Source organism: Pseudomonas sp. 58(2021) (assembly GCF_017491585.1).
GTDB classification, from domain to species: domain Bacteria; phylum Pseudomonadota; class Gammaproteobacteria; order Pseudomonadales; family Pseudomonadaceae; genus Aquipseudomonas; species Aquipseudomonas fluorescens_BT.
Genome location: NZ_JAFGYZ010000032.1, coordinates 1 through 57671, shown reverse-complemented (window position 1 = coordinate 57671; position 57671 = coordinate 1). Strand labels below are relative to the sequence as shown.

General features: G+C 60.8%; 44 protein-coding genes. 8 read left to right on the top strand and 36 right to left on the bottom strand.

All coding sequences use genetic code 11. The features are described 5' to 3' along the window. Positions 1–359: 359 nt before the first annotated feature. From J5M72_RS26920 to J5M72_RS26895, 6 genes are all read right to left on the bottom strand, one after another. Complete coding sequence (locus tag J5M72_RS26920) at positions 360–1733, bottom strand: DUF1329 domain-containing protein (RefSeq protein WP_207867895.1); 1374 nt, start codon at positions 1731–1733, stop codon at positions 360–362. 62 nt (positions 1734–1795) lie between these two features. Beyond that, entirely contained in the window at positions 1796–3754 is a 1959-nt protein-coding gene (locus J5M72_RS26915; protein WP_169428775.1) for a DUF1302 domain-containing protein, read from the bottom strand. A 45-nt stretch (positions 3755–3799) separates the two neighbouring features. After that, positions 3800–5086, bottom strand: coding sequence for a phospholipase (locus J5M72_RS26910; RefSeq protein WP_207867894.1), 1287 nt, complete (start codon positions 5084–5086; stop codon positions 3800–3802). A gap of 241 nt (positions 5087–5327) precedes the next feature. Next, a complete protein-coding gene (locus tag J5M72_RS26905) occupies positions 5328–6896 on the bottom strand; it encodes an FGGY-family carbohydrate kinase (RefSeq protein WP_207867892.1) in 1569 nt (522 codons plus the stop codon). Positions 6897–6916: 20 nt separating this feature from the next. Then, positions 6917–8512 carry a glycerol-3-phosphate dehydrogenase/oxidase gene (locus J5M72_RS26900; RefSeq protein WP_207867890.1) on the bottom strand — a complete coding sequence of 532 codons (1596 nt, stop codon included), beginning with the start codon at positions 8510–8512 and terminating at the stop codon, positions 6917–6919. A 5-nt stretch (positions 8513–8517) separates the two neighbouring features. Next, the gene (locus tag J5M72_RS26895) at positions 8518–10113 is read right to left on the bottom strand and encodes an FAD-binding oxidoreductase (protein ID WP_207867888.1); all 1596 of its coding nucleotides are present in this window, start codon (positions 10111–10113) and stop codon (positions 8518–8520) included. 211 nt (positions 10114–10324) lie between these two features. On the opposite strand from J5M72_RS26895, the gene J5M72_RS26890 reads away from it, so the two are divergent. Continuing rightward, a complete protein-coding gene (locus tag J5M72_RS26890; RefSeq protein WP_207867887.1) occupies positions 10325–11356 on the top strand; it encodes an AraC family transcriptional regulator in 1032 nt (343 codons plus the stop codon). A 203-nt stretch (positions 11357–11559) separates the two neighbouring features. Here the strand turns inward: J5M72_RS26890 and J5M72_RS26885 are convergent, their stop codons facing one another. The 9 genes from J5M72_RS26885 to J5M72_RS26845 form a co-directional block, all read right to left on the bottom strand. After that, the gene (locus J5M72_RS26885) at positions 11560–11928 is read right to left on the bottom strand and encodes a glyoxalase superfamily protein (RefSeq protein ID WP_207867885.1); all 369 of its coding nucleotides are present in this window, start codon (positions 11926–11928) and stop codon (positions 11560–11562) included. Positions 11929–12045: 117 nt separating this feature from the next. Beyond that, on the bottom strand, positions 12046–13503 hold the full coding sequence (locus J5M72_RS26880; RefSeq protein ID WP_169428768.1) for a D-aminoacylase: 1458 nt from the start codon (positions 13501–13503) through the stop codon (positions 12046–12048). Between the two features lie 25 nt (positions 13504–13528). Beyond that, the gene (locus J5M72_RS26875) at positions 13529–14167 is read right to left on the bottom strand and encodes a YdcF family protein (RefSeq protein ID WP_207867882.1); all 639 of its coding nucleotides are present in this window, start codon (positions 14165–14167) and stop codon (positions 13529–13531) included. Beyond that, positions 14164–14871: an HAD family phosphatase gene (locus J5M72_RS26870; RefSeq protein WP_169428766.1), complete on the bottom strand. Its 708-nt coding sequence runs from the start codon at positions 14869–14871 to the stop codon at positions 14164–14166. The genes J5M72_RS26875 and J5M72_RS26870 overlap by 4 nt, the downstream gene beginning before the upstream one ends. Continuing rightward, entirely contained in the window at positions 14837–16012 is a 1176-nt protein-coding gene (locus J5M72_RS26865; RefSeq protein ID WP_207867880.1) for an MFS transporter, read from the bottom strand. Before J5M72_RS26865 ends, J5M72_RS26870 begins: the two co-directional genes overlap by 35 nt. Before the next feature lie 64 nt (positions 16013–16076). Further along, positions 16077–17798, bottom strand: a complete 1722-nt coding sequence (locus J5M72_RS26860; protein ID WP_169428764.1) for a carbamoyltransferase C-terminal domain-containing protein — start codon at positions 17796–17798, stop codon at positions 16077–16079. A 416-nt stretch (positions 17799–18214) separates the two neighbouring features. Continuing rightward, a complete protein-coding gene (locus tag J5M72_RS26855; RefSeq protein ID WP_207867878.1) occupies positions 18215–19108 on the bottom strand; it encodes an NAD-dependent epimerase/dehydratase family protein in 894 nt (297 codons plus the stop codon). 103 nt (positions 19109–19211) lie between these two features. Next, positions 19212–20123 carry a LysR family transcriptional regulator gene (locus J5M72_RS26850; protein ID WP_169428762.1) on the bottom strand — a complete coding sequence of 304 codons (912 nt, stop codon included), beginning with the start codon at positions 20121–20123 and terminating at the stop codon, positions 19212–19214. 58 nt (positions 20124–20181) lie between these two features. Further along, positions 20182–20772: an NAD(P)H-dependent oxidoreductase gene (locus J5M72_RS26845; protein ID WP_207867877.1), complete on the bottom strand. Its 591-nt coding sequence runs from the start codon at positions 20770–20772 to the stop codon at positions 20182–20184. A 203-nt stretch (positions 20773–20975) separates the two neighbouring features. Here J5M72_RS26845 and J5M72_RS26840 point away from each other — a divergent pair, with 203 nt between their 5' ends. Next, positions 20976–21290 carry a putative quinol monooxygenase gene (locus tag J5M72_RS26840; protein ID WP_207867875.1) on the top strand — a complete coding sequence of 105 codons (315 nt, stop codon included), beginning with the start codon at positions 20976–20978 and terminating at the stop codon, positions 21288–21290. Here the strand turns inward: J5M72_RS26840 and J5M72_RS26835 are convergent. After that, positions 21280–22044 carry a sulfite exporter TauE/SafE family protein gene (locus J5M72_RS26835; protein ID WP_207867873.1) on the bottom strand — a complete coding sequence of 255 codons (765 nt, stop codon included), beginning with the start codon at positions 22042–22044 and terminating at the stop codon, positions 21280–21282. The two genes, J5M72_RS26840 and J5M72_RS26835, sit on opposite strands and share 11 nt — an antisense overlap. Positions 22045–22185: 141 nt before the next feature. Between J5M72_RS26835 and J5M72_RS26830 the strand changes: the two genes are divergently transcribed. The 3 genes from J5M72_RS26830 (at position 22186) to J5M72_RS26820 (ending at position 24084) form a co-directional block, all read left to right on the top strand. Continuing rightward, a complete protein-coding gene (locus tag J5M72_RS26830; protein WP_207867871.1) occupies positions 22186–23073 on the top strand; it encodes a LysR substrate-binding domain-containing protein in 888 nt (295 codons plus the stop codon). 166 nt (positions 23074–23239) lie between these two features. After that, positions 23240–23749 (top strand): flavin reductase, encoded by a 510-nt coding sequence (locus J5M72_RS26825; protein ID WP_007953834.1) that lies wholly within the window; start codon positions 23240–23242, stop codon positions 23747–23749. A gap of 59 nt (positions 23750–23808) precedes the next feature. Further along, positions 23809–24084, top strand: coding sequence for a LysR family transcriptional regulator (locus J5M72_RS26820; protein ID WP_169428758.1), 276 nt, complete (start codon positions 23809–23811; stop codon positions 24082–24084). 51 nt (positions 24085–24135) lie between these two features. Here J5M72_RS26820 and J5M72_RS26815 read toward each other — a convergent pair whose 3' ends face one another. From J5M72_RS26815 to J5M72_RS26785, 7 genes are all read right to left on the bottom strand, one after another. After that, positions 24136–24693, bottom strand: coding sequence for a chorismate lyase (locus tag J5M72_RS26815; protein WP_169428757.1), 558 nt, complete (start codon positions 24691–24693; stop codon positions 24136–24138). Between the two features lie 78 nt (positions 24694–24771). Then, the gene (locus J5M72_RS26810) at positions 24772–25137 is read right to left on the bottom strand and encodes a helix-turn-helix domain-containing protein (protein WP_169428756.1); all 366 of its coding nucleotides are present in this window, start codon (positions 25135–25137) and stop codon (positions 24772–24774) included. Positions 25138–25266: 129 nt separating this feature from the next. Continuing rightward, on the bottom strand, positions 25267–26718 hold the full coding sequence (locus J5M72_RS26805) for an efflux transporter outer membrane subunit (protein ID WP_207867869.1): 1452 nt from the start codon (positions 26716–26718) through the stop codon (positions 25267–25269). A 9-nt stretch (positions 26719–26727) separates the two neighbouring features. Then, positions 26728–29805 carry a MexW/MexI family multidrug efflux RND transporter permease subunit gene (locus tag J5M72_RS26800; RefSeq protein WP_207867867.1) on the bottom strand — a complete coding sequence of 1026 codons (3078 nt, stop codon included), beginning with the start codon at positions 29803–29805 and terminating at the stop codon, positions 26728–26730. Then, positions 29802–30902, bottom strand: coding sequence for an efflux RND transporter periplasmic adaptor subunit (locus tag J5M72_RS26795; RefSeq protein WP_169428753.1), 1101 nt, complete (start codon positions 30900–30902; stop codon positions 29802–29804). Before J5M72_RS26795 ends, J5M72_RS26800 begins: the two co-directional genes overlap by 4 nt. Positions 30903–31036: 134 nt before the next feature. Next, a complete protein-coding gene (locus J5M72_RS26790) occupies positions 31037–32194 on the bottom strand; it encodes an oxidoreductase (protein WP_169428752.1) in 1158 nt (385 codons plus the stop codon). 230 nt (positions 32195–32424) lie between these two features. Continuing rightward, positions 32425–33330, bottom strand: a complete 906-nt coding sequence (locus J5M72_RS26785; protein ID WP_279382186.1) for an NAD(P)-dependent oxidoreductase — start codon at positions 33328–33330, stop codon at positions 32425–32427. Positions 33331–33455: 125 nt separating this feature from the next. On the opposite strand from J5M72_RS26785, the gene J5M72_RS26780 reads away from it, so the two are divergent. Beyond that, positions 33456–34592, top strand: coding sequence for an LLM class flavin-dependent oxidoreductase (locus J5M72_RS26780; RefSeq protein ID WP_207867863.1), 1137 nt, complete (start codon positions 33456–33458; stop codon positions 34590–34592). A gap of 98 nt (positions 34593–34690) precedes the next feature. On the opposite strand, the gene rfbA is transcribed toward J5M72_RS26780, so the two are convergent. Genes rfbA through J5M72_RS26755 form a run of 5 tightly spaced genes read right to left on the bottom strand, consistent with a single transcriptional unit; the run spans position 34691 to position 41158 of the window. Then, positions 34691–35614 carry a glucose-1-phosphate thymidylyltransferase RfbA gene (gene rfbA, locus J5M72_RS26775; protein ID WP_169428749.1) on the bottom strand — a complete coding sequence of 308 codons (924 nt, stop codon included), beginning with the start codon at positions 35612–35614 and terminating at the stop codon, positions 34691–34693. A gap of 42 nt (positions 35615–35656) precedes the next feature. Beyond that, positions 35657–36739 carry a dTDP-glucose 4,6-dehydratase gene (gene rfbB, locus J5M72_RS26770; protein WP_207867861.1) on the bottom strand — a complete coding sequence of 361 codons (1083 nt, stop codon included), beginning with the start codon at positions 36737–36739 and terminating at the stop codon, positions 35657–35659. Between the two features lie 54 nt (positions 36740–36793). Beyond that, positions 36794–38971 carry a prenyltransferase/squalene oxidase repeat-containing protein gene (locus J5M72_RS26765; RefSeq protein ID WP_207867859.1) on the bottom strand — a complete coding sequence of 726 codons (2178 nt, stop codon included), beginning with the start codon at positions 38969–38971 and terminating at the stop codon, positions 36794–36796. A 22-nt stretch (positions 38972–38993) separates the two neighbouring features. Further along, positions 38994–40244: a hypothetical protein gene (locus tag J5M72_RS26760; protein WP_207867857.1), complete on the bottom strand. Its 1251-nt coding sequence runs from the start codon at positions 40242–40244 to the stop codon at positions 38994–38996. Beyond that, complete coding sequence (locus J5M72_RS26755) at positions 40241–41158, bottom strand: DapH/DapD/GlmU-related protein (RefSeq protein ID WP_243433510.1); 918 nt, start codon at positions 41156–41158, stop codon at positions 40241–40243. Before J5M72_RS26755 ends, J5M72_RS26760 begins: the two co-directional genes overlap by 4 nt. Positions 41159–41782: 624 nt before the next feature. Here J5M72_RS26755 and J5M72_RS26750 point away from each other — a divergent pair. Beyond that, the gene (locus J5M72_RS26750; RefSeq protein WP_007953863.1) at positions 41783–42127 is read left to right on the top strand and encodes a cupin domain-containing protein; all 345 of its coding nucleotides are present in this window, start codon (positions 41783–41785) and stop codon (positions 42125–42127) included. Positions 42128–42221: 94 nt separating this feature from the next. Here J5M72_RS26750 and mmsB read toward each other — a convergent pair whose 3' ends face one another. Both mmsB and J5M72_RS26740 read right to left on the bottom strand, forming a co-directional pair. Then, positions 42222–43109: a 3-hydroxyisobutyrate dehydrogenase gene (gene mmsB / locus J5M72_RS26745; protein WP_169428744.1), complete on the bottom strand. Its 888-nt coding sequence runs from the start codon at positions 43107–43109 to the stop codon at positions 42222–42224. Between the two features lie 9 nt (positions 43110–43118). Next, complete coding sequence (locus J5M72_RS26740) at positions 43119–44645, bottom strand: CoA-acylating methylmalonate-semialdehyde dehydrogenase (protein WP_207867853.1); 1527 nt, start codon at positions 44643–44645, stop codon at positions 43119–43121. Positions 44646–44793: 148 nt separating this feature from the next. Between J5M72_RS26740 and J5M72_RS26735 the strand changes: the two genes are divergently transcribed. Then, positions 44794–45741: a LysR family transcriptional regulator gene (locus J5M72_RS26735; protein WP_207867850.1), complete on the top strand. Its 948-nt coding sequence runs from the start codon at positions 44794–44796 to the stop codon at positions 45739–45741. Here J5M72_RS26735 and J5M72_RS26730 read toward each other — a convergent pair. From J5M72_RS26730 to recC, 6 genes are all read right to left on the bottom strand, one after another. After that, positions 45738–46232 carry an OmpA family protein gene (locus J5M72_RS26730; RefSeq protein WP_207867907.1) on the bottom strand — a complete coding sequence of 165 codons (495 nt, stop codon included), beginning with the start codon at positions 46230–46232 and terminating at the stop codon, positions 45738–45740. The genes J5M72_RS26735 and J5M72_RS26730 overlap by 4 nt on opposite strands. Positions 46233–46237: 5 nt before the next feature. Continuing rightward, positions 46238–47506 (bottom strand): diguanylate cyclase, encoded by a 1269-nt coding sequence (locus J5M72_RS26725; RefSeq protein ID WP_207867848.1) that lies wholly within the window; start codon positions 47504–47506, stop codon positions 46238–46240. Beyond that, entirely contained in the window at positions 47503–48078 is a 576-nt protein-coding gene (locus tag J5M72_RS26720; protein WP_207867845.1) for a YfiR family protein, read from the bottom strand. Before J5M72_RS26720 ends, J5M72_RS26725 begins: the two co-directional genes overlap by 4 nt. A 118-nt stretch (positions 48079–48196) precedes the next feature. Then, on the bottom strand, positions 48197–50305 hold the full coding sequence (gene recD / locus J5M72_RS26715) for an exodeoxyribonuclease V subunit alpha (protein ID WP_207867843.1): 2109 nt from the start codon (positions 50303–50305) through the stop codon (positions 48197–48199). Next, the gene (gene recB, locus J5M72_RS26710) at positions 50302–53991 is read right to left on the bottom strand and encodes an exodeoxyribonuclease V subunit beta (RefSeq protein ID WP_207867841.1); all 3690 of its coding nucleotides are present in this window, start codon (positions 53989–53991) and stop codon (positions 50302–50304) included. Before recB ends, recD begins: the two co-directional genes overlap by 4 nt. Then, positions 53988–57440 carry an exodeoxyribonuclease V subunit gamma gene (recC, locus tag J5M72_RS26705; RefSeq protein ID WP_207867839.1) on the bottom strand — a complete coding sequence of 1151 codons (3453 nt, stop codon included), beginning with the start codon at positions 57438–57440 and terminating at the stop codon, positions 53988–53990. The genes recB and recC overlap by 4 nt, the downstream gene beginning before the upstream one ends. Positions 57441–57671 lie beyond the last annotated feature (231 nt).

Sequence of the window (57671 nt, the reverse complement as noted above, 5' to 3'; positions counted from 1 at the left end):
AGAATTGACAGTTTTTTATTTTAATTGGCTATACACATGCCAACCATTTGATATCAAAAATTGCTCTAGAAATCTCCAGCTCTATTGCCGAGCACTCCAGCAGACCGACCAGTACGATGCAGGCACCAGCGTTCATGTCTCAAAAAACATACTTTCCGACTAGAAGAAAAAGCAAGCCAACGTAGCTCCCGTTTTCTTTTCCATACAAACCGCGCAACTGCATGATCATCATTGTCCACATAGAGTAAATCTCATTGATAAACGCTATTCATAACCGGTGACTGAGTATTCAGCGAAGTGGCGAGTGCACTGCACTCGCCACCAAGCCCGCCAAAGGGATGGTGCCTATTTCGTCTGATTCACCGCGTCCCCCGCTGCCGCAACGCCGACGGCATGAAATAAGAATCCTCCGGCACCGGTTGCGAGAAGTCGACGGTGGAGGCCTCTTCGTTATCCAGGTTCTGCACGTAGTACCGTCGCGCCTGCAAATCGTGGAAGACGTCGAGAGCGCTCCAGGTGGTGGGCAGGTCGTAGAAGTTTTTCAGGTAGGCCATCGAAACGCGCCACAGCTCTCCTCGCCCGTCGTATTGATCCACGAGTGCGGCGCCCCAGCTGTCTTCGTCGAGGAACAGCACGCGTTTGGAGTAGATGTGCCGCGCCCCCGGCTTGAGTGTGCCTTCGACCACCCAGACACGGTGAAACTCGTAGCGGGTGTATTGTGGGTTGAGGTGGCCGGGGGTGAGCAGTTGGGCGTATTTCACGTCGGGGCTGCCGACTTTGTAGTTGTTGTAGGGGATGTAGATTTCCTGCTTGCCCTTGAGCTTCCAGTCGAAGCGATCCGGCGAGCCGTTGAACAGGTCGGTGTCGTCGGCGGTGCGCAGGCCATCGGAGGAGGCGATCGGCGTGTCATACGCAAGGTTTGGTGCGCGGCGGACGCGGCGTTGGCCGGCGTCGTAGATCCAGGCCTGGCGGGCGTCCTTGAGCTGGTCCAGTGTCTCGTGCACCAGCGCGGCACCACCGGCGAGGCGCGCCGGGCTTTTCACGAAGGCGAGGTAGTAGAACAGGATGTTTTTCAGATCGGCGAACTGGCCGCCCGGGCGGTAGTAGTTGAAAAAACCTTCCTGTTGCGAGGTCACCAGCGCGAAGCTGCCGTTGCGTTGCACCGGCGCTTCGGAAGCGCGACGGACCACGTATATGCCGCGATAGCGAGTGATGTGATTCCACAGCACTTCGACCCCGTCCTTGGGCACCGGAAACGGCACGCCGCCATAGGCATCGGCGAATCCGCTGCCGCCCTCCAGTAACTTGGCCGAGGTCGCATTCTTCAGGGTGTTGTCATACAGCCACTGCGGCGCGGAGCCGGATCGGCGCGAGGGGTAGACCGGCATCTGGAAAGTGTCGGGGTAGCTGTTGAACAGCGCGATCTGGCCGGGGCTCAGATGCGCCTTGTATTGGTCGAGGTTGGCTTTGGTGATGGTGAACAGCGGTTTGTCCGCCGCGTACGGGTCGGGGTGATGCTGGCCGGGTTTGTAGCCGGCCGGCGCCTGGGTGATGCCGCCGGTCCAGGCCGGGATGGTGCCGGCAGCGTTGCCGGCGCGCTCGGCGCCCATGGGGGTGAGCGAGGTTTTCAGTTGTTCGGCTTGCTGGGGCGAGATGGCGGCCAGTGCACTGCCGGAAGCCAGGCCGAGGACGAGCGCCAGCGTAGTTCTGGTCAATCGTGAAGTGTGAAACATGTTCGTTCTCCGAAATAGCAAGACGCCGCGTATCGCCAATGGGAGCGGGCTGCGCGCTGTGATTAAAGGAAATACTTGAGGTTGAAACCGACGTTGTCGCGGTCGCGAATGCCGTTGTTCTGTCCGCCGCCCCAGAACTCGGTGTATTGCAGTTCGGCTTCGAGCTTGTTCTGGTAGTTGGCCTTGACCCCCAGGGTGTAGGCCTTGCGCCCGTCGATGGCGTTGCCGGCCTGGTAGCTGTTGCCTTTGAAGTCGTCCTTGTAGACGACGTAAGGCGAGACGTTGATCCCGGCGTACACGTCGTTCCAGGTGCCGTTGAACATCACCGTGTAGCTGTAGGAATTGCGGTTGACTTGATCGTCACGATCGCCGCCGGACACGTACGAAGTGTTGCCGGTGCCGGCGTAGTAACGGGTGCTGCCGTCGTAGGCGGTGTATTGCAGGCTGCTGCCGCGCAGGTGCTCGGAGGCCAGTTCGAAGATGCCGAACATCGAGTCGAACGACAGCGTCGGGCCGAAGTTGTAGATGCTGCCCAACGAGGTGTTGAACGCTTCCACCCGCTCGGCGTTGTTGATCTGGCTGTCGAGGGTGACCATCTGCCCGCCGACGTTGATGGCCTTGCCGGACACCGCTGCCGCAGCGCCATTGGCCAGGTCGCCGATCAGATCGTTGGTGGCCGCGATGCCGATGGGCAGGTTCGGCCGATAGGCCAGTTCACCGAACACCGAAGCATTGCCCAGCGTGGTGTTGAAACTGAAACCGTACATGCGGATGTCTTCGGCATAACGCCGATGGGCCTGGATGTTGCCCATCACATCGGCAGTCGCCAGACCGTTGGCGAGGGCCCCGGCCTGACTGCCGGCCACGCTGGAGAGCATGTTGGTCAGGGCATTCATGTCGATGCCCTTGTAGCCACCAAGGTCGGCGGCGATGGTCGGTTCCTTGGCGTGGTAGTTGACCATGTACAGGCCGAATTCGGTGCTGTTGAGTTCTTCGGCGATGTAGCGAAACGCAAAGCCGAACTGGCCGTCGTTGCGCGCGTTGTAGTCCTTGCCGATAGACGCCACCTTGAGGGTGTTGCCGTAGGCCGGGGTCACGCCGTTGGCATAGAGGCCGGTGGATTTCAGCGCCGGGCCGAGCAACGGGTTGTTGCCCAGTGCGCCGTACAGGCCGATGACATTGCCGAACCCCGGCACCGGCGTATCAAGCGCGGTGCCGCTGAAGTTGTTATAAGCGGTGTTGCCGCCGTCGGCGAACAGGTCGGTCTGCGAGTAGAAGGTACCGACCGGGTCGATGCGGGTTTCTTTCCAGTTGGTCTGGTAGAAGCTCTCCATCGTCAGGTTGTCGCTCAGGCCGATGTTGAAGCTGACCGCCTCCACCGGCATCAGCACTTCCTTGACCTCGGCACCCGGCAAGCGATATTTCGCGGCATCCACCGGGTTGGTGGTGTTGACCCCGCCGCGATAGAAAATCCCCTCGCCCCAGTTGAACACCTGACGCCCCACCCGCGCCGTGACCGGCATTTGCGCGACGTCCCAGCTGCCATGGACGTAGGCGTCGAGCATCTCGATTCGGCTGCCGGCAATGTCGCGGGTCTGGCCGGTGAAACGGTCGTCCTGGGGATAACTCTGGCTCGGCTGCGATGGGCTGTTGTTGCGGTAGTAGTCGTTGCGCTTGTCCATCAACTGGGTGTCGTAGAACGCGGTACCGCGCAGGAACATTCCGTAGTTCTGGTAGTTGGCTTCGAGCTCCGAAGTGATCTTGTACACCTCGGAAACCAGCCCGGTGTCGAAGTTGCGATTGCCGTCGTTGGTGTTGACGTCATCGTTGTTCTTGTCCCGGCCCTGAACCCGCCACAGGCGGCCATAGGACAAGGTCGTGTCGAGCGAGCCGGTGACCTGATTGTCCAGCACGCTGAACTCGGCGGCCTGCACCGCATCGACTGCGCAGAGTTGCAGCAGCCCTGCCAAACCGACACCGGGGAGCGCTACGCCGGACAGGCGCAATCGAGTGTTGATCATCTGTTCCTCCTTCCCTGTTCTTATTGTTGTGTGTTGCCGCGATGCTTAGGGCGCCAGCCCCGCGCTGACATAAATCCGGCTGTGGGCGCCGAAATGGCCGAGCAGTTTGAGCAGTTGTTGATTGAGTTCCGGATGCTCGAAAGTCTCGCGCTGCAACAGATTGCCCGCGCTGAAGTCGCTGGTGACCGGCGCCGTTTCCAGCCATTGGCCGACGGCTTCATCGAAGGCGGCGGAGTCGTCGACCGACTCGGCACTCACCACTTCGCGCAGGTAGTCCACCGAGTACGGCGGGTAATGCGCGTCCCCGGCGGCATCGGCGTAGGCGTCGAGCATCGGATGCGGCTGACCGGCGCGCAGCACGCGGCGCAGCCAGGTCGACTGGTATTTCTCGACTTCCATGTGGCGGGTCGCGACCCGTTCGATGGACGCCTGTTTGTCCTCCGCAAAACCAGCCAGGGCCTTGCCTTCCAGCAGCAGAAGGCTCGGCAATTCGACGCCCGGCAACGGCTTGGCGTGATACGGCTGGGTCAGGTCCTGCACGTGGTGCAGGCCCCAACCGAGAAAGCGATAACCCCAGTAGGAATGGCCGCTGGCAAACGCCAATCGCGCCAGTCCCATGTACTGCCAGGCGCGCCAGTCCGGCCAGCTGCGCTCGAGAAATCCGGCGGCCGCGTACACCACCGGGCTCTCATGAAAGAAGCCCATGTGGAACGGCGCCTGGGAGCTGTATTGGAAGCGCTCATCGCCAAACGGCTGCGGGCCGAAGCCGTACAACGCGGCGACTTCGCCGGGGTTGTCGCTAAACAGATTGATGTCGTGGCCGTAGTCCGGCTCATCGGCGGCGCTCGCCAGCACGGCCAGGGGCGCGACTGTTTCGTGATCGGCCACGCGAATGAATCGCTGGCGATTCCACGGTGAAAGCGTCTGCTCGACCATGACCTGATCGGCCTGCAGATGCTCGCGCTCGGGCAGGTCTTTGCCCGGCAACGGCTGGATGACCATCGCCAGATGAATCTGTGGATTGATCCGCAACGCGGTGAGGAAATCGTGGCGCAGATTGTCGCTCGGCACCGCCGGCAATTTCAGGTTGTCGGGGCGCGGCGGGTACTGCTTGAAGTGCTCGCGGGCGAAGCGTTCCTGCTCATCGAGCAACGCGACGATGGCCGGATATTGCTCGTCAAGAAACTGCTCCAGCGGTTCGACTACGACGGGCGGCGCATCGCGCAACGCTGGCAGATCCTGCAACGCCAGGTAGCTGCCCACCGTATGGTTCGACCAGCCCCACGCCGTGGGGGCCATTGCGCAAAGCAGCAGGAGGGAGATCAGCTTCATTGCTTCTGGTTCTTGTTATATGTGCCGTGGGGATCGAGCCTAACAACCGACCCCGCCCCTGACACTGTCCGATCTCACCAGAAAAGTTCTCCGATAGCGCCACGTGCATGGCGCAAAAAAGCGCCTCCGTCTCCTGTGGGAGCGGGCTTGCTCGCGAAGGCGGTGGGTCATTGAAACAATCGGTGACTGATACTCCGCTTTCGCGAGCAAGCCCGCTCCCACAAGGGAATGTGTAGTTTTTCTAGGCCGGGTAACCGGTGATCTTGCGGATACTCTGGTACAACGGTTTGAGCTGCCGATACATGCGCAGATAAACGTCCTTGTACAGGCGCTCATAGACCTGCTGCGCCTCGGGCTGCGGCTGAAACACCGCGCCGACCCGGGTCATCGCCGCAATTGCCGTGGGGAAGTCCGCGTGCAACCCCAGCCCCACCGCGCAGCAAATTGCTGCACCCAGACCGGACGCCTCATAGATATGCGGACGCTCTGCCGGCAGGCCGAAGATGTTCGCCGTCAGTTGCATCGCCGCATCACTTTGCGAGCCACCGCCAGCAACCCGCAAACGGGTGACGGAGATCTTCGAGCGCTTCTCGATTTTCTCCATGCCCTGGCGCAACGCATAAGCCAGGCCTTCGAGGATCGCCCGGTAAATGTGCGCGCGGGTGTGCACGTCACCGAACCCGATCATTGCGCCTTTGGCTTCCACGCCCGGTTCGCGAATACCGGGCGACCAATAGGGCTGCAACATCAACCCCATGGAACCCGGCGGCACCGCATCGACCAGCGCATCGAACAGTTGCTCGGGCTCGATGCCCTGCTCTTTGGCCTGCTGCATTTCCCGAAGGCCGAACTCGTTCTTGAACCAGCTGACCATCCAGTAGCCGCGATAGATCATCACCTCGCAGTTGTACTGATCCGGCGCCGCCGACGGGTACGGCGGAATCAACGGGACGATTTCCAGATAGCGCGAGCGGGTGCTGGTGATCGTCGCCGTGGTGCCGTAGGACAGGCACACCGTGCCCGAGTCGACGACGCCGGAGCCGAGCACTTCACAGGCTTTGTCGGCCCCCGCCGCAATCAGTGGAATCCCCTCGGGGATGCCGGTGTGGCGACTGGCTTCGGCGCTGATATGGCCGAGGGTTTCACCGGGTTTGTACAAGGTTGGCAGTTGCTCGGGACGCACCGCCAGCGCCTGCCATTTCCAGTCACGCGGCGCAGCCCAGCGCAGACGTTTGAAATCGAACGGCAGGTAGCCGACGCAACAGCCCACCGAGTCGACGAAACGCCCGCACAGGCGATGCGTGAGAAACCCCGAGAGCAGCAGAAACTTGTTGGTTGCCGCCCACACATCAGGTTGATGGCGGGCGATCCAGTTGGCCTCGGCCTGGGCGCGAAAGTAATCCACCGTGGCCTGTGCGCCGACCAGTTTGAACAGCCAGCCCCACGGGCCCTTGATCGCGCCTTCGACTTCGCTCTGGCGTTGGTCGAGCCAGAGAATCGCCGGGCGCAGCGGCTTGCCCTGAGCGTCGACGTTGATCACCGTGCCGCGCTGGGTAGTCAGGGAAACGCCGGCAATCTGCGAGCGATCGATACCGGTCTGCTGCCACAGCTGCTGACAGGCCTCGCCCAGTTTCGCCCAGTAATATTCCGGATCCTGTTCGGCCCAGCCCGGTTGCGTCGAGTAATAGGCCTGCAATTCAACCTTGCCCTTGCCGAGCAGATTGCCCTGCAAATCGAAGAGCAGCGCGCGCACGCTCTGGGTGCCATTGTCGATGGCCAGCAGGTAACGCTTGTTCGGGTGGTTGTCCATGGAGCTCTCTTCGAGGGGCATCACTGCGCGATATCCGGCAGGCCGTGATGACGTTGCCATAACGCCTGGTAGCGTTGCTGTTCCTGTTGCCAGCGTTCGTCGTCCCAGCCAAGCCGTGGCTGGCAGAGTTGGCGAATGGCCGGGAAATACTCCGCACCGCCATGGGGCAACAACAGGCCGAGACGGGTTCGGCGCAGCAGCAGGTCGTCCAGGTGCAAGACCATTTCCGCTTCGCAGGCGAGGGCCAATTCTGCCCACAAGGTGTCGGTGGCACCGACCGTTTCATGGCCCAGTTCGGTGAGCAGTTGCGCCAGCCTCGGCAGGTCCCGGCCATGTCGCCCGGCCAGCCGTCGCCATTGACCGGGACTGAGTCCGGGGATCGTCAGTGGCGGTACCGCAGCAAACACCGGCGCGGCATCATCGTCAAAAGAACGGCCGAGCATGTCGGCGCAGGCCTTGAGCACTTCGATGGCTTGCGGGCGGAACGTCGTGAGCTTGCCACCGGCCAACGTGACGCAACCCGGCTCCTGCCACAGCACATGTTCCCGGGTTTCATTCGACGGTTTGTCCTGATGCTCGCCCGCCGCACTGCCCACCACCGGACGCACGCCGGACCAGGTTGAAAGCACGTCGGCCGCTGTCACTTCAGCGCCGGGAAACTGCTGTCGGCAAGCGGCGAGCAGATAGTCGAGTTCTTCGGCGCTGATGCTCGCGCTCTGGTCCAGATTCTCGCGGTGATCGAGGTCGGTGGTGCCGACCACCGTGGCGCCTTCCCACGGGAAAACGAACACCGGACGCCGATCACGCTCATGCAAAAACGTGAACGCCTGCGCCACCGGCAAGCGCCAGCCCGGCAGCAGCAAATGACTGCCGCGCAGCGGGCGCAACTGACGCGGCGCCTCTGGTGGACGCAAGCGTTCGGCCCAGGCCCCGGTGGCCACCGCCAGCACACCGCAACGCAATTGCAGTGTGGCGCCGGCCTCGCAGTCCTCGACCTGAACCCCGCACACCCGACCGTTTTCCCGCAGCAGATGCTCGACACGCATGCCGTTGAGCACCACCGCGCCGTCGGCCCGTGCTTCGCTCAACACGCGCATGACCAACCGAGCGTCATCGGTCAGCGCATCGACAAAACAGGTGCCACCCAGCAGGTCATGTTCTTTCACGCCCGGCGCCAGATAACGCAATTGCTGCGCATCATGGAAACGATGATCACGGCGCCCGGCCAATGCGTCGTAGATCGACAACAGACCACCCAGCACCCGCGGCCCGGGAAAGCCGCCGCGATAGTGCGGCATCATGAAACTCATCGGTTCCACCAGCCCCGGCGCTTCGTCAAGCAGACGCTGGCGCTCACGCACCGAATCGCGGGTCAGCCGCCACTGACCTTTGGCGATGTAGCGCAAACCGCCATGGACCATTTTCGAGGATCGGCTGGAGGTGCCCCAGGCGAAATCACGCTGCTCCAGCAGCAGGCAACGCCAGCCACGACGCGCGGCTTCACGCAGGATGCCGGCGCCGCTGATGCCGCCGCCGATCACGATCAGGTCCCAGGTTTCAGCCGCCAGCGTCGGCAGGATTTGCCGGCGCCATTCGGCGCTCCAGTCCGCGCTCATCGCCGTCACTCCTGCAACAGCGTGCCGGGGTTCAGGCGCCCGGCCGGGTCGAAGTGCCGGCTCAGCGCCTGCAGGGTGTCCATCGCCAGCGCGCCTTTTTCGCCCGGCAAGTACGGTGCATGATCCTTGCCCACGCCGTGCTGGTGGCTGATGGTGCCGTGGTTGTCGACGATGGTCTGGCTGGCGGCGTGCTTGAGGGTCTTCCAGCGAGCGAGCGTCGCAGGATAGTCCGCCGCCGGACGAAACACGTAGGTGGTGTAGATGCTCGATCCTTCGCCGTAGACGTGGGACAGATGGGTGAACACATGCACCCGTTCACCCTCCGCCGCCAAGGCATCGCGCAGGCTGTTTTCGATCAGGTTGAGCAGGTTGTCGACGTTGCTCCAGTCGGTGGCGGTTTCGAGGGTGTCGACCACATAACCGGCGTTCCACAGATTCTCCCGCAGGTACGGAAAACGAAAGCGGTTCTGCGCCCACTTCTTGCCCAACAGCGTACCGGTGAACACACCGCCGAACGCCTTCAGATGCTGACGAGCCTGGCTCAGGGACAACGCATTCTGCTTGCGATTGCCGGTCACGCCGAAGGTCAGCAGGCATTTGCCCTGCCCGGCGCCGCGCAGGTTCAGGTACTTCTCCAGCCAAGCAATCTGCTGCGGATGGCCGGCCAGCGCCAATTGGGTTTCGGTCTCCACCGCGTTGGACAGACGCAGCATCGACAGCGGCACCCGCGCCTGGGCCAGTTGCTGAATGGCTTGCAGCGCCTTGCTCCAGCTGGGCAGAAACACACCGTAAAAACGCTCATCGGCCGGCAGCGCGCTGACCCGCACCTTGACCTCGGAAATGATCCCGAAACGCCCCTCGCAACCCAGCACCACTTCGCGCAGATCCGGGCCGGCCGCCGAGGCCGGGAAGGTTGGAATCTGTAGCGGCCCGGCAAAGGTTTCCAGGGTTCCGCCGGCGAAGAGTTGCTCGATCCTCCCATAGCGCAACGACTGCTGGCCGCTGGAACGACTGGCCACCCAACCGCCCAGCGTCGACAGTTCCCACGACTGCGGAAAATGCCCCAGCGTGTAGCCACGGGCGCGCAACTGGCTCTCCACCTGCGGGCCACTGGCGCCGGGACCGAAAGTCGCCAGCAGGCTTTGTTCATCGAGGTCAAGCAGACGATTCATCCGCGCCAGCGACACCGTCACCACAGGCCGCGCAGAGTCCGGCGGGTTGATGTGTCCGGCCACCGACGTGCCGCCGCCGTAGGGAATCAGGCACAGATCCTGGGCCTGGGCGAGCGCCAGCAACTGGCGGATGTGCTCGGCGGTTTCCGGGAACGCCACGGCGTCGGGATAGTGACCCAGCGCCCCCTCGCGCAACGCCAGCCAGTCCGGCAGGCTCTGGCCCCGGGCATGCAGCAAGCGATCATGGGCATCGATGCTGTACAAGGCGTGCTCCGCCAGCCGCGAGACCGGCACGCGGGCCAGCGCCGCTTCGAGTGTCGCATCGGGCAGCGCGCGTCCCTCCCCCAGTCGCTCATGGAGAAAACCTGCGCCCTGGGTCGGCAGTTCGACCACCGTGGTTGCATCTCCCCAGCCGTTCCAGCGTCGCATGCGTGTGTCCTTCTGTGCAGTCTGATCAGTGAGATTTCAGGCCCTCATACTAGTCAGCCGGCCGCAAGTGTCACGGTCGCATCCGGCCAGTTCGAGTAGCCAATTGAGTCAAACGTCGCGCAAGCGTCAGCCATTTACTTTAGTCGTGGATTCAAATTACCTTTCAGGGCGTTCATCCGCCCGTGGTGGCCTCGATCAAGGGAATTCGATCATGCAATCGCTCGGCTTCACCTCCGTTCCGCCGCTGCTCAAGTACCTGCGCCATGCCGAACACCTGGGCCTGGCCATCGAGCCTGCGTTGGCGGCGGCCGGCTTGCAGTCGCAGCAGTTGAGCGACAACAGCCTGCGCTTGCCGGGTGAAACCCATGAGCGGTTGCTCGATTATTTCTGCGAGCACTCGGGCGATCCGTTGTTCGGTCTCAACGCGGCGAATTTCGTATTGCCCAACTCCTGGAGCGTGCTGGGCTACATCACCATGAACTGCGCGACACTGGGCGATGCCATGAGCCGCATCATGCCGTTCGAAAAACTGGTGGGCGACATGGGCGTCAGTCGCGCCGAGGTGCAGGACAGCCACGTGCACCTGATCTGGAGCTGCCGCTTCGAACGCCCGCGGATTCGCCGGCATCTGGTGGAAAACGTGCTCGGCTCCTGGCTGCAATACGCACGCTGGATCGCCGACACCCAACTGTCGCCGGCCGCGGTGTGGCTGGAGCACTCACGCCCGGCAGACACGACGCTGACGCAGTACGAGCAGTTTTTCGAATGCCCGGTGCTGTTCGATCAACCGTATTCCGCGCTGATCGTGCCGTTGCCATATCTGCAGTTGCCGCTGCGCCAGGCCGATGCGCATTTGCTGCGCACGCTGGAGGAACACGCCCAGAGCCTGATGGCGACGCTGGAGGATGCGTCGCTGGAGCAGCGGGTCAAAAGCATCCTGCGCCAGTTGCTCAAGGAAGGTCTGCCGCGCAAGGAACAGGTGGCCGAACATCTCGCCGTCTCGGTGCGCACGCTGCAACGCCAGTTGCATCAGGCCGGCACCTCGTATCAGCAGATCCTCGATGACTTGCGCCAGGAGCTGGCCGAGCATTACCTGCTCAACAGCACCTTGCCGATTCAGGATATTGCGCAGTATCTGGGCTTCACCGAACCGCGCTCGTTTCACCGCACCTTCAAGAGCCGGCGCGGCATGCCGCCTGGCGAGTTTCGGCAGATTCACCGGGTCAGTGGTGGTGCCGAATGAGTGTGCGACTCACAGCCCCCCTCACCCCAGCCCTCTCCCAGCGGGAGAGGGAGCCGACCGCAATATGCTCACGATCTATGCCGACCTGAAAACGCTTCTGTGAATCCATAATCGTCACGATCTTTCAGGTCGATGTATGGCGATAAACACCTCGGTCAGTCCCCTCTCCCCTGGGAGAGGGTTAGGGTGAGGGGGCTTTTGGCTCAGAGGCTGATCGCGTTGGTGAACACCAGTCGATTGCCGAACGGATCGGCGATGGTCATGTCCTGGCTGCCCCACGGCATGGCCTGAATCCCCGGGTGCGAGAACTTGTAGTTCTTGGCGATCAACTGCTGCTGGAAGGCCTCCAGCTCATCTGTCTCGATCCGCAGGGCCGAACCCGGTGTCGCATCGCCGTGGTGTTCGGACAAATGCAGCACACACTCACCGCGCGAGACTTGCAGGTATAACGGGAAACCGGGCTCGAAGCGGTGCTGCCAGTCGATCTTGAAGCCGAGGAAGTCGACGTAGAATTCCACGGCCTTGGCTTCATCGAAGATCCGCAGGATCGGGGTGGTTTTGCCGAAGCTCATGGGGTGCTCCCTGACTGATGGGCCCCGCCATGCAGCCGGGGTAGATGTCAGCAATTCGGCTTGGTGACGGCTTTCTTTAGTCGCAATGTGCCATCACTGTGACGCAATCCGCCAAACTCAGTGAAAGTTGTCACGCAGATCACCCTCACGCGCCAGAAACCGCCCTGCCCTCTGCCCGTTGACCTGCCCCTCTCGATAACTCAAAACGCCGTTGATCCACACGCCATCGATGCCTTGCGCGGCACGTTGCGGGTCGGTGAAGTCCGCCACGTCATGCACGGTTGCCGGGTCGAACAACACCAGGTCCGCCCAGTGTCCTTCGCGGATCTCGCCCCGCTCCTTCAAGCCGAAGCGCGCCGCCGACAGACCGGTCATCTTGTGCACGGCGGTGTGCAGCGGAAATAGCCCGACATCGCGACTGAAATGGCCGAGCACCCGTGGGAAAGCCCCCCACAGGCGCGGATGGGGGAACGGGTCTTCCGGCAGGCCATCGGAACCAACCATCGACAGCGGATGGGCGAGGATCCGGCGCACGTCACTCTCGTCCATGCCGTAATACACCGCGCCGGCCGGTTGCAGGCGTCTGGCCGCGTCGAGCAGTGGCATCGTCCATTCGGCAGCGATGGCGGTCAGGTCGCGACCGCTGACTTCCGGATGAGGCGTCGACCAGGTGATGGTGATGCGGTGGGCGTCGGTGACCTGCTTCAGATCCAGCGTCGAAGAACTGGCCGCGTAGGGGTAGCAATCACAGCCGACCGGGTGGGTTTTCGCCGCCTCTTCCAGCGACGCGAGCAACTGCGCACTGCGTCCCCAGTTGCCCACGCCGGCACATTTGAGGTGGGAAACGATCACCGGCGAACGGGCGTGGCGGCCAATGCGAAACGCTTCGTCCATGGCCTCCAGCACCGGTTCGAATTCACTGCGCAGGTGAGTGGTGTACACCGCGCCAAACGCATTCAATTCTTCGGTCAGTTGCATGACTTCATCGGTGGACGCCGAAAACGCACTCGCATACGCCAGCCCTGTGGATAAACCAAGGGCGCCCGCTTCCAGGCTTTCACGCAACTGCTCGCGCATCGCGGCGATTTCAGCGTCGGTGGCGGTGCGAAAAAGATCATCGAGGTGATTGCTGCGCAGCGCCGTATGCCCGACCAGCGCCGCGACGTTCAAAGTGGTGTTGGCCGCTTCGACCGCCGCGCGGTAATCGCTGAAACGTGGATAGACGAATGCGGCGGCAGTGCCGAGCAGGTTCATCGGATCCGGTGGATCGCCCTTGAGACTGACCGGCGCCGCACTGATCCCGCAGTTGCCGACAATTACCGTGGTCACTCCCTGGCTGAGCTTGGGCAGCATCTGCGGCTGGCGGATCACCACGGTGTCGTCGTGGGTGTGCACGTCGATGAAGCCCGGCGCCAGCACACGGCCCGCGGCGTCGATCTCTTCGGTGGCGCGGGCATCGCCCGGATCGCCGATGCGCGCGATGCGGCCATCGAGGATTGCCACGTCAGCGGCGTAACCGGGGGTGTTGCTGCCGTCGATGACCAGGGCGTTGCGAATCAGTGTGTCGTACAGCATGTCAGTCTCCGGCGGCAGCGCGGCGTCAGTGTCTGCCTTTGATCAGATGGTGATCGAATCCTTGTTCGATCAGGTAGCGCCAGGCCACCTCGACTTCCTCGGGAATCACTTGCTCGACCTGAAAGCCCAGCGAAGGGTAAACCATGATCCGGTGGATATCGCCGACCATTTCGTCGATCAGTCCCAGGACCCCGATCAGGTTGCTGACCTCCCCCGGAAAACCGAACGACGGCGCATCCACCCAGGCCTCAAGCCCTGGCCATTGAACCGGCAAGGTCAACGCCACGCGCCGGATCGAATTCGGCTTGGTCAGGAACGTCGCCCGACGCACCTGCGGGAACAACGCTCGGGCAAACGCGATGTTCTCGGCGAAGTTGGTGGCGCGGGATTCGAGGGTGAACTGATCCGGCGAAACACCCTGCACCATGGCCCGTTGGGCAAAAATATCGGCTTCGGTGCGTTCCCACAAATGCGTCGTCCAGTTGCCGGTGTTGCCGGTAAACAACAGATGCGGGGCGACGCCTTTTTTCAGCAACTGACAGGCGTAATCACAGACCCGCAGGTCGTAGGAGCCGCACACCACAATCAGCTCGCACTCGCTGTGTTGGCGTCCTGCTCCCAGGAAATTCCACAGGACGGTCGCGTGTCGCAAGGTCGGCGTCATGAGCGTGCGAACCTCTGGGCAACCTGCCCGCTGATAAACAGCCCGCCGTCGGCATAGAGGTGCGTATCCACCCCGCCCGGCGAGACCGGGAGCGCCGTGAAATCCGCGTACGTACGCAGTGCCCCGTGAGCGCTCAGCGTCGGATCGTCGCCGATACCGATGCACAGCGCGCCGCTGCTGACCGCTGATTGCACACCGCTGACGGAGTCTTCGAAGACCAGGCATTCATCGCTCTGACGCTCCAGTCGGGCGGCGGCCAGGCGATAAGGATCGGGAGCCGGTTTGCCGCTGCGCACATCGTCGCGGCAGACGATGCAGTCGAAAACCGACGTCAGGCCGTGCTGCTGCAGGACGTGGTCGACTCGCGCTCGCCAACTGCTGGTCACCAGCGCCAGCGGCACTCGCCCATTCAATTGGGCGATGAACGCAGCGACACCCGGCACCAGCGCGCAGATCGAAACTTCTTCGAGGGCGTCGACTTCTTTCTTGATGGCCACGCGCGTCTGTTCGTCGAACTGACCGAACAGGGCCTGCAGGGTGTAACCGCCCGGGCGGCCGTGAATGTGGTCGTCGATGAACGCCTGATCGACGGCAACACCGTAGTTGCGCGCCACCGTGGTCCAGGCGAATTCGATGACCTCGCGAGACTGGATCAGCACACCGTCCATATCAAAGCAGACGGCTGTAAACGTTCGTTGTGTCATCGGTTGCACTTCGCATTTTCTGGTGAGCAATGAAGGCCAGCACGGTTCCCATCAGGGCAAACAACGCCATGACATACCAGGACCATTGTGGCTGCGTCTCGTACAGATACCCGGCAAATGGCGTGGCCAGGCCCATGGGCAAGGCAACCGCCAGCGAGTAATAGACACCCTGGGTAAAGACCTGGATATCGGGCGGAGCGTGATCGCGAATGCAGCGCATGATCGCCGAGTGATACGCCGCGAAACTCAGGGCGTGCAGACATTGCCCCAACAGGATCACCGGGACTGCATCGCTGTCGGAAAACAGCGCCCAGCGCGCCGCCGCACAGACACTGGAAAACATTACGATAGACAACGGTGAACAGAACGACAGGATTTTGTTGGAGAACGCGAAATAGGTGATTTCCGCGATCACCGCCACTGACCAGAACACCCCGATGGCGGTTGAAGAATAGCCTTTCACGCCCCAGCCAATCGACGCCGTGGAAAAGTACAGGGTGTGACTCAGTTGAATGAAACTGGCGGCGGCAATCGCAATCAACAGGCCCTTTTGAGCGAACAGCGCCTTCCAGTCGGGCCGCTTCGTCCCACGCTCGGGTGGTTGCAGATGCGCCAGCGTGACCTGACGCTTCAGCCACAGACACGCCAGCGCGGTGAGCAACATGCACACGGCAATCACCACCGGCACCCACGACTGGCTGTACTGCGCAAACAACAGACCGCCGAGGGTCGATGTCAGGATAAAGGCCGAAGAGCCCACCGCGCGGACCCAGCCATAGTTCTGCAGGGCTTGCTTGTCACGCTTGAGCAGATAGGACTCGGACAGCGGCAACACCACCATCCACAGCCCGCCAAACAGAATGCTCAGGCACACGAATCCCCACAGGTGCACCGGCAGGAAATAGAACAGCAACGTACACAACGCCGCCGAAAATCCGAGAATGGCCGCCAGCCGCAGTTGATCCACGCGCCAGTCGGCTACGTAGGTGATCAACACGCCGGTCACGACCTGGGGCCAATAGACCGCTGCGATCAGCAGGCCGATCTGGCTGGCGCTGAAGCCCAGCGAATTCAGCCAGGTCGGCCAGAACGGATAGATGATGCCTTCCGCGGCAAAGAACCCGAAAAAGATCAGATACATGGGTCAACCATACGCTCGATGCTCCTGAGCAGGGCTCCAGCGGAGCCCTGTAACCATCCTTCCATTATTCGAAGCGTTGCTGGGTGAAGCTGTTTTTGCCTTTGCGCCAGACAATCAGTGATTCACTCATCACCACCAGATCGACCATCCCGTCTTTCAGTGCATCCAGTGCATCCTGCGGCGAACAGACAATCGGCTCTTCATGGCGGTTGAACGAGGTGTTGATCAACGCCGCCTGACCGGTCCGCTCATGCCAGGCATTCAACAGACGATGCATGAATGCATCGCGCTGCGGGCGAATGATCTGCGGCCGCGCCGTGCCATCGATGTGCACGACTGCCGGACTGGCCTCGCTGAACTGCGGATGACAATCGTAGGTCATGGTCATGGTATCTGCCGCCACCTGGTCCTCGTCCCACCCGACATAGCAGGCCGCCGCGTGTTCGATGGCGGTGACCGGACCGAACGGCATGAACTCGGTACGGTGCATGCGCTTGTTCAGCCAGTCGTTCACTTCGCCATCCTGCGCGTGATAGACGATGCTGCGGTTACACAGTGAACGTGGCCCGAACTCCATCTTGCCCTTGAACATGCCCAGCACCTGATTCTCCATCAGTGCGTCGGTCAACACGTCGATGATGTTCGACGGGGTGTGGTAACCGAGCTCGGGATAGTTGCGATGGATCAGGTTGATGTTCTGCGAAACGCTGCGCGAGTCCGGCCCCAGGGTCATTGCCGGGTTCCTGAAGCGGGTGCCGTTCTCCAGGTACGCCGCCCCGACGGCAGCCGCCAGCGCCAGCCCGCCATCGCCCATGCATGGCAGCACATAGACGTTTTTCACGCCGGGAATCTCGCGCAGGCGCTGGTTGAGTTTGACATTGCCAAACACGCCGCCGGCCAGGCACAGGTTGGTGCTGCCGCGTTGTTCCAGATGATGTTTGACGATCGCCACCAGCAAGTCTTCGCTATGGCGCTGTACCGCAGCGGCGATGTCCTCCGGGGTTTCTTGGGAGAACAGGGTCTCCAGAGATTCGCTGTAATTGTTGTAGGACGGCACGAACAGGTCGCCGCAACTCGCCTTGATGCGCCCGTCTTCGAAACGGATCATCTGCTGCATCACCCCCAGCAACTTCTGCGGATCGCCGAACGCGGCCAGACCCGTGACTTTGCCTTCATGACGGTTCGGCTTGTAGCCCAGCAAGTGGGTGATCCGGCCGTAGAAGTAACCCAGGCTGTCGATGCTGGTTTCGCGTTGCAAAACCGTGGTTTCGGTCGGGCTGTACCAGGTCACGGTCAGGGACTGGAAGTCGCCGCGCCCGTCACAGGTCAGGGTCAAGGCCTCATCGAACGGCGAGCAGACATAAGCACCGAGGGCATGGCATTCATGGTGATCGATGTAATACGCCTTGCCGGCCAGGCCATTGGCGGCAATGTACCGGTCGAATTCGGCGCGCTTCTCTTTATCGTTTCGGACTTCATCGGTGACACGCTGGCGGAACTGCGCCAGGCCCTCGGGGTTGTTCCGGACCTCTTCGACGATCCGGTCGAAATACAACTCAAGATGTTTATCGGCGTTGAAACCGGCATTCCATCCGTAAGCCACGTAGTCGAGATCTTCCAGTGACACGCCAGCCTGGCTCAACACAAACTCGATGGACCTGGCGGGCCAGATCTTGTGGTCCTTGATACGGGTGAAACGCTCTTCGCTGACCGCCGAGAGAATCTGACCATCGCGTACCAGGCAAGCGCCCGACAAATCGTTATTGGTAATGCCCAAAATGACCATAACTACTCCTTGTTCTTGCCAATTTCGCGGATGAGTGTGCCCACGACCCAAGAGCGCAATGCTCCGGCCAGGGCGCTTGGCGCCGTGTCATGAACCGTGAGGAGGCGAAATCGTCTGATTCGCCCGGGATATGCCTTTACGAGCAGGCAGCAGAGGTGCGTATTGCCATCGCAAATTCCTTTTGCAAAAAAATTCCACGGGCGTTACCCACCGACCTGGCCTCATGGCCAGACAACCAGTGGGTGCCCGCTATCCTACAAACCGGCCAGCTGCGTTGGCCATGCCTGTGCGGGAATCAGACTAGTAGGAAATGTCTGAACGCTTCGATGAGCCTCGGCGCCCTGTCCTTCTTTTCCGGGGCATAAAAAAACCTGTGGGAGCCGGTGAGCTCCAACAGGTTCAAGTGTGGTGCGGGCTCACACCATTTCGTGGCGAATCCACTCGACCACCGACGTGCGCTTCGGCGCCCAACCCAGCAATTCGCGGGCGTGCTTGCCGCGAACCCTGCTGTTGGAGCCCAGGCCGTAGTTGGCCATTTCGTAGCCCCACTCGGCTTCGGCGTCTTTCAGCGGCCAGTCCTGTGGCTCGCCCAGGTTCAGGGCTTCGGCCATGGCGGTGGTCATGTCGATGAATGACGCTTCGCCGCTTTCGACAAAGTAGAACGTGCCCGGGACGTTTTTGGTCAGGGCCAGCAGGTACAGCGCCACCACGTCTTCGATGTGCACGTTGGACCAGATGTTCCGGCCGGTGCCGACGTGACGCACCACGCCGCTTTTGCGTGCCTGTTTCAGCAGGCGCGGCAGTTGCACGCTGTCGCGATGGACGCCCAGGCTGTGGCCGTAGATCAGGGTGTTACAGATGACGGCCGAGTTAACGCCGTCCTTCGCTGCCGCGAGGATCAGGTTGTCGATGGCCACCCGTGCGGCCTTGTCGACGGTCGGCTCAGGCAGGTTGTCTTCGAAATAGATGACGTCGCTGGATTTGCCGCCCGAAGCATCGCCGACGATGCTCGAACCGCTGGTGTGCAGGAACACTTTGTTCGAGCCGCGCAAGGCATCGAGCAAGGCTTCGACCGCGCCGCGATGATCGCTGCTGGCGGCGTTGATCACCGCGTCGGCGGCACGGGCCTGTTCGGCCAGCAGCGCCTTGTCGTCGAGGGTGCCGATCACCGGGGTGATGCCCAGTGCTTTCAACTCATCGGCCTGTTCGGCGCTGCGCACCAGACCGGTGACGGTGTGGCCGGCCTGGACCAGACCGGTGGCGATGGAGCCGCCGATAAAACCGGCAGCGCCGGTGACGAATACGTTCATGGAGAAACTCCCTGCGTGAATAAGTGATGCAACGAGTATCGACCGCCAAGCCCGGTGGAAAAACCCGCCCTCAACCAATTCACTCTTGCGCAGGGATCACGAATCAGCCCTTGAAATCGGCACTGGCGTAAGCCGCCAGTTTGCTCTGGATGAAATCCAGGAAGCACTGGATACGCAGCGCCAGTTGCGAGTTACGGTAGTACACCGCGTTGATCGGCTGGCGATAACCGCTGTTGAACTCCGCCAGCAACACCTTGAGACGCCCGGCGCGGATGTCGTCGATGGTCATGAAGTGCGAAAGACAGGCAATGCCCTGGCCTTCGAGCGCCAAATGGCGAACCGTCTCGCCACTGGAGGCGCTGATCGCCGGGGTGATCGGCCAGCGGTCGCCGTGCACGTAACGCAGCGGCCACTGATTAAGGCCTTCGTTCTGGGTGAAGCCGAGCAAGGTGTGCGCGCTCAGGTCAGCCACTTCCAGCGGCGCGCCGTGTTTTTCCAGATACGCGGGACTGGCGACGATCAGCAGCGGACTGCAACCGAGCGAGCGGGCATGCAACGTCGAATCGGCGAGGGTGCCGATGCGGATGGCGACGTCGGTGCTTTGTTCCAGCAGGTCAATGATCAGGTCGTTGCTGTTGAGTTCGAGCTGGATGTCCGGGTACAGCTGCCGGAATTCGTCGATGTACGGCACGATGGCGTGGAGCATGAACGGCGACGCGGCGTTGATGCGCAGCCGTCCTGATGGCGTCTGCTGGCGCGAGGACAGGCGCTCTTCGAGCTGGTCCATCTGGTCGAGGATCAGCTTGGCCTGTTCGAAGAAATACTTGCCCTCCTCGGTCAGGTCCATGCGCCGTGTGGTGCGGTTGATCAGCGTGGTGTCGAGCTTGGCTTCCAGCCGCGACAGCGTGCGACTGACCGCCGACGGCGTCTGTCCGACCTGCTCGGCGGCGGCGGAGATTGAACCGCATTCGATCACGCAGACGAAAATCTGCAACTCATCGGATCTGGCTTTCACGGGTGTCCTCGAATCGAAAGGCCTGCTGGAGGCTCAGGCCTTCGATAGTAGCCGAGCGTCAGGCTTTGAGGCCAAACACCTCGCTCAGATGCTGCTCGTAACGCGCCACGTCGGCCTCGATGTTCGGGCGCTTCATCACGTCCACGCAGAGGAAGGTTGGCAGGCCGGTCATGCCGAGGAACTGGTTGGCCTTGTGGAACGGGAAGTACACAGCGTCCACGCCTTTGGCTTCAAAGAAATCGGTCGGATCATCGAACGCCTGCTGCGGTGCGTTCCAGGTCAGCGACAGCATGTACTGCTTGCCCTGGATCAGACCGCCGCTGCCGTACTTCTGCGAGGAGTCGGAACGAGTGCGGCCATCGCTGGCGTAGAGGCTGCCGTGGCCTTCAGTGAAGACTTCGTCGATGTACTTTTTCACGGTCCACGGTGCGCCCATCCACCAGCCCGGCATCTGATAAATGATCACGTCGGCCCAGAGGAATTTGGCGACTTCTTCAGCGATGCCGTAACCCTCGTCGATGAAGGTGGTCTTGACGTCGACACCGCCGCGATCCAGCACACTCAGCGCCGCTTCGTGCAGGGTGGTGTTGTAACGACCGTCGGAGTGGGCGAATTTTTTACCGCCGTTGAGCAACAGCACTTTCTTCATGGGGGAGCCTCGATCGGATTCCGATGCGCAGCGCAGAGCGCTGGATGGAGAAGGGGAAAAATGGAATGGCGGCAGATTAGCGACCCGCCTCGCGCGGAATAAGCACCGGTTGCGCAAAATTCATTTGAGTAAAACGCACGAATCGAATGCTGATTCTTGCCGTAGGATTGGCCGCCATCTGAATTTGAATGGAGTTTTTTGCGATGAGCGAACGCCAGGGTTTCATCCTGCACGCCAAGACCCGCCCGGAAAAAGCCGAGGCTTTCGAAGCGTTTTTCCGCGCCTACGTCGAACCGAGCCGCGCCGAACCCGGCTGCATCGAGTACCACATGCTGCGCGACAAGGAAGACCCGACGCTGTTTATCTTCTACGAGATCTGGGAAACCCAGGCGCATCTGGACGTGCACTCGAACCTGCCGCACATGCAGCAGTTTCTCGCTCAGCGCATGGAGTATCTGGAGCGGGATTTCGACATCCGTCCGATCGAAATGCTCAGCGATTCGTCCGCTAGCCGCTGATCAGCAGATGGGCGCCGAGCGCGCCCAGACCAATGAAGAACACCCGCCTGAACAGCACGGCGCTGATGCGCTGACGCAGCCACTGGCCGAGCAGCATGCCGAGCAACGCCGGGATCAGCGCCAGCAACGAAGCGCTCAACTCCGGGCCGCCCAGCGAGCCGCGCCAGAGCAATCCACCGGCCAGCGCCAGGGTCGACACGGTGAAGGACAGGCCCAGCGCCTGCACCAGTTCATCGCGGCGCAAACCCAGTGCCTGCATGTACGGGACGGCGGGAATCACGAACACTCCGGTGGCCGACGTGATGACGCCCGTGATCACACCACAGAGCGGCCCCAGCCACGGTTCATGGCGGCGACTGACACTCAGCGTCGGCAGGAACAATCCGCTCAGCGCATAGAGCAACAGCGCCGCGCCAAGTCCGCGCACCACCCATTGCCCGCCCGCCATGCCGATCCACAAGGTGCCGATGGCCGTGCCGAGGAAGATCGCCAGCAACATCGGCCACAAGCGTTTGACCAGCCCCTGCAAATGCCCGCCGAACGCCAGTTGCCAGACGTTAGTGAGCGTCGCCGGAATGATCAACAACGCGGCAGCCTGCGACGGCGCCATAGCCAGACCGAGCAACCCCATGGCGACAGTGGGCAGGCCCAGACCGATCACGCCCTTGATCATGCCGGCGACGACAAAGGTCGCAATCACCAGCAATGACAGAGCCAGACCGAGGTTTTGATAGAAATCTGCGAGTGCGTTCATGGCGATACTGTGCGCTTGCGCGGATGAACTGAAAATCTGTCATACACTGAGACTGCCTCTCGCTCTGCCTGAGGCTAGTAGATTTTTTGCGGCCACTGGCCTCTTCGTCGGGGCTGACACCACTGATATTGAGGCTGCCCCATGCACTTCGACCTCACCGACCTGCGCCTGTACCTGCACATCCTCGACAGCGGCAACATCACCGCCGGCGCCGCACGCAGTCATCTTTCACTGGCGGCGGCCAGTGCGCGGATCCGGGCGATGGAAGCGTCGCTGGGCACCGAGTTTCTTGAGCGTGGACGTCGTGGTGTCACGCCGACGCCGGCCGGCAAAGCCCTGGCGCAACACGCACGAGTGTTGCTGCAACAGGCCGAACGTCTGCAACAGGATCTGGCCGAGTACGCGCGCGGCGTCAAAGGCCAGGTGCGCTTGCTGTGCAACACCACGGCACTCAGCGAATACCTGCCGGAGGTGCTGGCGGATTTCCTGCGTGAGCATCCCAACCTCGACATCGATCTGCAGGAGTTGCCCAGCGCCCGCATCACGCATGCATTACGCCAAGGGGCGGCGGATCTGGGCATTGTGTCCGACGCGATCGACACCACCGACTTGCAGACCCGAGCCTTTCGCGACGACCCACTGGTGCTGATTCTGCCTCTGGACCATCCGCTGTCTGACGCGACCGAAGTCAGTTTCAGCGACGCCTTGCGTCACGACTTCGTCGGCCTCGACGCCGACAGCGCGCTGGCGGTGTATCTGGAGGAACAGGCACTGCACAGCGGCTCGCGAATGCAGATCCGCATCCGCGCCGATGGTTTCGATGGCGTGATGCGCATGGTCGCTCGGGGTGCCGGCATTGGCATCGTTCCGCTGGCGGCAGTTCAGCGGTCCGCGTCGCGGGGCTTCAAGACCCTGCCGATGAATGAAGGCTGGGCCGTTCGCAAACTGTTGCTGTGTGCCCGGGATTTCACCACGTTGCCAAGCTACGCCACAGCCTTGTTGCAAGCCTTGGCCCTCCCCGGGGATTGATCTTTTCATCCGCAAAATAAGCTCAAGGAATAGCTTGCAAGGTACGTATACATACGTACTATATCGCCAGAGCGAACGTGTTGCCCGATACCCGTTTTCGCCCAACGACAACGGACAAGGAAGAACGGATCGGCTCCATTAAACCTACATGGAATGAGGTGACGCGATGGTTGATTCAACGGAGTTTCGTAATGCAATGGCGATGCTGGGGAGTGCTGTCACCATCGTCACGACCGATGGCCCTGCGGGGCGTTTCGGCTTTACCGCGTCGGCGGTGTGCAGCGTGACGGATTCACCGCCCACGTTGCTGGTGTGCGTCAATCGCTCGTCGTCCAATCACGAGCATTTCAAGACCAATGGCGTGCTGTGCGTGAACGTCCTGACCGGCGATCACCAGTCGACATCAGGGGCGTTCGCCAATCGGCAGTTGAGCATGCAGGAGCGTTTTTCCAGCGTGAATTGCCAGACGCTCAAGACCGGTTCACCCGTGATCGAAGAGGCACTGGTCAGCCTCGATTGCCGGGTCAGCAAGGTCGACGAGGTCGGCACCCACAGCATCTTCTACTGTGAAATTCTCGAACTGCAGCAACACAGCGAGGCCACGGAAGGCCTGGTCTATTTCAACCGCAGTTACTACCGTCTGAACGACGAACTGCGCCTGGCACCCGAGCAGTGATCCAGACACCCGCCGGCCTCGGCTGAAGCCGGCCGGCGGGTCATGACAGGGATGTAACCATGCTATTCAATGAAGACAACTTCGCGGATATCGACCTGAACCTGATCATCATTTTCCTGGTGCTGTTTCGCGAACGCAGCGTGTCACGCACGGCCGAGCGCCTGCACGTCAAACAACCCGCCATCAGCGGATCGCTGGCACGGCTGCGCAAGCGGTTCGATGATCCTCTGTTTCTGCGCTCATCCAGAACCATGCGCCCGACCTCGAAAGCCGAGGAACTGGCGCAGGCCCTGACACCGGCGATCAGGCAGATCGAAGCGGTGATCCGGCTCTGAACAAACGGCGAAAAAAACCTGCGGGAGATTGCTCCAGCAGGTTTCATTGCATCAGGCCGATTTGAGCGCCTGAGCGTACTCGACCCGGGCCCAGAACGCCGGCAGGAAGCACTCACTGACCAGCAGCGCCGAGCCATTGCGGGTGAAGCGCGAACGCCGGGCCAACAGACGCTTGGCCTGCGGCGCGTAGCGATGGGACAGCGCCGCCAATGGTGCGCCGGGGGGCAGCAAGGCGCACTGGAAGGGTTCGCGCAGGGTCTGGTCCGACGTGTAGAGAATCTCGGCCAGCGGTCGACGACCGTAGCCGTTCAGATCCGCCCAGTCGCCGCTCAGCGCCGGCACGCTGGTCAGGCTGCGCGCAGTGACGCAGGCCTCGCCATCCAGTTTCATCACCACCTCGCGCACCCAGCCAATGGTCATCGGCGGCACGTTCAGCGCTTGCGCTTCTTCCGGATTGAGCGGGCCATGGGACTGCTCGACCACTTCGATTGAATAGTCGCCCATGGCTTTCAGACGCGGGGTCAGTGCCCCGGGCAAAAACAGCCAGTGATGCTCGGAGCCGGTCAGTTCCGACAGGGGTCGCGACGACCAGTAATGACTTGTATCCATACCGCCCACACCTTCCTGGTGATTGTGAATTGATGGAATGCCATGGAGCGCCAACCTTTCACAGGCGGTTCGCCACGGTCACTCGCTTGCGTTTTCTTCTGTGACTTCGTGTTTGCTGATCACACTGATGGTCTGTTCATCGGTCTTGACCGCCGAGAGCAGCGAATCGAGCAGGCCAGGGAAACGCACGTCCATGTCTTCGCGACGCAGGGACAACAGGTTTTCCCGACCATACGGACGCTGCCAGATCAGACCGCTGTCGCGCAGGACCCGCCAGTGGTGAGTCATGGTCGACTTCGATGCGCCCTTGAGGATCCGGCCGCATGGATGTTCCTGGCCATCGGACAACACTTTCAACACGGTCAGGCGTAGCGGGCTTCCCAATGCGTTCAGCACATTTTCCAGAAGGATCTGATCCTGATTGGGGTGATTCGGGACGTTCATAGGTAGGTACCCTTGATGATATAGGCGGGAAAAATCCGTCTTGTATTCGTCTATACGAGAACAGTAAGACTATACACAAGATGCCTTTTCCCCGCGACAGCCGCCCCGAAGGCGGCGTCCCGAAAAACACTACAGAGCACTGCTCTGTGCCGTCTCCAGCGCGGGGGCCTGGAACCCGCCGCCCAGCGCTGCCATCAACGAAACCGAGCTGTCGATGTGCTTGCTGTTGAGGAAGGCCAGGCGCATTTCGTCCTGAATCAATTGTTGCTCGATGTTCAGCGCATCGAGGAACGTGTCTTCCCCGGCCTTGTAGCGCGACTGCGACAGATCGTAAGACGACTGGGCAATCGCACAGGCATCGCGCTGCACGAGAATCTGCTGCTCGAAAGAACGCAACTGCGTCACCGAAATCGCCACCTCGTGCAGCGCCGAATTCAACACCCGGTTGTACTGGGCAATCGAACTGTCGAGTTCAGCGTTGCCGGCCTTCAGATCGGAGCGCAGACGCCCCGCATCGAAGATGGGCAGCGACACCGTCGGCGCCACGTTCCAGAACTTGCTGACCCCGGCGAACATCGCATCCCCCGTCAGTGCATGAGAGCCCGCCGCCGCCACCAGATTGATGTTCGGGTAGAACGTGGTCTTCACCGCCTCGACGTTTTTAGTCTCGGCCTCTACGCGCCAACGTGCGGCGACGATGTCCGGACGACGGCCGAGCAACTGGGCCGGCAACTGCGCCGGCAATGCCACGACGCTGGCCTGCAGATTCGATGGCCGCTCGAGCGTGTGTGCACGATCGACGCCCTTGCCGATCAGCGCCGACAATTGCAGCCGGGCGATTTCGATGTCCTCGTTGGCGCCGATCAGTGTCGATTCCGAACGCGCCTTGAGGCTCTGCACCTGCTTGAGTTGCGACAGGTTGTCGAGCCCCGAGCCGTACCGTGAATCCGTCAGGTCCACCAGTTTGCTCAAGCGTTCGAGATCGCGCTGATTGAGCTCCGACACCTGCCAGGCATACGCCAGCTGGTTGTAGGCCTTGGCCACGTTGACCGCCAGAATCAGCCGCGACGATTGCAGGTCGACCTCCGCGGCTCGTGCGCTGTTGAGCGCCGACTCCCAGGCGGCGCGCTGGCCGCCCCAGAGGTCGAAGCTGTAGCTGAAATTCACAGCCAGATTACGCGCGGTGAAGTATTTGTGGCCCTCGCCGCTGTAGTCCTCGAAGCGCGACAGTCGGCCACGGGTGACACCTGCCGATGCATCCATTTCCGGGTAGCGCTCGGCATCGCGCAGATCAAGAAATGCGTTGGCCTTTGCGACCCGGGCAGCGACTTCCTGCAAGTCCGGGTTGCTGGCATACGCCTCTTCGATCAACGCACCCAGACGCGGATCGCCCAATGACGTCCACCAGTCTGCACGCGGCCACTGGGCCGCTGGCAACTTGTCTTTCAGGCTGTCGGACGGCGCATCGCCGACCGCCAGCAATTTGCCCTGATGATCGATCCCGGCGTAGTTCACACAACCGGCCGCCAACAGGATGGACGCCGCCAGCGGCGCCAGCATCAAACGTGTAATCGAATACATGTCACGTCCTCACAGGATGGGTTGCGGCACACCGGCCGGTTCGGCTTCGGGTGCGTGGCTCGGTTGCTTGATCGAACTGAGCAGCGTGTACACCGACGGCAGAATGAACAGGGTGAACAAGGTGCCGATCAGCATGCCCACCACAATCACCAGGCCCAGGCCGAAGCGGCTGTTGGCGCCGGCGCCGCTGGCGAACAACAGCGGCGCGAGGCCGACCACCATGGCAGCGGTGGTCATCAGGATCGGCCGCAGACGCACCTGCGCGGCGTGCTGAATGGCTTGCACGCGGTCCATGCCTTGCTGGCGCTGCAACTCGTTGGCGAACGCGACCATCAGGATCCCGTGCTTACTGATCAGACCGATCAGCGTGATCAGGCCGATCTGGGTGTAGATGTTCATCGAAGTCATGCCCAGCGCCAGCGGCACCAATGCCCCGCAGATCGACAGCGGCACGCTGATCAGAATGATGAACGGGTCGCGGAAGCTCTCGTACTGCACACTCAGCACCAGATAGATGATCACCAGGGCCAGGCCGAAGGTGAACGCCAGGCTGTTGCCTTCCTGCACGTATTGGCGGGCGTCGGACTGCCAGTCGAAACTGAAGCCGGCCGGGAAATTTTCCGATTGTTTCTGCAGGAAGCCCACCGCATCACCCAAGGTCACGCCCGGTGCCGGAATGGCCTGGAAGGTGGCGGAGTTCTGCTGGTTGAACTGAGTCAGGCGATTCGGCTCGACCTTCACGCTGAGAGTGGCCAGCGTCGACAACGGCACCGGGTTGCCCTTCTGATCCTTCACGTAATACAGCTTCAGGGTTTCCGGGGTCAGGCGATCCGCCGACACCGACTGCGGGATCACGTCATAGGAACGACCGTGGAACGAGAACCGGTTGACGTACTTCTCGCCGATCAGGCTGTTGAGCGTCTCGCCGATGTCCTGCATGCGGATGCCCAAGGCGTTGGCCTTGGCCCGGTCGACCTGGATTTCCACTACCGGGTTGTTGAAGTCCAGATCGCTGTCGACCACCGCGAACAGGCCACTGGCCTGCGCAGCCTGCTTGAGCTGATCCATCACGTTGTACAGCGCCAGGTATTCCTGATCGCTGCGGATCACCATCTGCACCGGCAGACCACCGGTGGAGCCCGGCAGGGGCGGCATCTGGAACACGAAAATGCTCGTGCCTTCGATCTGATTCACCCGCGCCTGCAAGTCAGGCTGGATGGTGTTGGCGTCGCGGCCGCGTTTTTCCCAGTCCACCAGGTTGATCCCGCCGACGCTGTTGGACAGACCGTCGGAACCGTTCGCCACCCAGTTGCTGTAACCCTCGGGGATTTCGTTGAAGGTCTTGTACAGTTCGTGGGCGTAGGCTTCGAGGTAATTCAGGTTGGCGTGCTGCGGCGCCTTGATGGCGGTCAGCAGGATGTTCTGGTCTTCCAGCGGCGCCAGTTCGGTCTGCGCCGAGCGATAGAGGAAAGGCAGGCTGAAGAAAATCACCAGCGCCACGCTCAGGCTGATCCAGCGCCGTGCCAGCGAACCGCCGAGCAATGCGCCATAACGACGGGACAGGTACTGGAAGAAACGATCGGCCTTGATGGCCATGAAGCCTTCGCTGGTTTTCGCGTCCAGCAGACGAGTACTCATGATCGGCGACAGGGTCAGGGCGACGATGCCGGAAATCACCACGGCACCGGCCAGGGTCAGTGCGAACTCCTTGAACAGCGTGCCGGTGAGGCCGCCCATCAGACCGATCGGCGCGTACACCGCCGCCAGGGTAAAGGTCATCGCCACCACCGGCCCGGCTACTTCACGGGCGCCGATCAGTGCAGCGTCGAACGGTGTCTTGCCCTCTTCGATGTGACGATGGACGTTTTCCACCACGACAATGGCATCGTCCACCACCAACCCGATGGCGAGCACCATGGCGAGCAGAGTCAGCAGGTTGAGGCTGAAGCCGAACATCTGCATCAGCATCGCCGCGCCGAGCATCGACAGCGGAATGGTCACCAGCGGAATCAGCACGGTGCGGAACGTGCCCAGGCACAGGTAAATCACCAGCACCACGATCACCAGCGCTTCGAGCAGGGTGTAGCTCACCTCGTCGATCGACGACTGAATGAAGTGCGCCACTTCGAACGGGATCTGCACGGTCACGCCCGGTGGCAGGGTTTCCTGGATCTGCGGCAGCAATTCGCGCACGCGCTTCACGATCACCAGCGGGTTGCCGGTCGGTGCCGCGTCCAGACCGAGGAACAGCGCCGGTACGTCGCTCATCGCGCCGCTGGTGTCGGTGGAAGCCGCGTTCAGTTCTACAGTGCCAACGTCACGCACACGGATGATGTGGCCGTTGTCGTTGCGCAGCACCATGTCACGGAAGTCTTCGACGCTGTTCAGGTCAGTGTTGACCCGCAGGTTGCTGACCACGTACAGGCCCTTGACCTGCCCAGGTGCGGCCTGGAAGTTGTTGCCCTCGATGGCTGCCGAAACGTCCTGCCCGGTCATGCCGTAGCCGGCCAGACGCTGCGGGTCGAGCCACAGGCGCATGGACAGTTTCTGCTCGCCCATGATGTTGATCTTGGCCACGCCTTCAATGCCGGCAAACATCGGCTCGACGACGCGGGAGATGTAATCCGACATCTCCGGAATGGTCAGGTTGGAGCTGGCGAACGCAACGTAGGCCACGCTCGTGAAGCCGCCGGAAGTGCGCTCCACCACCGGGTCGTAAGCGTCCTTCGGCAGGCGGTATTTGATCTGGTTGACCTTGGCCATGACCTCGGTCAGCGCCGCGATGGAGTCACTGTTGAGTGCCATGCGGATCGTCACCTGGCTGCGGCCCTGGGTCGAGGCCGACGACAGATAGTCGATGCCCTCGACCGAAGCCACGGCCTGGCTGATCGGTTGGGTGACGAAGCCTTGCATCAGTTCCGAAGAGGCGCCGGGGTACTGGGTCGTGACCGTGATGGTCGACGTCTCCAGCATCGGGTACTGGCGGATCGGCAAGTTCATCAGCGCACGCACCCCGAACAACAGGATCAGCGTGCTGACCACCACGGCCAGCACCGGGCGGCGAAGAAAGAGGTCGGTGAAATTCATTTTTCCAGCCCACTGAGTTTAAGAGCAATCGTGTCCGGCACGCCTTCCACCGCCACGCCGTCGTGGAGCTTGAGCTGACCGGACGTCACCACTTGCACACCTTCGCTCAAGCCCTTGTCGACCACCGCCCAGCCATTGCGGCGCTCGCCGACCTTGATGCTTTCACGCTTGACCTTCTGCACGCCGGCCTCGTCGGTGTAGACCGAGAACACGCTCTCGCCGTAGGCGTTGTAAGTGATCGCGGTTTCCGGAATCAGCAGTTCGGCGGTCTGCGGCAGGGTCACCGAGACCCGTGCATACATGCCGGGACGCAGGCGTTTCTGCGTGTCGGTGATGACCGCTTGCACGTTGATGGTGTGGGACTGGTTGATCTGCGGATCGACCGCGACGATTTTGCCGGCGAAGGTCACATCCCCCCAGGCATCGACCTTGGCCTGCACGGTCTGGCCCAGTTGCACTTGCGAGCCATCGCGCTCGGCGAGGGTGAAGTTGACGCGCAGCACGCCCGGATCCGTCAGGGTCGCCACCGCGCTGCCGGCTTGCAGGTATTGGCCAAGGTGCGCCTGGCGAATGCCGAGGGTGCCGGCGAACGGCGCGCGAATGTGCCGCTGAGCGATCTGCGCCTGCATGCGCTCCATGTCGCCTTTGGCGGCGTCGTATTGAGCGCGGGCACTGTCGAAGGCGCGACGGCTTTCGGCGCCGGTCTTGGCCAGTTCCTGGACCCGGGCGAACTGGGCCTTGGCCGATTCGTACTCGCCTTTCAGGCGCACCAGTTCACCTTGCTCGGGTGCGTCGTTGAGCTTGAGCAGCACCTGCCCCGCCTTCACTTCATCGCCGGACTCGAAATCGATGTCCACCACTTTGCCGCTGACTTCGGCCGAGACCAGCACCTGACGCTGCGCCTCGAGTTTGCCGATGGCTTCGAGGTAGTAGGTGTACGGTTGTTTCTTGACCACGGCCAGACCGACCCGGGTGCTGGGAATCCGTTGTTCGGCCGCTGCCGGTGGCGGCGACCAGAAACGCCAGCCCAGGGCGGCGGACAACACCACGACCAGAATAATAAACACCAGCGACTTAACAATATTTCGAGCAAGCATGTGGCACTCCCTTGACTCTTTACTGCGAGCACAAAAGTTTGAGATTTAAGAAAATAAAGGTGCAACTTGAAACGGGCGCGTTATTGATCCCTGTGAACACTCACTGATAACGCGCCCGTTTTATTTATCCGCTATTACGCCGCGGCCAGTACGTTGGTTTTATCCAGGTAGTACTTGCCGATACCGTGCAAGTTCAAAGGCGACAGGGTGAAGTGCTTGGAACCGGTATGAATATCGCGGAAACAACGTTCCAGGAAGTGCGACTTGTAGACGGCTTTTGAGCCGGCCATCGAGTAGAGCTGGTTGACCGCATTGACCGAGTTCTCGGTCAGCACCGAGGCTGCCAGGCCGACACGGGCGCTGACCGGTTCGCCGATGGTTTCACCACGGCTGATCACCTGGTGAATCGCATCTTCCAGCAGCAGTTGTGCGGTGTGCACCGAGGAGATGGCGCGACCGGTCTTCTCGAAGATCACCCCTTCCAGACCCGGATCGGTGTTCACGGCGCGATCGTTGCGGAAATGGTCGACCGCAGCGCGGGCCACGCCCAGCACGGTGGACATCGCCGCCAGGGTGCCGAACTCGTAGTAACCGGTGGCGTAGGCGCGGGAGCTGCGTGCTTCGGGGGATTTCTTCAGGGTTTCGACGTCCAGCGAATACGACTTGTGGACGATGACGTTGGAGCACTGGAAGTGGTGGCTGCCGGTGCCGCGCATGCCCAGAGTGTCCCAGGTCGGCAGGATGGTGCACTGGCTGGCGGGCACGAAGAACATCCGCACTTCCGGTGTAGTGTTGTTTTCGGTGCCTTTGACGGTGGCGGTGCAGACCAGCCAGTCGGCGTGGGCCGAGCCGCTGGCGAACGCCCATTTGCCGCTCAGCAGGTACTCGTCGCCCATCGGCAGCGCTTCGCCGCCGGAGTGGATGGCGCCGATCACGAAACCGTCACAGTGGTTGTAGATCGCTTCGGAGGTGGCTTCCGGCAGGTAGTCCGACAGACGCCCCATCGCCACTTGCACCGCCAGTTGCCAGGACAGCGAAGCGTCGTACCGGGCAAATTCCAGCACCAGCGCGGAGGTGGTCTGGATATCGACCTGGGAGCCGCCGAACGCTCGGGACACCGACGTACGGCCGAAACCGTCCTTGAAGAATCGGGACATCACATCCTTGTGAGTCGCATTTGTCTGCTCGCTGTAATCGCGGTGCTGAACAATCAGCGGATTCAGTGCACGCACCTTCTCGAGCCATTCATTGGATTCGGAGGGAAGGCTGTTCCATTGCATTAGATTTTTCATAACGGCTCCTAGCTATTATTTATTTACGATCAGCAGACGAAAAAACAGACAAAAGTTTTGTTGTTGTTAAACCCCGATAAAAATGTACGACTACAGTCGTACATTTGACAAGCACTATTATCAGACTTCTTTCATTTCCCAATAAAAGAACAATCACTGTCCGACAATAACGCAAGGCGCAAGAGGCCCACGTAACTTGCGAGCAAGTTACGTTACTTGAATCTTTTTGATTACTTCACGCCGGCGCGCCGGTCACTGACTTTCGACAGTGACGCCCAGTCCTGATCGGCCTGACCATGAGCCATGCCGTCCAGCAGGTTGTCCTTCAACACACTGGCAAACGGCAGCGGCACCTGCGCCGCTTCACCCGCCTCCAGCGCCAGGCGTACATCCTTGAGACCCAGCGACAATTTGAAGCCGGCCGGCTCAAATATGTCATCGGCCATCTGCTTGCCGTAACCCTGATACACCGGCACCGGAAACAGCGTCGAAGTGATCATGTCGATGAACGACGCACGACTCACGCCGTAACCGCCGGCCAGGGTCGAGGCTTCAGCCATGGACTCGATCGCCGAGGCGATCATCAGATTGGCCGACAGCTTGGCGGCGCAGGCCACTTCAGCCGTGTCGCCGAGCGTCCAGGTCTTGCGCCCCAACACATCGAACAGCGGTTGTACCCGAGCCAGTGCTTCGGCAGGCCCGGAGGCGAGAATGTTCAGATTGCCGGCAGCCGCCACATCGACCCGCCCCAGCACCGGTGCCGACACGTAATCGACGCCGCGTGCTTCATGCACGGCCGCCAGTTCCCTGGCCAGCGCCACGGACACCGTGGACATGTTGACGTGAACGCTGCCGGCTTGCAGACCGTCCAGCGCCTTGGCGTCGAAGAACACCGAACGGATCGCCGTGTCATCGCCGAGCATCGAGATCAGCACCTCGGCCTGCGCCGCCAGCGCCGGTGTCTCGACGGCTTCGGCGCCGGCCTTGGCCAGTGCTTGCAGCGGTGCTGTCGAACGATTCCACACGCGGACCCGATGCCCGGCTTTCAGCAGGTTCAGCACCATCGGTGCGCCCATCGTGCCCAGACCGATAAATCCCAGTTGCATGTCGCGTTCCTCTCTCGATGAGGTCTTCAAAGCCGTTTGGACAATGATGCAGAATTGCGATTGTACGTGTACAGGCGTACATTTCAAGTGCCGCGATGATTCATTCTTCACGGCAAGGGTTTCAAACGCACCTTTACCCAAGGCAAGGAGGCTTTATGCAATTCGGGATCTACACCGTTGGCGACGTCACGCAAGACCCTACCAACGCCCGTACCCCCAGTGAATCCGAGCGCATCCAGGCCACCCTGCAAATTGCGCAGAAGGCCGAAGACATCGGACTGGACGTGTTCGCCACCGGCGAACACCACAATCCCCCGTTCATCACCTCCTCTCCCACCACCCTGCTGGCCTACATCGCAGCGAAGACTCAACGCATCATTCTTTCGACGTCCACCACCCTGATCAGCACCAACGATCCGGTGCGGCTGGCCGAAGAATATTCACTGCTGCAAAACCTCTGCGGCGGACGCATGGACCTGATGCTCGGCCGTGGCAACACCGCGCCGGTCTATCCCTGGTTCGGCAAGAGCATCGCCGACGCCCTGCCGCTGGCGATGGAAAACTATCGCCTGCTGCACCGGCTCTGGCGCGAGGAAGACATCAACTGGAGCGGACGCTTTCGTACACCGTTGAACCACTTCACCTCGATCCCGCGACCGCTGGACGACCTGCCGCCCTTCGTCTGGCACGGCTCGATCCGTACCCCGGAAATCGCCGAGCAGGCTGCCTATTACGGCGACGGTTTTTTCGCCAGCCACATCCTCTGGCCACGGGAGCATTTCATGGCGCTGGTGGAGTTCTACCGCACGCGTTTTGCCCATTACGGCCATGGTACGCCGGAGCAGGCGATCGTCGGCCTTGGCGGGCACATCTTCATGCGCCGCAACTCCCAGGATGCGCGCCGGGAGTTCCGCCCTTACTTCGATAACGCCCCGGTATATGGCCACGGTCCGTCCCTGGAAGAGTTCATGGAGATGACCCCGCTGGCGGTCGGCAGCCCTCAGGAAATCATCGACAAGACCCTGACCTTCCGCGAGCACTTCGGCGACTATCAGCGCCAGTTGTTCCTGTTCGACCACGGCGGTATTCCGCTCAAGACCGTACTGGAACAACTCGACATGTTCGGCAAGGAAGTCTTGCCGGTGCTGCGTGAAGAAACCCGCAAACGCCGCTCGCCGCTGGCGGCCGAAGCGCCGACTCACGCCAATCGCCTGGCCCGTTTGCAAACTCCGTCGGCCGATCCACACCCCACGGTCAAAGCGACACAACTCGATAGCGTGACCGGCCACTGACCCTGTGGGAGCGAGCCTGCTCGCGATTGCGGACATACATTCAACACCTTCAGTGAATGTTAAGCCCTCATCGCGAGCAGGCTCGCTCCCACATTTAGTCAGGCAACGTCCTTCAGCGGGCGCTGCGTATCCATCGCAACCACCACATCATCGTTGATCAGCCGCGCCAGATACTGACCATAACCGGTCTTGCTCATGCTGCCCGCGTGCACCAGCAACTGCGCATCGTCGATCCAGCCCTTGTTGTAGGCGATCTCTTCGAGGCAGGCGATTTTCAGGCCCTGGCGTTTCTCGATGGCCTGCACGAAGTTGCCGGCTTCCATCAAGGCATCGTGGGTGCCGGTGTCCAGCCAGGCCATACCACGGCCCATCACCGATACATTCAACTTGCCGCGTTGCAGGTAGACGTTGTTGACGTCGGTAATCTCCAGCTCACCGCGTGGCGACGGCTTGATGTCGGCGGCAATCTGCAGCACTTCGTTGTCGTAGAAATACAGGCCGGTGACGGCGTAGTTCGACTTCGGATCACTCGGTTTTTCACAGATGCTCAGAGCCTTGCCGGCGGCATCGAACTCCACCACACCAAAGCGCTCGGGATCGGCCACGTAGTAACCGAACACCGTGGCCCCCTCGTCGCGAGACGCGGCCTGCACCAGGGTTTCACCGAAGCCGGCGCCGTAGAAAATGTTGTCGCCGAGCACCAGACACACATTGTCTTCACCAACAAATTCGCGACCGATGATGAACGCCTGGGCGAGGCCGTCCGGGCTTGGCTGCACCGCGTAGCTCAGGCTCAGGCCCAACTGGCTGCCGTCGCCGAGCATGCGCTGGAAACCCGGCAGATCTTCCGGGGTGGAGATGATCAGGATCTCGCGGATTTCCGCCAGCATCAGCACCGACAGCGGGTAGTAGATCATCGGTTTGTCATACACCGGCAGCGACTGTTTCGAGACGCCCAGGGTGATCGGGTGCAGACGCGAACCGGCGCCGCCTGCCAGCAGAATTCCTTTGTACTTGGCCATGCTTTTTTCCTTTCAAGCAGTGAGATTTGAATGACTGAATGTTCAGGCCACGAGGGCTTCGTCGCGTTGCTCGCCGAGGCGCTCGAGCGCGTAGGCGCCGGACATCACCCGCAACCACCAGGCGCGGTTGTCGAGGTACCAGTCGACGGTTTTCTGCATGCCGCTTTCGAAGGTTTCCTCTGGCGTCCAGCCCAGCGTCGCGTGGATTTTCCCGGCATCGACGGCGTAGCGTTTGTCGTGGCCCGGACGATCCTTGACGAAGGTGATCAGGTCGCGGAAGTGCGCGACACCTGCCGGTTTTTCTGCACCGCGTGCTTCGAGCAGATCGCACAGGGTGTGCACCACTTCCAGGTTGGTCTTCTCGTTGTGGCCGCCGATGTTGTAGGTCTGCCCGACCTCACCGCGCGTGACCACCGCATACAGTGCGCGGGCGTGATCCTCGACGAACAGCCAGTCGCGGATCTGCGCGCCGTCGCCGTACACCGGCAACGGCTTGCCTTGCAGCGCATTGAGAATGACGTGGGGAATCAGCTTTTCCGGGAAGTGATAAGGCCCGTAATTGTTCGAGCAATTGCTCATCACCACCGGCAGGCCGAAGGTGCGATGCCAGGCGCGAACCAGATGATCGGAGCCGGCCTTGGTCGCCGAATACGGCGAACTTGGCGCATACGGCGTGCGCTCGGTGAACGCCGGATCTTCGGGTTCCAGATCGCCGTACACTTCGTCGGTGGAAATGTGGTGGAAACGGAACGCCGACTGACGCGCCGCGTCCAGCCGGTTCCAGTAACCGCGCGCCGCTTCGAGCATCGTGTAGGTGCCGACGATGTTGGTTTCGATAAAGGCTTGCGGGCCATCGATCGAACGGTCCACGTGGGACTCGGCGGCCAGGTGCATCACCGCATCCGGTTGCAGCCGTGCGAACAGTTCGTCCAGCGCCGGCTTGTCGCAGATGTCGACCTGACAGAACCGGTAACGCGGCGAGTCGGACACCTCGGCCAGCGACTCGAGATTGCCGGCGTAGGTCAGTTTGTCGACGTTGATCACTTCGCATTCGGTCTCTTCGATCAGAAACCGCACCACGGCCGAGCCAATGAAGCCCGCGCCCCCTGTCACTAAAATTTTCATCAGCGCCTCCCCTGGCAAAATGATGATTGAACGTCCTTCGATGCTGTGTGCGGGTCAGTTCAACAACGCGACCCAGTATTGCGACAGCCCCTGTTCGAGAATCAGCAGCGTCTGGATGCAGACGAAGCTTTCGTCGGTGGTCGCCGAGGTCGCATTGAGCGGCCCGAAACCACCGTCCTGCTTCTGATGGGCAGCGATCCAGTCTTTCGATTCCTGCAGATACGTCGGCTGCGCGTCGAGCAGATACATCGCCGCGATGGCCATGTAAGTGCCCACCAGGCTGACCGCTTTGCCCGGTCGGTAGTGGAACGAGCCGTTGGCCAGTTGTAGCTTTTGCAGCCAGGCGACGGTCTGCTCGGCATCGACGATGCGTCGGTTGAGAATGAACAGCGTCGACACCACGCGGTACACCGAGAAGGCATCCGGCGGATAGCCGGGCTTGTTGGCGAAACCGCCATCGGCCGAGCGGCAGCGCAAGGCGAACGCCATCACGCCCTGCTCGTCCGGCGCCTTGGCTTCAAGGGCATGCAGCGACAGCACCGCCAGGTTGGTGTGCCAGATGTCCGAGCCGAAACCCGGCACATCACCGAAACCGCCGTCGGGGTTCTGGCACGCTTGCAGGTAACGCACACAAGCGCCGATATCGTTCGGCAACGCGCCCAGCACCCGCAGCGACAACACCGCGCAGTAGGTGGCGAACACATCGCTCAAGTGCCCGGGCTGCTCGGCAAATCCACCGTCGGTGTTTTGCGAAGCCCTGATGCAGTCGATCAGGCTGGCCTTGTTTTCGATTTGCAACCCCAGGGCATGCAAGTCCGAAATCACGTGCAATCCGGAAAACACCTGCCAGGTCTTGTCGGCACGGAAGCCCAGCGGCGTGGTTTCGGCGGTCAGTCCGTAAGGCGTCTGATTCGACGCCCGGGCCTTGGCCAGCCAGGCGAGATAACGCTGCAGATCGACATTGATGGTCGGCACGCCATTCGGGTGAATGTGCTGGACGTCGCCACCGCCATCGATCACTTGCAACTCACGGCTGACCAACGCCGCGTCGTCATGATGAGCAACGGCAGCGGCCGGTTCGATGGACTGCAAGGCGCGGGCAGCGGCGAGCTGGGTTTTCAGGCTTTTCAGGTGCAGCGGCAGGTACGTCAGGTTGCCGATGCTGAAAATCCCCGGCTGACGCGGCGGCGCCCAGAACTGTCGAATGAACGGCACGGTCGGGTCATCCGGCGTCGACCAGAAGTAGCCCTTGCCCATGAACAACCCACCATTGCGGGCGTCATGGAACTCCAGCAAAGCGGCAGTCACCGAAGCGCGGTCAGCGTCGCTCGCACCGGACGGCAAGACCTGAATCGCCTGCAACAGCAACGCCACGTCGTAGGCCGTCTTGATCGGGAATGGCGACTCGTGATGCTTGTACGAAGTGTGCCAGTCGCAACGTACTTTGCCGTTGATCCCGACCCGGTCCCAGTACCCGCCATAGGCCGGATCGCGGAACAGCGCCAGGGTTTGCAGCAGGAATGAACGAGCCAGGTTCGACAGCGCATTGTCGTCCCGCACATCGGCCAGACGCGCCAGCACCAGGCTGACCTGAGCGCGCACGGCGCAACGGGTCAGCGCCACATCGACACAGGATGCGCTGTCGCTGCCAGCCACCCGACCGATCAGATTTTCTGCGTGAATCTGCAAGTGCCCGACCAGCCCCAGACCCAACGGCTCGTTACTGATGCGTGCCAGCAACGCCGTGGCGCTGATATCGAGCTCGATCGAGGTCGCCAGCTCCAGCGGCGTCGACCAGTCGCTGCTGTACAGGCCGGCGATCGTGGAACGGGCGTAGAGCGCTTCGACCTTTTCCAGCAGCCCGTGAATCGCGGCATTGTTCGCCGCGTCCTGCGGCACTCGACGCTGATAGGCAATCAATGCCACCAGCGCGTCCAGTTGCAGCGCCAGCGTGCGGCAGCGCCCGGAACCGTGTGGCGTCCAGTAGCGGTCGGCCAGTTCGTGGAAACCGCCATTCGACGAATCATGCAAACGCATCAGCCCGTCATGGGCAAAACGCAGGCCGACATCGTCGCCGTGCTCGGCCTGGTAGAGCGTCGCGGCAACCTGATCCTGCAACTGCTTGTCACTGGAAATCGCAACCTCGCCACTGGTATCGGTCACAGCAAAAAAACCGCCGTACTCAATGTCCTTGAGGCCTTGATCAAATACAAACTGCGGATGCAGCGGCATGGTGAATCCCTCTTCCCTGAGGTTAAGCAGCTTTGCTTTCGGTCAGCGATACAACACGGCCGCGGCACAAATCGATGATGCGCGTCGCGGCGCGAGCGGCACCCTCGCCGTCCGGTGCGGCCACTTGCTGATGAGGTGCGTAGTAAGTGGATGACCGGGTATCTTTCTCCAGTTCGCCCTGAATCAGCTCGACGATTCGGTCACGGTCGTATCCGATATGCGTCGGGAAACCCAGCAATTCCAGACGTCGCAAAGCTTCCAGTTCGTGGTATTCGGACTTCGACGACAACAGGAACAGAGTCGGAATATTCATTGCCGCAATTTCGGTCACGGTGATCCAGCCCGGCGCCGAAATCAGCAGGCTGGCTTCGCGCAGCAGGCCCATCCAGTCCGGGTAGTACGGCACACAAACCACACCGTCCTGCTCCTCGATATCCTTGCGGCCCAGCAGCACCATTTTCAGATCCGGATTGCGTTCGCGCAGGATCTTGAAACTGTCCAGATACGCGGCAAGCAATGCGTCCTTGTTCTCCGCAAACATGGTCGTGCCGCTGATAGAGGCGACAATGAATGGCGAATCACCGAGATTGAGTTGCTCACGCACGTTCAATCCGCTCTGCACCGTGATGTCCCGGATCATCGGACCGACAAAATGTGCCTTGCCACTGGCCAGCGCTTCGGCGACCGGTGTGCCTTGGTCAAGAGCGGCAATGAACGGTTTGTCGGTCAGCACCAGCTGTGCCTGACTGATCATCCAGCTGAACTGACTGTGCAGCGCCGTCCGTGCCCGGGACATCTCCAGAGCATTCACCTCGAAGCCGCCTTCAGCCAGGTCGTGATCCTGCAGTTGGCAAAGCGTGAAGTCATAGCGTTCGGTCACGAACACCAACGGTGTGCCTGTGAAGATCGCTGCCAGGCAGGCAGCCATGTTGTAGTCCGACACCAGCACACTCGGCTTGTGTTCGGCGATCAACGCCAGGTAAGACAGGATCCGCTCACCGGACAGGAAGGTAGTCGCAATATAACTGCCGATGTAAGTAGCCCAATCAAGCTGTTTCGACAAGTTGCTCTTTTTCGAATAGTCGACCAGTCGTCCGGCGATATCCACGACTTCGATTCCAGACTTTTCGAATAAAGGAGTAAACGTCGGCTGCAAAGAAGCCAGTGCAACCGTCAGAGGCATATCCGGGCGTTGCTTCTTGATCGCCTGAGCGATGGACAGCACGCGCATGTTATGGCCGGAACCGGTCGGATTAGGGGCAAATAAAATCATTCTTGAATCTCCATTAGTTGAACAACGCCATGAACCACAGTGTTTTCCAATACATCCCTTATCACCACCGAATACGGTTTTATAACTGCACCGTCACCAATATTCAGTGGACCTACCAAGATGGCGCCCTCGCCAATAACGCAACGACTTCCAATGCGCACAGGTGCCTCCTCCCAAGGCAGTGAGCGGAACGAATGATCATGAGTAGAAGCGACAATCGTGACGCCTTCGGCCACCTCGCTGAAGGCGCCGATGGTCACACCGCCAGCGGCTTCGATGACCACACCGGCAGCCAGTCGCACGCCTGTCCCCAGTGCAATGCCGCCCAGTTGCGACATACCCCCCTGGCGGGAGCTGCGCCCGATCAGAATGCAGTCACGGGCGATTTCCACCGAAGCACCACCGCTCAACTCGGCATCAATCAAGGTTTCGTCGCTGATGTCCCAGGTCGAGGTGTCGGGGTTCATTGCCTTGAGTCGCGGCACCGATTGCGTGGACCGATCGAGCATCGACGGCAAGCCCCGGCAAGCACGGTCACGGACTTTGGCCAGCACGGGCGCCGGGCTCGGCAGGCCGTCCTCGACCACCGTGCGCCGGGCAATGACCCGCGCCGGGCGACCGACCACAATGGCATCGGCGGGTACATCCGCAGTCACCAGTGCCCCAGCGGCCACCACCGCTCCCGCGCCGATGGAAACGCCAGCCGCTACAGTGGCCTTGGCGCCCAGCCAGACGTTCTCGGCAATGCGTACCGGTGATTGCGCCGTTCCCAGGCAGCTTGCGCCCGTGGCCAGCATGCTGGAGGCGCCAAGGGAGGCGAATTGCAGATCACACTTGAACCCGATGAAACAATCATCGGCGACCTGAACGTTCTGCAGGCGACTGCCGGCACGAATCCAGACATGCCGGCCCAACTTACTCTCGTTATTCACCGTCGTCGAAACTTCAACTACATTTATGTCGTCCACAATAAAGCCTCATTCCATTGATGCCGGGCACATAAGAATCCGAAAGGCGTGCGTATCCCGCAGATATAATTCCGCCGATGCACAAATAATAATCAACTGTTTATTTATGGCTTCCATTCAAAGCACGCACAACATTGCGTCTGCGCAACTTATTAACTGACCGGTTCATTCAATTGTCGTTATTCATTAACAACAGGTAGAGGTTCACGCTTGAGCCAAAGGCCAAGTCAGTTTCATGTGAAAAAAAGCCGATTCAAGTCTGTCCGTGACTCTTGTGTAGCTCCATCAGGGTGGGATTGTCCTTTAGTACGAATGTTATAGTACAGACGATTTTGTTTTGCAATAGGTGTCCGAATGGTTATCTCGTTTTAGTCTAAAAATTGATTGAACTTTTACGGTACGCGATTGTATTAAAACCGTCATATTTGCACAGCATCGGTGAAAATCCCCGGTTTTACGGGGCTCTTCCCGTTCAGCGCTAACAGGCATATGGAGGTCGAACCCAGACATTCCGACGGTGTTCACCCACGTTACGGTGGCGACTCAAACTGCCTTTGGCCTGGAGTCGTCATGCCTGCACCTATCACCGTTCTGCGCGACACACACCCGCTGCCAGTACTCGACGCCTGCAAATGGGAGAAGCTCGAGGGCGATCCCCACACCGTCAACCTCAACGCCTACACCAGCGAAGACGGCAGCAAGATCATGGGCACCTGGATCTGCACGCCGGGCAAATGGCGAGTGGATTACGTGAAGTGGGAGTACTGCCATTTCCAGGAAGGCTACTGCGTGATCACCCCGGACGGCATGGAGCCGATCCACCTGCGCGCCGGCGACATCTTCGTCGTCGAACCGGGCATGAAGGGCACCTGGGAAGTGGTCGAGACCGTGCGCAAATATTTCGTGTTCGCCTGATACAAAAAAGCCGGGAAACCACCCGACGTGATTTCCCGGCAACACCTACTGCATTTGAATTGCAGACCTGCGACGAGCGCAGGCCTGACGACGATTACTGCGGTTTACGATAGCTGTTGATGATCGCCGAGAAATCCTTGCCACCTTCCCCACGCTGACTCATCGCCTGATACAACTGCTGAGCCACCGCGCCCAGCACCACCGGCTGATGGGCCTGACGCGCCGCTTCGGTAGCCAGCCCCAGATCCTTGAGCATCAGTTCGGCGCCAAAGCCACCTGTGTAACCACGCGAGGCCGGCGCGGTTTCGACGATGCCCGGCCACGGGTTGTACATTTCCGAGCTCCAGCAACGCCCGGTCGAGCTGTTGATGATCCCGGCAAGCACCGTGGTGTCGATGCCCAGCGCATCGCCCAGCGCCATCGCCTCGCTGACGCCGACCATGGAAATGGCGAGCAACAGGTTGTTGCAGATTTTGGCGATCTGGCCGGTGCCGACCTCACCGCAGTGCACGATGTTGCGGCCCATCTGCGCCAGCACCGGTTGCAGGGTGGCGAACAGTTCCGGGGTGGCGCCGACCATGAAGGTCAGCGTCCCGGCCGTGGCGCCGCCGGTGCCGCCGGATACCGGGGCATCGGCCATGGCCACGCCTTGCTTGGCGGCCGCCGCCGCCACATCGCGCGCCGTCTGCGGATCGATGGTGCTGCAATCCACGGCCGGCACGCCTTTGCCGATCCCGGCCAGCACGCCGTCCTCACCGAGCCAGACGCTGCGCACATGCACGGCGGCAGGCAGCATGGTGATCACCAATTCGGCATCTGCAGCAGCTTCGCGAGCCGAGGCACGGATGGTGCCGCCCAGTTGCTCAAGTTCCGCCAGCACGGTTTTGTTCAGGTCCACCAGATTCAGCGAATGCCCGGCCTTGATCAGGTTGCGCGCCATCGGTGCGCCCATGTTGCCCAGACCGATAAATGCGATTTTCATGGCCATTCCTCAGCGCAGGTTGATGGTGGTGTTCACGCCGTCATTGACGCTGTCGTCATCGAACCAGCGCGCCGTGACCGTTTTGGTCTGGGTGTAGAACTGCACCACTTGCTTGCCGTACGGGCCGAGGTCGCCGAGTTTCGAACCCCGCGAACCGGTGAAGCTGAAGAACGGCACCGGCACCGGAATCGGAATGTTGATGCCGACCTGGCCGACGTCGATTTCAGTCTGGAACTTACGCGCCGCCGCACCGCTCTGGGTGAACAGGCCCGTGCCGTTGCCGAACGGGTTGGCGTTGACCAGCGCGATGGCCTGGTCGAGGGTGTCGACTTCCAGCACCACCAGCACCGGGCCGAAGATTTCCTGGGTGTAGATCTGCATGTCGGTGGTCACCCCGGAGAACAGGGTCGGGCCGACGAAGTTGCCGTTCTCGTAACCCGGCACGCTGATGTCGCGACCGTCCAGCTCGAGTTTCGCGCCTTCCTTGATGCCGCTTTCGATCAGATCGAGAATCCGCGCCTTGGCCTTTTTCGAAATGACCGGGCCGACATCAGTGCCTGGCTCGCTGCCGGCGTTGACCTTGAGTTTCTGCGCCAGCGCTTTCAGATCCGGCAACCACTGCTTGGCCGCACCCACCAGCACCACCACCGAAGTGGCCATGCAACGCTGACCGGCCGCACCGAAACCGGCGCCGACCAAGGCATTGAGCGCTTGCTCGCGATTGGCATCCGGCAGCACTACGGCGTGGTTCTTTGCACCCATCATCGATTGCACGCGCTTGCCGTGTTTACCGGCCAGGTCATAAACGTGAGTGCCGACGGCGGTCGAACCGACGAACGAAACCGCCTTGATGTCCTTGTGGGTGCACAGGCCATCGACCACGTCCTTGCCACCATGGACGACGTTGAGCACACCGGCCGGAATGCCGGCTTCGATCGCCAGCTCCACCAGCAGCATGGTCGACAGCGGATCCTGTTCGGACGGTTTGAGCACGAAGGTGTTGCCGCAGGCGATGGCCATCGGGAACATCCACAACGGAATCATTGCCGGGAAGTTGAACGGCGTGATGCCGGCGCAAACGCCGATCGGCTGGCGCAAGGTGTAGGTATCGACACCGCCGGCGACGTTCTCGGCGAACTCGCCCATTTGCAGACTGCCGATGGAGCAGGCGTGTTCGACCACTTCCAGGCCACGGAAAATATCGCCCTCGGCATCGGCAATGATCTTGCCCTGCTCGGCGCTCAGCACCACGGCAATACGCTTGGAATGCTCGCGGATCAATGCCTGCAGCTTGAGCATGATGCGCATGCGCGCGCCGATCGGGGTCAGCTTCCAGGTCTGGAAGGCGCGCTGGGCGGCGCTGACGGCAGCGTCGACTTCAGCGGCGGTGGCGAACGGGACTTTGGCCAGTACCTGCTGGGTCGCCGGGTTGACGATGTCGTGCCACTCGGTGGTCTGCGACTCGACCCACTCGCCGTCGATCAGCAGCTTGACCTTCTGGACCGTGGTTTCGTTGGGCGTAAGCGATGCGTTCATGCTGGTCTCCAGAAATTGTTTTTATCTTGGGAGCCAAGGCGAAGGTTCGCCTTGAGATGAGGCGTGTGTCACGAATTGGTTGTCGGACTGTTTTTGGAGTATAGATGTGCAAACTTCTAATAAGAACGCACATATAAGCCCGTCCATCATGCAAAAAAACATCACGTCTCTAGGTTCGCTGAACTGGGACGACCTCAAGTTTTTCCTCGAAGTCGCCCGTACCCGCAAGGCCAGCACAGCGGCCAAACGCCTGGCGGTGGACTACACCACCGTGTCGCGGCGGATCAGTTCGCTGGAAGCGGCGCTCGGCACCTTGCTGTTCGAAAAGTCCCGCACCAGCGGTTTCGTGCTGACTGCCGAAGGCCAGCGTCTGCTGAGCTATGCCGAATCGATCGAAAGCACACTGCACATGGCCTGCGAGCAGGTGTCCGGCTCTGGCGTCGCGCTGTCCGGGCATGTGCGGATGGGCTGCACCGAAGGTTTCGGCAGCTTCTTCATCACCCCGCAGTTAAGCCACTTCGTCGACGCCTACCCGGCAATCTCGGTGGACATCCTGCCGCTGCCACACTTCATCAGCCTGTCCAAACGCGAGGCGGACATCGTCATCGCCCTTGAACGCCCGGAGCACGGGCCGTATGTGTGCTGCAAACTCTGCGACTACCGTTTGCAGCTCTACGCGACCCAGGAATATCTGGACAAACACCCGCCGATCCGCCGCCCCGCCGACCTGGGCAAGCATCAATTCATCAGTTACGTGGATGACCTGGCGTTCAGCTCGGAGCTGCTGTATCTGGCGAACGTGCTGCCCGGCGCCAGCGCCAATTTGCGCAGCACCAGCGTGATCGCGCAATTCGTGGCGGCGCAGCAGGGGCGCTCACTGGCGATTCTGCCGTGCTTCCTCGCGGCCCAGGACCCGCGCCTGTTGCCGGTATTGCCGGAGGAAATCGACATTACCCGGCAGTTCTGGATGTACTGCCGGGAGGATTTGCGCAAGCTCAAGCGGATCACCCTGTTGTGGGATTACATCCGCGAAGTGACCGAGTGCAATCAGTCGCTGTTGATGGGGCAAACGCGGGAGATGCAGTTTGCCGACTAGTCGGCGCTGACCACGATCGACACCCGGCGGTTTTCGGTGCGGCCGGCAGCGGTGTCATTGGAGGCCACCGGTTCGCGGCTACCCAGGCCTTGCAGCTGGATGTTCTCTTCCTTCATGCCGACCGACGTCAGCACTTTGCCGACACTTTTTGCCCGGCGCAAAGACAGCTGCTGGTTGTAGGTTTCCTTGCCCGAGGCATCGGTGTGGCCATCCACCCGTACCCGTTCGATGCCGACACCCAGCAACGCTTTGCCGATACGCTCGACGATTTCGGTACTTTGCTTGTTCAGGCTTTCGACATCGCTGCCAAACAACACTTTGCCCGACAGGCCGAACTCCCAGCCGTCGTCGGTCAGCTCAAAGCCTTGCTGCTTGAGCACGGCAATCTGCGCCGGTGTCAGGCCTTTTTGCGGAGCGGTCTGGCATCCGGTCAGGGCCAGCATGGCCGTCAGCAATAGAGTGGAAAACAGTCGAACGGCAATCGAGAACACGGGCATCAGCTCCTGGTTTGAACGGAATCGACCGGGTGCTCCGACCCGGCGGTGAATTGGGCGCCACGGGACAGGCGCTTGGCTTGATACATCGCGGCGTCGGCCGCATCGAGCAAAGTGCCGGGCGTGGCGCCATGATCGGGGTAAACCGCAATACCGATACTGAGCGAGGTCACCACAAGGGTGTCGCCCGGTACCGCAATGGGGGTGTCCATGCTGGCGAGGATCTTGTCGGCAATGCGCTCTGCGTCTTCGGTCTTGTGCAACGGTGTCAGCAGAACGGCAAATTCATCACCGCCCAGACGCGCTACCAAATCCTCTTCACGCAACTGCGCCCGCACCCGGTTCGCTACCGCTACCAAGACCGCATCACCGGCCGCGTGGCCAAAATTGTCATTGATTTCCTTGAAACGATCACTGTCCAGAAACAGCACCGCTACGCGCTCGTTGAGTTTGCTGGCGCTGCGCAATGCACGAATCAGGCGGCCCTCGAAAAACGCCCGGTTGGGCAGTCCCGTGAGGCTGTCGTGTGTCGCTTGGTGGGCAAGGGTTTCGTTCTCGTTTTGCAGGTGGGTCTGCCACGATTCCAGCTCATCGAGCAGAGCGTTGAAGTCGTTGCCGAGGTTGTCGAGTTCGGCGATTTTCGCCGGTGGTACGCGCCGGTCCAGCGCACGTTCGCTGCGGGCGGCGTGGGCCACTGCGGCGAGGCTGTGCAATGGCCCAGTAATTCCGTGCAACTGGCGACGCGCCAGAAAGAGCGCGACCCAGGCGCTGATCGCGGTGCAGAGTACGATCCCCGCCAGTCCGCTCAACAAAAAGCGCATCAGGCTGCCACCGTGGCCGGTCAGCAAAATCCGGCCGATCTCATGATCCTGATGCAGGATCGGCAGACTGATCGGCTTTTCCAGGATTGCCCCCGTCACTTGCATTTCCAACGCGGAAAACAGGCCGTTCTCCGGACGCTGCCAGTGCGCCAGCACTTGACCCTGACTGTCCAGCACCTGAGCGTCTGCCACTTCTTCGGTCGAGGCGATCAGCGCCAGCGCTTCCGTCGCGGCGGCCTTGTCGTTGAATACCACCGCGGCTTCCACGGTGTAATTGATCGAGCGGGCGATGAGGTGCAGGTTGTGATCGGCATAGACCCGCAGCGCCAGGACGCCGAGCAGGGTCAACGACACACTGGCCATCGCCACGGCCACCAGCGCGACAATCAAATGCCCGCGACCGATGACCGAGCCCAGGGTCGGACGTCCAGTGGAAGGGTCACGTCTCATGGGGCCGCCGGCTTGCGGCGCGACAACTGCAGCACGCTTGGATGAATACGAACACCACTACGGGCGACGGAATCGAGATTGACTTCGAAAGACACCTGCTCGTCACCAACCCGCAGGCAGAACAGGCTGCCGACCGTGCACTGATCGCCGCCCTCGCTGATGCTCAGTACAGGATGGCCAATCAGCGACGCGAACAATCGGCTGCGTTCATCGGCGGTAAGTTTGCCGATGTAGACGGCGTCGCATTCACTGACGACCGACGGGTTGTCTGCCAGCAGACGACGCACGTTGACAGGCCGCCCTGTCGCTTGTGTCGTGCCTTTCACCAGATCATCCGTGTATTCGGTGGGACCGACGATGCACAGACGCAACTGTGCAGGTTCGACCGGCCAGCGCGCATAACTGAGAATGCCCAGCACCACTTGAGTGACCGACCTGGCCCTTTGCTCAGCCATACCCACTGGCCTTTCCGGCTGGGCAGCCGCTACACCCGTGAGCAAACAGAGCAGAACGGCAAGCAACGCTCGCTTGCTGTCAACTACGCGCTCTGTCGCCCAGACAGCCAGCTTCATGCAGGGATTCTCTTGGATCGTTACGAAATGATGCCGCAACGATAGCACAGCGTTGGAACGCCAGCGATACAGCCCCTCTGACCGGTCGGTCAGATAACGCCGGCAATCATTGGCAGCTTCACCCTCGAAGCGTCGCCCCCTCCTCCAGTTCCAGCATCAGACCGCTCAAGCGCTTGACCTTGCGCTGCACCGCTTCCTCGAATACCCCGGCTCGCGGTTCGATCAAGGTGAACCAGTGTTTGGCTCGGGTAATGCCGGTGTAGATCAGCTCTTTGGTCAATACCGGATTCAGGGCGTCGGGAAGGATCAACGCGGTATGGGCAAACTCAGAGCCTTGCGACTTGTGCACCGTCATGGCGTACACGGTTTCCACATCATTGAGCCGGCTCGGCAACACGAACCGCACCCCACCGCGCCCATCGTTACGCGGGAACGCCACCCGCAGCACCAGTTCACCGGCGTTCGGCCCCTCTCGTTCAGGCAGTTTGAGAGCAATGCCGATGTCACCGTTCATCAGCCCCAGGCCATAGTCATTGCGGGTCATCAGGACCGGACGACCTTCATACCATTGCTGGTCACGGTCAATCAGCCGCGCCTTGATCAGCGCGTCGGTGATGCGCTGGTTCAGCCCCTCGACGCCCCACGGCCCTTTACGCACCGCGCACAGCAGCTGGAAGGTATCGAACGCCTGCAAGACCTCACGCGCCCAATCGAGCCAACCGGGATGCTCAAGGGGAGCTCCGGCAGGCGGGCGCTGATTGCGCAGAACGCTCAAGTAATGCCGATAACCGCAAGGGCCCTCGCCATGCCCTTCCAGAACAAGACGCTCCAGTGCGTGGTCCTGCTCACCTTTGAGCGCCAGTGAATACACATCGTCATGGCTTCGTGCAGCCAACAGTTGGCGGGCCTCATCCGGCAATTGCTGATTCACCCGTCGCGCAAGCTGACCGATGCCACTGCCCTCGCCGAAACGCCGCGAGTGACGCAACATCACCACTTGCTGCGCCAATGGGTGCGTACCGTCGCTGTCCTCGTGCAAACCGGCGTCCTGCAAGGATTCCCCGCTCACGGACTCCAGCCACTGACGTGTCTGCGGACTGTACCAACCCGCCTCGGCATCGCGGCACAAATCCCCCAGCACCGCACCGGCCTCGACAGAGGCCAGTTGATCCTTGTCGCCCAACAACACCAGGCGAGCATGTGACGGCAACGCATCAAGCAGGTTGGCCATCATTTCCAGGTCGATCATGGATGCTTCGTCGACCACCAACACATCCAGCGGCAAGCGGTTGCCCGCATGATGACGAAAGTGCCGGGTACCGGGACGACTGCCCAGCAAGCGGTGCACGGTCGTTACCTCGGAAGGGATTTTTTCCCGAACGGCCTCGGCGACTTTCAGCGATTGCACTTGCTGGCTGATGGACTCGGTCAACCGCGCAGCCGCTTTACCCGTGGGCGCGGCCAGACGAATACGCAAAGGCTGGCCGGCTTCGACGGCGGGAGCCTGAAGCAAGGCCAGCAAACGCACCACGGTGGTGGTCTTGCCGGTGCCCGGCCCGCCCGTGACGATGCTGAAAGCACCTCGAGTCGCCAGTGCGCAGGCGAGTTTCTGCCAGTCGATCACCCCGGTTTTCATTGCCGCCCCGAACAACTCGTCAAGACGCTGCGACAGGTCGCTCGGCGTCGATTCATGCTCCGCGAGGCGCTGACGCAGTGCCGTGTCGATGCGTCGCTCATAGGCCCAGTATCGCCGCAGGTACAGGCGTTTGCCGGACAGCACCAGGGGACATTGCCGTGCAGACTCACTCTCGTCGGCAGCCAGCGCCACCAGCGAACTGCCGGCCAGCACCTTGCACCAGTGCGCCCCTTCCAGGGTTTCAAGCAATTGCGATGGCAGCAACAACACACCCGATTGCACGTCCCCCTCCGGCGGCAGGGACAGGGCGAAGTCCGGAGCCTTGAGGGTTTCAAACAGATCCAGGCACACATGACCATGACCGAGCTGGTGACTGGTCAAAGCGGCGGCAAGCAGAACCAGCGGATCGGCGTCTGGCACCAACTCATGAAGAAACGTCACGAATGCCTTGTCCAGAGCCCGCAGCCATCCTCGTTCTACCCAGTGGGTCAGCAACTGCAGCAAGTCCTCGGCCCGCAACAGGGGCGTCAGTTGGGCAAGACTGTCTGCATCCAGCGCAATCGGCGACAAATGCGCAAAGGTGCGGCTCATAGCAACTCTCCCTGTTCCCATACCGGCTCGGATTTCGGTTCCGGTTTGCCCTGGAACATCCGGTCCAGACGCTCGATCAGCTCCCGCGGCGGTCGCACGAAATACACACCACCGCTGTCGGCACGTGTGCCCCGCAGGAACAGATACAGCGCACCGCCAACATGCCGGTCGTAATCGTAATCGGCGAGGCGGGCCTTGAGCTGACGATGCAGAGCCAGCAGATACAACACATATTGCAGATCGTAGCGATTTTCCAGAATCGACTGTTCCATGGCCTGTTCGGTGTAGGCGGCGTCATCGACGCCCAGCCAGTTGGATTTGTAGTCCGCCACGTAATAACGACCGTCATGTTCGAAGGTCAGGTCGATGAAGCCTTTGAACATGCCGTTGAGTTGCACCGCTTCGGCGGCGACCCGGGCAACACCGCCGTGGGTGAACTTGCGAACCTGTTCGTCGAGTCTGACGACATCGACCTTGTGGCTGGCGAACCAGAACTCCATCTCGACCCGATACCGTTTCAATTGCTCCAATACGACCGGTGGTCGGCCGGTACCTGCGGGCATCGGCGACTTGAGCAGATGCTGCAGCCAGTCACTGAGGGTCGTGATCCAGCCTTCCCAGCCGCGACGATTGCAGCGTCGGCCGATCGCGTCTTCCAGTGCCTCGCGTGAAACCGCGAAACCTTCATCACCGGCCCATTCGAGCAGTCCGTGGAGAAATGTTCCCGGATTCGGTCCACGAGGGAAGCGGTGAATATCAGCGCCTCCCGGGATGATCTCCCGGTGGGCGTCGGGTTCAAGGCGCTCGTCGTCGAACAGTTTCTGCGCTTGCGGACTGTCCGGCGCGTCCTCACTGCCCATACTCAACACATCACTGATCCGCAAAGCACTGTAGGAGGCGATCCACCAGTTTTCGCTGGCCTTGCGTTTGGGTACCAACGTGGCACTGAGGGTTGCTTCGTTGCGCGGTGGCCGGTAGTGGTCACTGGTTGCCAGCGGCATTTCAACGATGCTCAGCGCAGGACAGTGCTGTTGCAGATCATCGAGCCAACGAATCAAACCGCTGGACTCACTCAGTGACGCACCACCACCCAGCAAATAGCCAAGTGCTGAAAGATGCAGGACCGAACTGCTGTTATTACCGCGCTTGAGGTCCGTCACGCCAAGCCAGCAGGCATGTTGTGCCCTGGTCAGCGCGACATAGAGCAAACGCAGATCCTCCGCCAGACGCTCATTGTCGGCCAGGGCAATCAGCTCGGCATCAGGTTTGAGACTGACCCGAGCGTTGCCGGATGCATCGTGGTAATGCAACGGCAGCCGACTGCCATCCACGGGTTTGGCCGAGCAGATGAAGGGCAGAAATACCAGCGGATACTCAAGTCCCTTGGACTTGTGAATGGTCACGACCTTGACCAGTTGCTCGTCGCTTTCAAGGCGCAGGATCTGCTCCTCACCGGCTTGACCAGACAACGCCAGGTGCTCGGACAAATGCCGGATCAGCGCCTGCTCTCCATCCAGTTCCGAGGCCGCTTGTTGCAGCAGCTCTGACAAGTGCAGCAAGTTGGTCAGCACCCGATCACCGTCACTGCGTGCAATCAAGGTTCGAGGCAAATGGAAGTCATGCAGAAAGCGCCGCAACATCGGCAGCACGCCTTGTTTGCGCCAGATCTCGCGATAGGCTCGGAATTGCATGACGCGTGCCTCCCAGACCAGTTCGTCCTGATTCAGGCGCTCCAGCTCTGTCAACGGCAGATTCAACGTGGTGCAGGCCAGGGCTGCTTTCAACGAGCGCTCGACATCCGGTTCGGCACAGGCCTTGAGCCAGGCCAACAGGTCATGGGCCTCTTGAGCCGCGAAGACAGAATCCTTGTCCGACAGGTAAACACTGCGCACCCCTCGGGCTGCAAGCTCACCGCGTATCGCTTGAGCCTCTTTGCCGTCGCGCACAAGAATTGCGATGTCCGCCGGTTGCAGCCCGCGAAAATCCCCGCCGTCCTGCGCGAAACCAGCGCTGCCCGTTTGTCCGCCATTGAGCAGGGCAGTGATTTCACTGGCGCAGGCCGCCGCCAACTGCTGGCGATAGACCGCACCGGAGACTGGTTGCTCGGTAGATAAACGCCAGACATTCAGCGCCGGCACGTCTTGCCCGCAAATCAGTAAATGTTCCTTGCGCCCCTGAGAATCCACCGGCTGAAACGGCACCGGGTTATCACCGTTTGGCTCTCGAAACAGGAACGCGCCGCGTCCCTGTTCACGGGACTCCGCACGCTCGAACACCTGATTTACCGCCTTGACCATCCCGTGACTGGAGCGAAAGTTCGTGCCCAACGTATGTAGCCGCCCGGCGGTTGCTATTCGCGCACGCAGGTAGGTGTAGATGTCCGCACCACGGAAGGCATAGATCGCCTGCTTCGGGTCCCCGATCAGAAACAGACCGGTCTCGGGTTGGTTTTCCTCGATGCGATAAATGCTCTCGAAGATCCGGTACTGCACCGGATCCGTGTCCTGGAACTCGTCGATCATGGCGACCGGAAACTGCTCGCGGATAAGCGTGGCGAGTCGCTCGCCGCCTTCGGATTGCAAGGCTGCGTCGAGTCGCAGCAGCATGTCGTCGAAACCCATTTCGGCACGTCGACGCTTTTCTTCCTCAAAGCGCTCGCCCACCCATTTGGCGGCGTGCTGCAGCACCGCGGCATCGGGGGTTGGCAGCCCGTCGAGGCTCGACTTGAGTACCTGCATGGCGTCCAGCCCCGGATGGCTCGGTGGCTCGCCTTTCCAGGCTTCGGCCATGCCCTCAGGCGTCAGCCGGGTAAATCCGGTTCCGATATCCAGTTGTTCCTCAGACTCGTCTCCGGCCCAGGTCTTGAGCTTTTCGAACCAAGACTCGAAGTACCGGGCCTGAATCTTGCGCCCGTCGACTGTCTTGCTGGCGACGCCCTGATGACAAATGGCAAGCAGCTCATCCGCCCACTGCTGCCACGGCTTTTTCAATTCAACCAATGCAGCCCGGCGCTCTTGCAGGCACTCTTCGATCAATTCAGCCGGAGATCTGCCTTGCGCTCCATTACGTTCAGTACCGAAGAGAGCACGTACACGAGGCAACAGAGCGGCCGGCCCTCCCCAGTGACTGCGGACCCAATTCAGGGCATCCCCCTGCATCGGATAACAGAACAGGCGCCAGTAATCGCGGAGCACTTCGCCCAGCAGATCGCTGTGATCGGTTTCGAGGGTCTGGGTAAACAGGCTGCCGCTGTCGAATGCGTGTTCGCGAAGCATGCGCTGACACCAACTGTGGATCGTCGAGACGGCAGCCTCGTCCATCCATTGCGCGGCGATATCCAGTCGGTTGGCGCAAACGGGCCATTGCTGAGGGTCGAACTGCGCGCGCAGCTCGTCGATCAACGTATCAGGGGGCGGCGTCTCGTCACGGAAGAAGCGTGCGGCCTCGGCCAGGCGTGTGCGAATGCGCTCGCGTAACTCCTTGGTCGCCGCATCGGTGAAGGTCACCACAAGAATCTGCGGTGGCAGCAGCTCGCGACCGAAGCCACTCGCATCACCTCCGTGACCAAGGATCAAGCGCAGATACAACGCAGAGATCGTGAACGTCTTGCCAGTACCTGCGCTGGCCTCGATCAGTTGACTGCCCTTCAACGGAAACGACAGGGCAAGTGGCTGCCTTGTACTCATGAACGTACCCCCGCGCTGGCCAAGGATTGCCAAGGGGCTTCGATCACTGGGCGGTATAAAGCGTTGCACCAATCGGGGAAGGTCTCCTCGGCCAACAACGCATCGAAATCCGGGAACTGTCGCGCCAGGGCGGGGCTTTCGCGTCGCTCACCTTCGCTGGTCTGACCATCCCCCTCGTAGGCTTTGCGGGCAGCGGCTTCAGCCTTCAGCGAGTCATTCTGACCCAGCCATGCAAAAGCGGTTTTCACCACAACCGGGAGCGGTTGACGCATTCCTGACTGCCAGGCGAGCAGCAGATCTTCGAGTATTCTCCAGGCCCGATCCTGTTCCATTGGTTCAAGTAAAAGGGTGTCGTCACTGGCGACCAGCGCAGTCGTCAAAGCAAGCCCACTTGCACAAGCGACCAGATGACTGACCCATGGTTTGGTCAGACGGTGCCATTTGCGGTTTTTGATCGAACCGATGCTGTTGGGGATCGTCGTCACCGACAACACCCCGCCATCGGCGCGTTGGTGCAGACCTCCAAGCCACCCTTCCAGCCGTAATCCCTGCCATTGAAGATTGATCGGGGTGGCACCGGTCAACGGAGTTGGCCAAAGCGTCAGCAGTTGATGATAGCGGTGCAGCAAGTCAGGAAGCGGTTCGATCAACTCTCGCTGCAGGCACTCACCGAAACCCGCCATGGGCAGCAGCCCGCTGTTTTGCAGGCGCCGCGCTTGAGCTTCAAGCGCCTGATCGACATTCTCCGGTTGTCTCAAGGCTGCTTCCAGAAGGCTGTCGCTCAGTGAGTATCGTTGCAATGCGTCCAGCACAAAGGGTTCTTCATCCGCCTGAGGTGCCTGCGCCGCTTCGAAGTAAACCTTCAGTCGCTGGGTAAAAAAGTGTCGAACCGGGTTACGCAGAAAGTCCTGCAGCAATGCGAGACTCAGGGGCTCTTCCTGAACATGGGGTCCAAGCTTACTTGCCACCTCAGTAGGTTCATGATGCTGGTGCAGCACCTGCCATTCGCTGGCATAACTGAACAGCTCGTTGCCTTCATGAAAGTAGCGTGAGCTGAATGGCTGGAGTGGATGCTCCTGAGTCAGGACTTCCAGAATATTGGCCTTTTCATCCGTTGTTCGCCAACCACTGGCGAGATGATCACGCAACTGACCGATAAGTACCGAGGGTGGTCGTTCACTGTTGTCACGGATACTGCGCCCGACCCAACTGATGTAAAGCTGATGGCGAGCAGACAGCAGCGCTTCCAGCAACAGATAGCGATCATCCTCACGACGGGAGCGATCTCCCGGCCGGTAATCACTGCCCATGAGGTCGAAGTCCAGCGGTGGTTGTGCCCGGGGATAATCGCCATCGTTCATGCCCAGAAGACAAACCAGCTTGAATGGAATCGCCCGCATCGGCATCAGGGTACAGAAGTTCACTGCACCGGCCAGGAATCGCTGGGACAAACGCCCCTGATCCAGCCCTGCCAGCCATGCCTCGCGAACAACGGTCAGCGGTAACTCGTCTTCAAGTCCGACGGACTCGCAGGTCTCCAGCCATGTCTCGCGCAGCTCCTCGAGCTGAGTCAGCAAGTAGTCGTCATGCTCATTGCTGGCCTTGAAAAACAACTGCATCAGTACCTGTAACCGACTCCCCCACTCTTGAGGTTTCGCAGGCTTCAGTAATTGCTGGTGCGAGTACTCCAAGGCATCCAGCAAGGCGACCAGAGGACCGATCAACGCAGCATCGAGACCGCCAATTTCATCGTAGGGCTCGATGCCCGCGCAGGCACTGGAATCGCCAACTGCATATCCGAGGAGCATCCGTCTCAGGCCAAAACGCCAGCTGTTTTGCTCCAGTTCATTTGGCAATCCCAGTCCGGCACGTTGGTCAGCGTCCATCCCCCAACGCACACCGGCGCCTTCGATCCAGCGATGCAGAGTCGGCAAATCCCGCTCCTCCACACCGAACCGTGCGCGTAACGCCGGAACATCGAGCAAGTCGAGGATTTCGCTGACGGGAAAACGACTGTCTGGCAGTTTGAGCAGGTGCTCGACAGCGATCAGTAATGGATCCCGACCCCGTTGCCCCTGGTCTGCCAGCGTGAAAGGAATGAACCGAGGATCCTGACGGTCCAGTTGTCCGAACACCGCACGGACATGCGGTGCATAACTATCGATGTCAGGCACCATCACGATCACGTCGCGAGGGCGTAATTGCGGATTGGCGCTGAAGCGGGCCAGAAGCTGGTCGTGGAGAATCTCTACTTCGCGCTGCGCACTATGGGCTATGTGGAATCGAATCGATTGGTCCTGCTTCAAATCGACCTCAGGCCAGAGCTCACGGGTCTCGCTGAGTGGACGCAGCTCCAGAATGTCATCCTGCAACTGGTTGAGCATGTTTTGTGGAAGAGTGTCACTGAACAGGTCGATACGGCCGTTGCGAAATGCCGCCCGATAGCTGCCGGGGTCGTCATAGCTGTCCAGCAGATTAATGTAGTCACGGCCTTGCTTGCCCCAGGCGGCAAGCAGCGGATGGGCGTGTTGATGCAGTGACTCTGGATCCAGCACCACGGGCATGCCGTTCTTGCGAGCCTGACGCTTGTATTGATGACGCAACAGATCCTTGTCGGCAACGATATCGGCCCAATGATAACGGCAAGGGTTGTGCACGCAGAGCAGAACCTGGCTGAAACGGGCCAGCCCTGCCAATGCTTCCAATACTTGCGCGGGCAGCGAAGAAATTCCGAAAACGATTACCCGAGACGGCAAGCCTGTCGGTGCATGTTCAAGATTGTTGATGCGCTCGATGAATCGCTGGTGCACGCCTGCCCGACTTTGAGCCATGCCCTGCTCACCGACATCTTCAAGCAATGCACGCCATAGCTCTGCCTGCCAGCAACTGGTGCTGGGAAGTGGTTTCACTTCCCCCCTGACATTTCGTAGCTGATGGCGCCCCTCGGCCCAATCCTCAAGCCAGTCGGCACGGTATACCTGATATTGATCGAACAGATCCGCCAATCGCTCGGACAACTGGTAGCGCTTGCGCAAGTCGGTGTCATGGGTCAGGAATCGTTGCAGTGGTTCGAAATACGGCAGGTTGATGAGCTGCGGCAGCAAGCGCATCAGTCGCCAGGTCAAAGGGGCCTTGTCGAGCAAGGACTTGGCCGGAATCTCATCTCGCCCCAGCACCATGCGGTAAAGCTGCCACATGAAGCTGCCCGGCAATTGCACATCAATTGCGGCGGCAATGCCGCAGCCGCCAAGGTCATCCTCTTCAGGATCCTCGGCTAACGCGAGCTTGAGCCATTGGGCTATGCCGTTGCTCTGCACGAGCGCAATTTCGTTCTCCAAGGGAGCCAACGGATAACGCCGCATTATGCCGATCACAAGGCTGCGCAGTTCGTCCAGGCTGTTGCTCTGAACCACCATGAATGCAGCATTGAGGGACTGTGTGTCCGGCATAAGGCTTCCTTGGAAAAATACAAAAGCTAGGGCTGAACCTTAGCATTGTCGGCCGGCGAGGACAGCCGCAAGGCGGCTGAGAATGCTGTAAGAACTTTCCCGCAGGCAAAACAAAACCCCAACTGCTTTCGCAATTGGGGTTTCGGAATTCAATCTTGACGATGACCTACTCTCACATGGGGAAACCCCACACTACCATCGGCGATGCATCGTTTCACTTCTGAGTTCGGG

Excerpts from the sequence above, each read along its gene's own strand:
- J5M72_RS26920 (WP_207867895.1), bottom strand. The coding sequence starts at position 1,733 with ATGTTTCACACTTCACGATTGACCAGAACTACGCTGGCGCTCGTCCTC.
- J5M72_RS26915 (WP_169428775.1), bottom strand. The coding sequence starts at position 3,754 with ATGATCAACACTCGATTGCGCCTGTCCGGCGTAGCGCTCCCCGGTGTC.
- J5M72_RS26910 (WP_207867894.1), bottom strand. The coding sequence starts at position 5,086 with ATGAAGCTGATCTCCCTCCTGCTGCTTTGCGCAATGGCCCCCACGGCG.
- J5M72_RS26905 (WP_207867892.1), bottom strand. The coding sequence starts at position 6,896 with ATGGACAACCACCCGAACAAGCGTTACCTGCTGGCCATCGACAATGGC.
- J5M72_RS26900 (WP_207867890.1), bottom strand. The coding sequence starts at position 8,512 with ATGAGCGCGGACTGGAGCGCCGAATGGCGCCGGCAAATCCTGCCGACG.
- J5M72_RS26895 (WP_207867888.1), bottom strand. The coding sequence starts at position 10,113 with ATGCGACGCTGGAACGGCTGGGGAGATGCAACCACGGTGGTCGAACTG.
- J5M72_RS26890 (WP_207867887.1), top strand. The coding sequence starts at position 10,325 with ATGCAATCGCTCGGCTTCACCTCCGTTCCGCCGCTGCTCAAGTACCTG.
- J5M72_RS26885 (WP_207867885.1), bottom strand. The coding sequence starts at position 11,928 with ATGAGCTTCGGCAAAACCACCCCGATCCTGCGGATCTTCGATGAAGCC.
- J5M72_RS26880 (WP_169428768.1), bottom strand. The coding sequence starts at position 13,503 with ATGCTGTACGACACACTGATTCGCAACGCCCTGGTCATCGACGGCAGC.
- J5M72_RS26875 (WP_207867882.1), bottom strand. The coding sequence starts at position 14,167 with ATGACGCCGACCTTGCGACACGCGACCGTCCTGTGGAATTTCCTGGGA.
- J5M72_RS26870 (WP_169428766.1), bottom strand. The coding sequence starts at position 14,871 with ATGACACAACGAACGTTTACAGCCGTCTGCTTTGATATGGACGGTGTG.
- J5M72_RS26865 (WP_207867880.1), bottom strand. The coding sequence starts at position 16,012 with ATGTATCTGATCTTTTTCGGGTTCTTTGCCGCGGAAGGCATCATCTAT.
- J5M72_RS26860 (WP_169428764.1), bottom strand. The coding sequence starts at position 17,798 with ATGGTCATTTTGGGCATTACCAATAACGATTTGTCGGGCGCTTGCCTG.
- J5M72_RS26855 (WP_207867878.1), bottom strand. The coding sequence starts at position 19,108 with ATGAACGTATTCGTCACCGGCGCTGCCGGTTTTATCGGCGGCTCCATC.
- J5M72_RS26845 (WP_207867877.1), bottom strand. The coding sequence starts at position 20,772 with ATGAAGAAAGTGCTGTTGCTCAACGGCGGTAAAAAATTCGCCCACTCC.
- J5M72_RS26840 (WP_207867875.1), top strand. The coding sequence starts at position 20,976 with ATGAGCGAACGCCAGGGTTTCATCCTGCACGCCAAGACCCGCCCGGAA.
- J5M72_RS26835 (WP_207867873.1), bottom strand. The coding sequence starts at position 22,044 with ATGAACGCACTCGCAGATTTCTATCAAAACCTCGGTCTGGCTCTGTCA.
- J5M72_RS26830 (WP_207867871.1), top strand. The coding sequence starts at position 22,186 with ATGCACTTCGACCTCACCGACCTGCGCCTGTACCTGCACATCCTCGAC.
- J5M72_RS26825 (WP_007953834.1), top strand. The coding sequence starts at position 23,240 with ATGGTTGATTCAACGGAGTTTCGTAATGCAATGGCGATGCTGGGGAGT.
- J5M72_RS26820 (WP_169428758.1), top strand. The coding sequence starts at position 23,809 with ATGCTATTCAATGAAGACAACTTCGCGGATATCGACCTGAACCTGATC.
- J5M72_RS26815 (WP_169428757.1), bottom strand. The coding sequence starts at position 24,693 with ATGGATACAAGTCATTACTGGTCGTCGCGACCCCTGTCGGAACTGACC.
- J5M72_RS26810 (WP_169428756.1), bottom strand. The coding sequence starts at position 25,137 with ATGAACGTCCCGAATCACCCCAATCAGGATCAGATCCTTCTGGAAAAT.
- J5M72_RS26805 (WP_207867869.1), bottom strand. The coding sequence starts at position 26,718 with ATGTATTCGATTACACGTTTGATGCTGGCGCCGCTGGCGGCGTCCATC.
- J5M72_RS26800 (WP_207867867.1), bottom strand. The coding sequence starts at position 29,805 with ATGAATTTCACCGACCTCTTTCTTCGCCGCCCGGTGCTGGCCGTGGTG.
- J5M72_RS26795 (WP_169428753.1), bottom strand. The coding sequence starts at position 30,902 with ATGCTTGCTCGAAATATTGTTAAGTCGCTGGTGTTTATTATTCTGGTC.
- J5M72_RS26790 (WP_169428752.1), bottom strand. The coding sequence starts at position 32,194 with ATGAAAAATCTAATGCAATGGAACAGCCTTCCCTCCGAATCCAATGAA.
- J5M72_RS26780 (WP_207867863.1), top strand. The coding sequence starts at position 33,456 with ATGCAATTCGGGATCTACACCGTTGGCGACGTCACGCAAGACCCTACC.
- rfbA (WP_169428749.1), bottom strand. The coding sequence starts at position 35,614 with ATGGCCAAGTACAAAGGAATTCTGCTGGCAGGCGGCGCCGGTTCGCGT.
- rfbB (WP_207867861.1), bottom strand. The coding sequence starts at position 36,739 with ATGAAAATTTTAGTGACAGGGGGCGCGGGCTTCATTGGCTCGGCCGTG.
- J5M72_RS26765 (WP_207867859.1), bottom strand. The coding sequence starts at position 38,971 with ATGCCGCTGCATCCGCAGTTTGTATTTGATCAAGGCCTCAAGGACATT.
- J5M72_RS26760 (WP_207867857.1), bottom strand. The coding sequence starts at position 40,244 with ATGATTTTATTTGCCCCTAATCCGACCGGTTCCGGCCATAACATGCGC.
- J5M72_RS26750 (WP_007953863.1), top strand. The coding sequence starts at position 41,783 with ATGCCTGCACCTATCACCGTTCTGCGCGACACACACCCGCTGCCAGTA.
- mmsB (WP_169428744.1), bottom strand. The coding sequence starts at position 43,109 with ATGAAAATCGCATTTATCGGTCTGGGCAACATGGGCGCACCGATGGCG.
- J5M72_RS26740 (WP_207867853.1), bottom strand. The coding sequence starts at position 44,645 with ATGAACGCATCGCTTACGCCCAACGAAACCACGGTCCAGAAGGTCAAG.
- J5M72_RS26735 (WP_207867850.1), top strand. The coding sequence starts at position 44,794 with ATGCAAAAAAACATCACGTCTCTAGGTTCGCTGAACTGGGACGACCTC.
- J5M72_RS26725 (WP_207867848.1), bottom strand. The coding sequence starts at position 47,506 with ATGAGACGTGACCCTTCCACTGGACGTCCGACCCTGGGCTCGGTCATC.
- J5M72_RS26720 (WP_207867845.1), bottom strand. The coding sequence starts at position 48,078 with ATGAAGCTGGCTGTCTGGGCGACAGAGCGCGTAGTTGACAGCAAGCGA.
- recD (WP_207867843.1), bottom strand. The coding sequence starts at position 50,305 with ATGAGCCGCACCTTTGCGCATTTGTCGCCGATTGCGCTGGATGCAGAC.
- recB (WP_207867841.1), bottom strand. The coding sequence starts at position 53,991 with ATGAGTACAAGGCAGCCACTTGCCCTGTCGTTTCCGTTGAAGGGCAGT.
- recC (WP_207867839.1), bottom strand. The coding sequence starts at position 57,440 with ATGCCGGACACACAGTCCCTCAATGCTGCATTCATGGTGGTTCAGAGC.